This window comes from Anaerococcus senegalensis JC48 (assembly GCF_000321005.1).
In the GTDB taxonomy this organism is placed as follows: Bacteria; Bacillota; Clostridia; order Tissierellales; family Peptoniphilaceae; genus Anaerococcus; species Anaerococcus senegalensis.
Map to the genome: position 1 here is coordinate 870,389 of NZ_HE578907.1, position 42,268 is coordinate 912,656.

41 protein-coding genes, 4 tRNA genes and 1 pseudogene are annotated in these 42,268 nt (G+C 26.8%); 7 read left to right on the plus strand and 39 right to left on the minus strand.

Annotated features, from left to right (window positions below; translation table 11 throughout):
• Positions 1-46: 46 nt before the first annotated feature.
• The 3 genes from ASHG_RS09210 to nadE all read right to left on the minus strand — a co-directional run bounded on the left by ASHG_RS09210 (position 47) and on the right by nadE (position 2,706).
• A tRNA-Arg gene (locus ASHG_RS09210) sits at positions 47-120 on the minus strand.
• Entirely contained in the window at positions 111-902 is a 792-nt protein-coding gene (locus tag ASHG_RS08745) for a metallophosphoesterase (RefSeq protein WP_051145897.1), read from the minus strand. The genes ASHG_RS09210 and ASHG_RS08745 overlap by 10 nt, the downstream gene beginning before the upstream one ends.
• A complete protein-coding gene (gene nadE, locus ASHG_RS04410; protein WP_040397783.1) occupies positions 895-2,706 on the minus strand; it encodes an NAD(+) synthase in 1,812 nt (603 codons plus the stop codon). The genes ASHG_RS08745 and nadE overlap by 8 nt, the downstream gene beginning before the upstream one ends.
• A gap of 257 nt (positions 2,707-2,963) precedes the next feature.
• Between nadE and ASHG_RS04415 the strand changes: the two genes are divergently transcribed.
• Complete coding sequence (locus ASHG_RS04415; RefSeq protein WP_040397785.1) at positions 2,964-3,671, plus strand: hypothetical protein; 708 nt, start codon at positions 2,964-2,966, stop codon at positions 3,669-3,671.
• A gap of 92 nt (positions 3,672-3,763) precedes the next feature.
• On the opposite strand, the gene ASHG_RS04420 is transcribed toward ASHG_RS04415, so the two are convergent.
• Positions 3,764-5,002 (minus strand): FprA family A-type flavoprotein, encoded by a 1,239-nt coding sequence (locus ASHG_RS04420; RefSeq protein ID WP_040397786.1) that lies wholly within the window; start codon positions 5,000-5,002, stop codon positions 3,764-3,766.
• Between the two features lie 12 nt (positions 5,003-5,014).
• Entirely contained in the window at positions 5,015-6,946 is a 1,932-nt protein-coding gene (locus ASHG_RS08880; protein ID WP_084689279.1) for an acyl-CoA dehydrogenase family protein, read from the minus strand.
• 365 nt (positions 6,947-7,311) lie between these two features.
• Here ASHG_RS08880 and ASHG_RS04430 point away from each other — a divergent pair.
• Positions 7,312-8,527, plus strand: a pseudogene (locus ASHG_RS04430) (FprA family A-type flavoprotein).
• Between the two features lie 75 nt (positions 8,528-8,602).
• On the opposite strand, the gene ASHG_RS04435 reads toward ASHG_RS04430, so the two are convergent.
• The 10 genes from ASHG_RS04435 to ASHG_RS04480 form a co-directional block, all read right to left on the minus strand.
• On the minus strand, positions 8,603-10,111 hold the full coding sequence (locus tag ASHG_RS04435; protein WP_040397787.1) for a 4Fe-4S dicluster domain-containing protein: 1,509 nt from the start codon (positions 10,109-10,111) through the stop codon (positions 8,603-8,605).
• Between the two features lie 22 nt (positions 10,112-10,133).
• Positions 10,134-10,424: an NAD(P)H-dependent oxidoreductase subunit E gene (locus ASHG_RS04440; RefSeq protein ID WP_040397788.1), complete on the minus strand. Its 291-nt coding sequence runs from the start codon at positions 10,422-10,424 to the stop codon at positions 10,134-10,136.
• Positions 10,425-10,490: 66 nt separating this feature from the next.
• Entirely contained in the window at positions 10,491-12,110 is a 1,620-nt protein-coding gene (locus ASHG_RS04445; RefSeq protein WP_040397789.1) for a sensor histidine kinase, read from the minus strand.
• Positions 12,107-12,766, minus strand: coding sequence for a response regulator transcription factor (locus ASHG_RS04450; RefSeq protein WP_040397790.1), 660 nt, complete (start codon positions 12,764-12,766; stop codon positions 12,107-12,109). The genes ASHG_RS04445 and ASHG_RS04450 overlap by 4 nt, the downstream gene beginning before the upstream one ends.
• Complete coding sequence (locus ASHG_RS04455; RefSeq protein ID WP_040397791.1) at positions 12,763-13,380, minus strand: phosphate signaling complex PhoU family protein; 618 nt, start codon at positions 13,378-13,380, stop codon at positions 12,763-12,765. Before ASHG_RS04455 ends, ASHG_RS04450 begins: the two co-directional genes overlap by 4 nt.
• 1 nt (position 13,381) lies before the next feature.
• Positions 13,382-14,233 carry a phosphate ABC transporter ATP-binding protein PstB gene (gene pstB, locus ASHG_RS04460; RefSeq protein WP_040397792.1) on the minus strand — a complete coding sequence of 284 codons (852 nt, stop codon included), beginning with the start codon at positions 14,231-14,233 and terminating at the stop codon, positions 13,382-13,384.
• Positions 14,234-14,243: 10 nt separating this feature from the next.
• Positions 14,244-15,044 carry a phosphate ABC transporter permease PstA gene (gene pstA / locus ASHG_RS09000; protein ID WP_040397793.1) on the minus strand — a complete coding sequence of 267 codons (801 nt, stop codon included), beginning with the start codon at positions 15,042-15,044 and terminating at the stop codon, positions 14,244-14,246.
• 9 nt (positions 15,045-15,053) lie between these two features.
• Entirely contained in the window at positions 15,054-15,914 is an 861-nt protein-coding gene (gene pstC, locus ASHG_RS09005) for a phosphate ABC transporter permease subunit PstC (RefSeq protein ID WP_040397795.1), read from the minus strand.
• Entirely contained in the window at positions 15,915-16,778 is an 864-nt protein-coding gene (locus ASHG_RS04475; RefSeq protein ID WP_040397796.1) for a substrate-binding domain-containing protein, read from the minus strand. It lies immediately after the preceding gene.
• A 141-nt stretch (positions 16,779-16,919) separates the two neighbouring features.
• On the minus strand, positions 16,920-17,876 hold the full coding sequence (locus ASHG_RS04480) for a substrate-binding domain-containing protein (protein ID WP_040397799.1): 957 nt from the start codon (positions 17,874-17,876) through the stop codon (positions 16,920-16,922).
• 165 nt (positions 17,877-18,041) lie between these two features.
• Between ASHG_RS04480 and asnA the strand changes: the two genes are divergently transcribed.
• The gene (gene asnA / locus ASHG_RS04485) at positions 18,042-19,055 is read left to right on the plus strand and encodes an aspartate--ammonia ligase (protein ID WP_040397801.1); all 1,014 of its coding nucleotides are present in this window, start codon (positions 18,042-18,044) and stop codon (positions 19,053-19,055) included.
• Positions 19,056-19,093: 38 nt separating this feature from the next.
• Here asnA and recQ read toward each other — a convergent pair whose 3' ends face one another.
• The 8 genes from recQ to ASHG_RS04525 all read right to left on the minus strand — a co-directional run bounded on the left by recQ (position 19,094) and on the right by ASHG_RS04525 (position 27,845).
• Positions 19,094-20,881, minus strand: coding sequence for a DNA helicase RecQ (gene recQ / locus ASHG_RS04490; RefSeq protein ID WP_040397803.1), 1,788 nt, complete (start codon positions 20,879-20,881; stop codon positions 19,094-19,096).
• Positions 20,882-20,924: 43 nt separating this feature from the next.
• Positions 20,925-21,932 carry a DUF4097 family beta strand repeat-containing protein gene (locus ASHG_RS04495; protein WP_040397804.1) on the minus strand — a complete coding sequence of 336 codons (1,008 nt, stop codon included), beginning with the start codon at positions 21,930-21,932 and terminating at the stop codon, positions 20,925-20,927.
• Positions 21,933-21,950: 18 nt separating this feature from the next.
• The gene (truA, locus tag ASHG_RS04500) at positions 21,951-22,709 is read right to left on the minus strand and encodes a tRNA pseudouridine(38-40) synthase TruA (RefSeq protein WP_040397805.1); all 759 of its coding nucleotides are present in this window, start codon (positions 22,707-22,709) and stop codon (positions 21,951-21,953) included.
• Complete coding sequence (locus tag ASHG_RS04505) at positions 22,706-23,500, minus strand: energy-coupling factor transporter transmembrane component T family protein (protein WP_040397806.1); 795 nt, start codon at positions 23,498-23,500, stop codon at positions 22,706-22,708. The genes truA and ASHG_RS04505 overlap by 4 nt, the downstream gene beginning before the upstream one ends.
• Positions 23,493-24,350 (minus strand): energy-coupling factor transporter ATPase, encoded by an 858-nt coding sequence (locus tag ASHG_RS04510; protein ID WP_040397807.1) that lies wholly within the window; start codon positions 24,348-24,350, stop codon positions 23,493-23,495. The genes ASHG_RS04505 and ASHG_RS04510 overlap by 8 nt, the downstream gene beginning before the upstream one ends.
• A complete protein-coding gene (locus ASHG_RS04515) occupies positions 24,347-25,180 on the minus strand; it encodes an energy-coupling factor transporter ATPase (RefSeq protein WP_040397809.1) in 834 nt (277 codons plus the stop codon). The genes ASHG_RS04510 and ASHG_RS04515 overlap by 4 nt, the downstream gene beginning before the upstream one ends.
• Positions 25,181-25,250: 70 nt before the next feature.
• Positions 25,251-26,597 (minus strand): L,D-transpeptidase family protein, encoded by a 1,347-nt coding sequence (locus ASHG_RS04520; protein WP_392389267.1) that lies wholly within the window; start codon positions 26,595-26,597, stop codon positions 25,251-25,253.
• An 81-nt stretch (positions 26,598-26,678) separates the two neighbouring features.
• Complete coding sequence (locus tag ASHG_RS04525; protein WP_051145883.1) at positions 26,679-27,845, minus strand: THUMP domain-containing class I SAM-dependent RNA methyltransferase; 1,167 nt, start codon at positions 27,843-27,845, stop codon at positions 26,679-26,681.
• Positions 27,846-27,956: 111 nt separating this feature from the next.
• Between ASHG_RS04525 and ASHG_RS04530 the strand changes: the two genes are divergently transcribed.
• Complete coding sequence (locus ASHG_RS04530; RefSeq protein ID WP_040397813.1) at positions 27,957-28,316, plus strand: desulfoferrodoxin family protein; 360 nt, start codon at positions 27,957-27,959, stop codon at positions 28,314-28,316.
• Between the two features lie 47 nt (positions 28,317-28,363).
• On the opposite strand, the gene ASHG_RS04535 is transcribed toward ASHG_RS04530, so the two are convergent.
• Entirely contained in the window at positions 28,364-29,218 is an 855-nt protein-coding gene (locus ASHG_RS04535; RefSeq protein WP_040397815.1) for a DegV family protein, read from the minus strand.
• Positions 29,219-29,223: 5 nt separating this feature from the next.
• Positions 29,224-29,997, minus strand: a complete 774-nt coding sequence (locus tag ASHG_RS04540) for an MBL fold metallo-hydrolase (RefSeq protein ID WP_040397816.1) — start codon at positions 29,995-29,997, stop codon at positions 29,224-29,226.
• 102 nt (positions 29,998-30,099) lie between these two features.
• Here ASHG_RS04540 and ASHG_RS04545 point away from each other — a divergent pair, with 102 nt between their 5' ends.
• Both ASHG_RS04545 and ASHG_RS04550 read left to right on the plus strand, forming a co-directional pair.
• On the plus strand, positions 30,100-30,576 hold the full coding sequence (locus tag ASHG_RS04545) for a YbaK/EbsC family protein (protein WP_040397818.1): 477 nt from the start codon (positions 30,100-30,102) through the stop codon (positions 30,574-30,576).
• The gene (locus tag ASHG_RS04550; RefSeq protein ID WP_040397820.1) at positions 30,573-31,277 is read left to right on the plus strand and encodes a hypothetical protein; all 705 of its coding nucleotides are present in this window, start codon (positions 30,573-30,575) and stop codon (positions 31,275-31,277) included. The genes ASHG_RS04545 and ASHG_RS04550 overlap by 4 nt, the downstream gene beginning before the upstream one ends.
• A 115-nt stretch (positions 31,278-31,392) precedes the next feature.
• On the opposite strand, the gene ASHG_RS04555 is transcribed toward ASHG_RS04550, so the two are convergent.
• The 14 genes from ASHG_RS04555 to ASHG_RS04620 form a co-directional block, all read right to left on the minus strand.
• On the minus strand, positions 31,393-32,229 hold the full coding sequence (locus tag ASHG_RS04555) for a class II fructose-bisphosphate aldolase (RefSeq protein ID WP_040397821.1): 837 nt from the start codon (positions 32,227-32,229) through the stop codon (positions 31,393-31,395).
• Positions 32,229-32,519: a hypothetical protein gene (locus ASHG_RS04560; RefSeq protein WP_051145884.1), complete on the minus strand. Its 291-nt coding sequence runs from the start codon at positions 32,517-32,519 to the stop codon at positions 32,229-32,231. Before ASHG_RS04560 ends, ASHG_RS04555 begins: the two co-directional genes overlap by 1 nt.
• A 1-nt stretch (position 32,520) precedes the next feature.
• Complete coding sequence (locus ASHG_RS04565; protein ID WP_040397822.1) at positions 32,521-33,807, minus strand: PTS sugar transporter subunit IIC; 1,287 nt, start codon at positions 33,805-33,807, stop codon at positions 32,521-32,523.
• 9 nt (positions 33,808-33,816) lie between these two features.
• Positions 33,817-34,104, minus strand: a complete 288-nt coding sequence (locus tag ASHG_RS04570; protein ID WP_040397823.1) for a PTS sugar transporter subunit IIB — start codon at positions 34,102-34,104, stop codon at positions 33,817-33,819.
• The gene (locus tag ASHG_RS04575) at positions 34,104-34,556 is read right to left on the minus strand and encodes a PTS sugar transporter subunit IIA (RefSeq protein WP_040397824.1); all 453 of its coding nucleotides are present in this window, start codon (positions 34,554-34,556) and stop codon (positions 34,104-34,106) included. Before ASHG_RS04575 ends, ASHG_RS04570 begins: the two co-directional genes overlap by 1 nt.
• A gap of 4 nt (positions 34,557-34,560) precedes the next feature.
• Entirely contained in the window at positions 34,561-36,453 is a 1,893-nt protein-coding gene (locus ASHG_RS04580) for a BglG family transcription antiterminator (RefSeq protein WP_040397826.1), read from the minus strand.
• On the minus strand, positions 36,454-37,056 hold the full coding sequence (locus tag ASHG_RS04585; protein WP_040397827.1) for a hypothetical protein: 603 nt from the start codon (positions 37,054-37,056) through the stop codon (positions 36,454-36,456). It abuts the gene before it with no gap.
• Between the two features lie 286 nt (positions 37,057-37,342).
• Positions 37,343-38,242, minus strand: a complete 900-nt coding sequence (locus tag ASHG_RS04590) for a DMT family transporter (protein WP_040397829.1) — start codon at positions 38,240-38,242, stop codon at positions 37,343-37,345.
• 7 nt (positions 38,243-38,249) lie between these two features.
• The gene (locus ASHG_RS04595) at positions 38,250-39,116 is read right to left on the minus strand and encodes a DegV family protein (RefSeq protein WP_040397830.1); all 867 of its coding nucleotides are present in this window, start codon (positions 39,114-39,116) and stop codon (positions 38,250-38,252) included.
• Positions 39,117-39,124: 8 nt separating this feature from the next.
• The gene (gene hisS / locus ASHG_RS04600; protein WP_040397831.1) at positions 39,125-40,423 is read right to left on the minus strand and encodes a histidine--tRNA ligase; all 1,299 of its coding nucleotides are present in this window, start codon (positions 40,421-40,423) and stop codon (positions 39,125-39,127) included.
• 13 nt (positions 40,424-40,436) lie between these two features.
• Positions 40,437-41,114 carry a DUF6873 family GME fold protein gene (locus ASHG_RS04605; protein ID WP_040397833.1) on the minus strand — a complete coding sequence of 226 codons (678 nt, stop codon included), beginning with the start codon at positions 41,112-41,114 and terminating at the stop codon, positions 40,437-40,439.
• Positions 41,115-41,163: 49 nt separating this feature from the next.
• Positions 41,164-41,237, minus strand: a tRNA-Cys gene (locus ASHG_RS04610).
• A 4-nt stretch (positions 41,238-41,241) separates the two neighbouring features.
• Positions 41,242-41,316, minus strand: a tRNA-Gly gene (locus ASHG_RS04615).
• Positions 41,317-41,324: 8 nt separating this feature from the next.
• Positions 41,325-41,400, minus strand: a tRNA-Phe gene (locus ASHG_RS04620).
• Between the two features lie 321 nt (positions 41,401-41,721).
• Here ASHG_RS04620 and ASHG_RS04625 point away from each other — a divergent pair.
• Positions 41,722-42,102 (plus strand): VOC family protein, encoded by a 381-nt coding sequence (locus ASHG_RS04625; protein ID WP_040397834.1) that lies wholly within the window; start codon positions 41,722-41,724, stop codon positions 42,100-42,102.
• The last annotated feature ends 166 nt before the right edge of the window (positions 42,103-42,268 follow it).

The window sequence follows — 42,268 nt, forward strand, 5'->3', positions numbered from 1 at the left end:
AAAAAGACAGCCTACAACACTTGTATATAAGCTATCTTATAAAACTTGGCACGCCAAAGAGGAATTGAACCCCTATCTTAAGCTTCGGACACTTTTGTTTTACCATTAAACTATTGGCGCTTGATGGTTATATTGGAAAATTGTATCCTATTTAAAAATCTTAAATCCATAAGGGTATTTCCAAGTCCCGAATCTATATATATTTGTGAATTTTCATATTTAAATAATCCCTTATCATATTTTGGAAAATATCCTTCTCCAGGTGCTAGTAAGGCTCCTATTATTGGAAATCTAACTTGTCCTCCATGAGTATGACCTGAAAAAATTATATCCATATTATCACAAAGATTTTCTCTAGCATTTTTAGAAAAATGACTTAAAATAATATTTAAATTTTTATCATTAGTATTGTAGTTTTCAAATGAATAATTATAATAAGAAAGTCCATAAATATAAATTTTTTCTTTTCTTATTTCTAAATATTGCCCATCATTTTTCAAATATTTTATACCCAATTTCTCAATTTCTTTTATAAATTCATCAAGCATTGGACCTGCTTCTTCATGATTTCCTGTAATATAATAAGTTTTTATCCCTAATTTGGAAAGCTCAGCTAAAAAGTTTATTGCCTTATTAAATTTTTTAACAACTCCATAGTCATTTATATCCCCAGTTAATATAATAAAATCAGGGTTAAATTCTAAAATTTTTTTCTTGAAATATCCCATGTTTCTTAAAATATTTGAATGAAAATCACTTATTTGGGTAATTTTAATATTTTCTTTTAATTTATCGTTCATAATATTAACCCTTACTTCTTTTGCCCACTTGCATTGGTAAAAAATATAAGATAAAAGAAGTAAGATTGTTATAAATATTATTAATATTATTGTCTTAATCATCTAATTTTTCTATTCTTTCCATAAAAATTTCTGAGGACATATCTGATGGTAATAAATATCCTCTTCTCGGAGAAAATGACTTTTCGCTCATAGCTGGACCATCAACTGATACTGATCTTTTAAACTGACTTGATGTAAGTCTTTTATAAAATGATTTTAGCCATTTTTTTATTGTTTTACTATCATATTCATCTCTAAAGGCTGATTTTGCTTTTTGATAAGTTTCTTCTATTGAACAATTTTCTAAAAATTCATATGTGAAAAAGTCAATTAGTTCGTAAGGCCCTATTATATCTTCTGTTTTTTGGCTAATTTTATCTTCACTTTCATTTTTAAGTTCTGGTGAAATTGGAGTTTTTAAAATATCATCTAAAACTTCTCTTAATTTTTCATTTTCAGTTTTTTCAACTAAATATCCTACGATATATCTCAATTCGGTTTTTGTTAAAGACGCATTTATAGCATAAGATGACATGTGATCTCCGTTATATGTTGCAAAACCTTGAGAAATTTCTGACTTATCTCCGGTACCAATAACTATTGCATTTTCCATATTTCCCTTGTCAAATAAAATTTGTGTTCTTTCTCTTGCTTGGGCATTTTCATAGGCTATATCTTGAATTTTTCCATCATGACCTATATCTTCCAAGTGGATATTTACAGCATCTTTTATTACAATTTCATTTAATTTTATTCCAAAGGCTTCTGCTAGTTTATAAGCATTTGTTTTTGTTCTTTTGCTAGTTCCAAAAGCTGGCATAGTATATAGTAAAATATTTTCTTTTGGAAGATTCATTTTTTCAAAGGCTTTTACAATAAATAAAAGAGCCATAGTTGAATCAAGCCCTCCACTTAGGCCTAAAATAACTTTTTTACATGAGATAGACTCCATTCTTTGAATCAAAGCATTTGATGCGATTTCAAAAGCATCATTTACATATTTTTCTTTGTCTGTTTTAATATATGGATATTTATTAATTTCACCAACATCTGATGAATCATTAAAATGAAAGCCTTCAGAAAATAAATCTGCATCTACATCAAAATATTTACTAAAGTCGGCTAGTTCTTCCCTATTACTTTTTATTATTTGCCCATCTTTTCCAACAATATTTAAACCCTCATATACAAAATCAGTTGAGCTTTCTCCAGGTCCTGTACTTGAAAATAAGTATGTTGTATTTTGTGATAAAAACTTAATTTTTTCCTCAATTTTTTCCCTAGAACCAATAAATCTTGTTTTTGCACTTGGATTTAAAATAATATCTATGTCGTTATTAGATTTTGCAATTAAAGAATCAGGGATAATTTTATCCTCATTTTCTCCAACACTTAAGCTTATTTTTATCCCATCTATTTCAAGAAAAGATTTATTATAGATATTAATATACTCACCTTTTACTACAATAAAATCATCTTTTAGCAAATCAAAAATATATTTTTCATGGTCTTTAAAATTATCCTTAAAAAATCCACCAAGAATTTCCCCTTCTTTTAATAAAAAGACCATATCAATTATTTTATTTCCTAACTTAATTGGAAGACCAAGAGAAAATAAAGTATCAATATCTTCAGAGAATTTTTTCAAATCGAATAAACTATCAAGACAAGAATTTAAAATATCTTCATTTTTGAAACCATCATACAAACTTGCACCAGTAAGACATAATTCAGGTAAAAGTAAAATATTTACAAGATCATTATTAGCTTTTTTTACTACTTCTTTTATTTTTTTTGTATTATAAGATACATTTCCTACTTTAATTTTAAAATTATCAGCTCTTAATTTTAAATTTTTTTTCATAATATCCCTCTAATTTCTTAACTTATAAATAAAATTATAAAATTAAATTTACTTATTACATTATACCATAATTGACTTTTACACGCATTATTGATTAATTACTAAATTTTTTTAAAGAATAATAATATATTTAATTTGATAAAATTTATAAGGATTTGATATAATTATTTTAGGAAAACGTTAAATAATTTACAATTTTGTCAAATCTTTATTTAATAATTTAATTAATTAAATATTATATTTAGAAAGGAAAAATAATGAATAAAAAAGCAATTATATTAGCACTATCAATTATTATGCTAACAGGATGTGGGAAAAAGAAAGAATATACAAATTCAACAAAAAGTAATAAGACTTCTATTGAAAGTAGCGAAAAAGCAAAAGATGATAATAAGTCTAATATAAATAAAGAAAAAGAAAATAAAGATGCTGAAAAAATTGATGATGATAGCTTTGTAAATCCAAAAAATATAGGAAAAACTATAGGTAATGATCAGCTTGACTATAAAATTAAAAAAGCTGGAGTAAAAGAGAACGAATATACAACTGGGCCATTTAAAGTTAAAATTACTGGTGTATCTGCAGGAATTATGACACCAAAATCAGAAGAAATGAAGTCTTTTTTGCAAGATAAGGAAAATACCCAAGTAATAATTTTATTTGCCAATGTTGAGAATACAGAAGACAAGAAGGCTAATCTATACTTAAATCAATCACTAATAACAACAGATACACAAGAACAACTAGAACCAGATTTATTACTATCTGAGGGAAGTGGAGAATTTTTGTCTGCTGTTAAACAAGATATGACTATGGTATATTATCCTCAAACTGATGTAGAAAAAACCAAAGAAATTGTTCTTCATGTTGAAGCTCCAAGCGATGAAAATTTTGAAACTATAGGAGATGAACTTAAAATTACAATAACATTTAATGATAAAGGTGAATTTGAATCTATTAAATAAATATTAAATCAATTATATTTATTCTTAATTAATAAAAAATTTTATACATCAAAAAACTGCCATAAAATGTGGCAGTTTTATAATTTTTAAGATTATTTTTGATCTTTTGCTTTTTGAACTTCTTCTCTTCTTTTTTTCATTGATTCGAAGATTCCTTCTACTAAAGCATCCATATCTGGTTCTTTTGCAGATTTTAGTGATGAAACTATATTTACTTGTTCTGGAAGAACATCTATCAATTTCATTTCTTCGTCCAAGAATTTTTCCATTTTTTCTCCAGCTGTAGGAGCCCAAGATCCATTATCCATTATAGAAATTGCTCTATTTTGTACGTTAAGAGCTGCCATATCATGGATAAAGTCTTTCATTTTTGGATAAATTCCAAGGTTGTATGTTACTGATGCAAGAACTATATTTGAATATTTAAATGCATCTGAAATCAAATATGAAACGTCTGTGCTTGATACATCTCTTAAAGAAATATTTGTCATTCCTTTTTCAGCAAGTTTTGATGCTAGAGCTTGAGCAGCATATTCTGTATTTCCATACATTGATGCATAAGCAATTAATACACCTTCTTCTTCTGGTTGGTAGCTTGACCATTTGTTGTATTTATCTAAGATATAACCGAAGTCTTTTCTCCAAACAAGTCCGTGAAGTGGGCAGATATATTTGATATCAAGTCCACTAGCTTTTTTAAGAACTGATTGAACAAATGTACCATATTTACCTACGATATTTGTGTAGTATCTTCTTCCTTCATCTAACCAATCTCTATCCCAGTCTACTTCATCAGCAAAAAGTCTTCCGTCATTAGATTTAAATGAACCAAATGCATCTGCTGAGAATAAAACTTTGTCAGTTAAGTCATAAGTCATTAAAACTTCTGGCCAGTGAACCATTGGTGCTTCCACGAATGTATATTCGTGTTTACCAAATGAGATTGAATCTCCTTCTTTTACTTCTATATATCTATCATCTACATGATATCCAAATTGTCTCATAAATAAGATAGCTTTTTCACTAGCAATTATTTTTACATTTGGATAATAATGTAGCATTAATTCAATTGCTGAACAGTGATCTGGTTCCATGTGTTGAATAATCATATAATCAAGATCACGATCACCAAGTACTCTAGATACATTTAATATATATTCTCTTGTAATAGACCAATCAACTGAATCTATTAATACTGTTTTTTCATCCATTAAAAGGTATGAGTTGTATGAAACACCGTCTATAGGAAAAATATTTTCAAATAGAGCAAGTCTTCTATCATCTCCACCTACATAATATAAGTCGTCTGTAACTTTTCTAACTGTATACATATATTCCTCCTACTACTTTCTATCTTCTGGTACATCCATTTTAATGAATTGATCTTTACCTTCTCCTGAAACTGGTGAAACCCAAGAATCTGGTAATTTATCGAATGGTGTTCCTGGTTCAATTCCATTTTCTGGATCTCCTTCTTCTGGATTATATTCATATCCTGAACCTAAATCTACATAGATTGGATTTGTAGGAGCCATTTTTCTTGGTTTTGATCTTTTGATTTTTTTCATAGGTGGTGCTGGTTTCTTTTCTTCACCATTATCTAATTCTTTGATTAGAAGTGGAAGAATTTCCATAGCATCTCCAACTATACCATAATCACAGTTATTGAAAATTGGTGCATTTTTAGAATTATTAATTGCAACAATTGTTGAAGCATTTTTAATTCCTTTTAAGTGTTGACCTGCTCCAGATACACCTACACCAATGTATAAGTTTCCTTTAAATGTTTGTCCACTCATACCAACGTATCTATTAATATCAACATATTTTAATGTTTCTGCTACTGGTCTTGATGATGAAATAGCTGCACCTGCTTGATAAGCTAAATCTTCTATCAATTTCATATTTTCTTTATCACCTATACCACGACCTGCTACTACTATTCTTTCAGCATCTGGTATTGGTGTGTAAGGATCAATTCCTACAGTAAAGTCATATCCGTCCTTTTGAAGTGCTGCGACAAGCTTTTTAACTGCTTCCTTAGGATCTCCCTCATAGATTTCTCCTTTTCTGACTCCGGCAATGGGTCCAGATTTTTTGTTAGATCCAACAGTTTTAACTTTTGGTGCTCTACCAACAGTATGAGCTCCAACAACTACTCTCATTATTTCATTTGTACCTTCGTAGATTTGTGTAATCTTAGAATCTCTGTAGAATCTTTCAACATCGATACCTTTGATAAATCCAGATCCACCGTACATTTGTAATGCTTCATTTGTAATTTTTGATGCAAGATCAGATGCAAATTGTTTAGCCATAGCTGCGTCTGCAGAATATCTTTCGTGATTTTCTTTCATTTCAGCAGCAGAATAAATCATAAGTCTTGCAGCTTTTAAATATGTTGCCATATCAGCAAGTTTAAATGTATTTGCTTGAAGGTGAGCTATTGGCATACCAAATTGTTCTCTTTCTTTAGCATATGATAGAGCTGATTCATAAGCACCTTGAGCAATTCCTAGAGCTTGTGAAGCTATACCAATTCTACCACCATCAAGAGTTGCCATAGCAATTTTAAATCCTTGACCTTCTTTTCCAAGTAGATTTTCTTTAGGAACTTTTACATTATCGAAATGTAATTCGGCTGTACATGAAGATCTAATACCTAATTTATCGTAGTGATCAGAACATGTAAATCCTTCCATGCCTTTTTCAACAATAAATGCTGAAATACCATGAGTTCCAATTCCTGGAGTTGTTACTGCAAATACTACATATGTATCTGCTTTTGGAGCGTTAGTAATAAATATTTTTTTACCATTTAATATATATCTTTCGCCATCCAAATCTAGTTCAGCTGTTGTTTCAGTTCCACCTGCATCAGATCCAGCATTTTCTTCTGTAAGACCAAATGCACCGATTTTTTCACCTTTTGCTAAAGGAGTTAAATATTTTTTCTTTTGTTCTTCAGTACCAAAAGCAAAAATTGGCCAAGAACCTAAAGATGTATGTGCAGAACAAATTACTCCAACACCACCATCTACTCTTGATAATTCTTCAACTGTGATCGCATAGCTCATTACGTCTAAACCTTGACCACCGTATTTCTTAGGATAAGGAATTCCTAAAAATCCTAATTCTCCCATTTCCTTTACTATTTCGTCAGGAAATTCATTATTTTGATCAAGTTCAAAAGCTATTGGTTTAACTTTTTCTTCAGCAAATTCTCTGACTTTTTTACGTAAAGCTTCATGCTCATCTGTTGTTTTAAAAAGCATATATTCCTCCTAAAAAAATATAATATCCATTTTTGTTTTACAATATAATTTTATACTGAAAATGTTTTTTTGTCAACACAATTTATTTTTATAATGTTAAATAATATAAATAAAAAAACACTGAATAAATAATTTTTGTAAAACTCGTTATAGTAAATATATATCCTAAATCTCTATATTTAATCAATCTTTTTGATTTTTTTGAGATTTTTTATTTTATATAAAAAATTATTTAGTATAAAATTTGAGAAAAAGTTTTCTAAGGAGATTATTTAAATTCAAATGTTCAAATGCTTTATTTTTTATTTAATTTTGTTTTTAATAAGGTATAATAATTCTAAGAAAAATATAATTTTGGAGGTTATATGCAATTTATAAAAAAAGTTTATGACAATATTTATTGGGTTGGCGCCAATGATAGGGCATTAAAAAGATTTGAAAATATGTTTACCCTACCTAATGGTGTTTCTTACAATTCATATATTATAAAAGATGATAAAAACGTATTGATGGATGGTTCTGATTCTTCTGTAATTAGAACTTATCTTGATAATGTTGAATCTGCTCTTGATGGGGAAGATTTAGACTATATTGTAGTTCAACACATGGAACCTGATCATTGTGGATCTATTGATTTTATCCTAGATAAATATCCTAATTGTAAATTTGTAGGAAATCAAAAAACTATTAAATTTTTCCACCAATTTTATCCAAATGATAAATTTGATGAAGATAGATTTGTTGAAATTAAAGATGGGGATGAATTAAACATTGGTAAAAGAAATTCAAAAGTTTGTTTTTGCTCCAATGGTACACTGGCCAGTAGTATTTACGACATATGAAACAACTGAAGGTTTATTCTTCTCAGCAGATGCTTTCGGTTCTTTTGATGTTCTCGAAGGACATATTTCTGCTAAACACTACATCAAAAAACAATCATGGCTTGATGAAAATAGAAGATATTATATAAATATAGTTGGAAAACAAGGTAGAATGGTAACAAATCTTCTCAAAAAAGTTTCTGATTTTGAAATTAATGCAATCTTCCCTCTTCATGGACCAGTTTATGATGATAAAGAATCTATTGAATTTATTCTTGATAAATACGATAAATGGGCAAATTTCAAGCCTGAAAGTAAGGGTGTAGAAATTGTATTTTCTTCAATGTATGGAAATACAGAGCTTGCTGCTGATGTTTTAGCTTCAAAACTTGATGAACTTGGAGTTGAAGAAATCAAATTATATGATGTTTCAGATACTGATTATTCATATATTATTGCTGATAGCCATAAATATTCTAACCAAGTATTTGTTGCAATGAACTATAATGCAGGTCTTTATCACAAAATGGATGCTCTTTTAAGAGAATTAGTAGGAACTGGATATCAAAACAGACACATCTCATTCATCCATAACTTCTCATGGGGTGGAAAATCTCTAGAACAAGCAAAAGAAATTCTTGAAAGTGGAAAACATGAATATATTGGAGAAGATTTCATTATAAATTCTTCTATGAAAGATGATCAAGAAAAAACTCTTGAAGATTTAGCTAAGGCTATTAAAGAAGATTTAGATAAGTAAAGATATTAAAAGGATGCGAAATTTCGCATCTTTTTTTTTACAAAAAAAGAGCATATTTCTATGCTCTTAATTATTTCAGTCTTTTGGTTTGTCTTCATCTGGGATGTTTTTGTTATCATATGGAGATTTATAAATTGATTCTTTAGCAAATTGTTTTACTGCTTTTCCTGTTTTAAGTTCTGAAATTAAGGTTCCAGGTCCTCCAACGCATCCTCCAACACATGCCATTCCTTCTAATAAAAGTCCATCTTTTCTTCCAAGTTTTGCCATTTGTGCTAGTTTTACACAATCAGCAAGTCCTTCTGCTTTTTCAACTTTTACATCTAAGTCTGGATTTATTTCTACAATTCTTCTTTTTACAGCTTCAGCTACTCCTCCGCTTACTGCATAATTTCTTCCAGTTTCTGATGCATCTTGCCATTCTTCATCTACTTTTATTTCTGCAGGATCAATGTCTTTTGATAAGAACATTCCCATCAATTCTTCATAAGTTATTACATAATCAATTGTTTCTGCAACTTCTGGTCTTCTTGCTTCAAGTTTTTTAGATATACATGGACCTATAAAAGCTACTTCTGCTTGATCATCCATTTTTTTGATGTGTTTTCCTGAATAAATCATAGGTGTTGATGATTCAGAAATTTTATCGTTTATTTCTGGGAATTTTTTCTTTACCATTAATTTCCATGAATAGCAACATGATGTACCCATAAATGGAATTTTTTCTGGAACACTTTCTACATATTCATGTGCTTCATTTAGAGTAGTTAAATCTGCTCCCAGTCCGACTTCTATTACATCTTTAAAACCTAATTGTTTTATTGCTTCTTTTATTTGAACAGGGGATGCCATTTGTCCAAATTGTCTTACAAATGATGGAGCAACTATAGCATATACATGTTGATGTGTATTTAGTGCTTTTGCTAATTGATAAATTTCTGTTTTATCAGATATCGCTCCAAATGGACAAGCTGTTATACATCTTCCGCAAGCTACACATTTATCATCATCTATTTCTGCTCTACCTAATTGATCGCTTTTTATTGCTTTTACACCACAAGCTTCTGCACATGGTCTTTTTGTATGAGCAATTGCATTGTATGGACAAGCTTGAACGCATTTTCCACATTTAATACATTTTTCTTGGTCAATTATTGATCCATCTGATGTATAAGTTATTGCATTTTTTGGGCATACATTTACACATGGGTGAGCAATACACGCTCTACAAGTATTAGTTACTTCAACTCTATTTTCAGGACATGCTTCACAAGCAATTTTTATAACTGAAACGAGTGGTGGCTCATATTTTTTTATATCAAAATCTTCATCATCAAGTCCATCTGTTATAGCTCCAGTATTATCTGCAGTTCTTGCATGAAGACCTACTCCCATTCTAAGTCTTTCGCCCATTACAGCTCTTTCTCTAAAAATATTTTCTCTGTAAGATGCTTCTTCTCCTGGAAGTATGTCAAAAACTTCTGTTGCTATATCATATATTGGCCTATTTTCAAAAGCAATTTTTGCTATATGTTCGAAGGCCATTCTTCTAATATTTAATATGTTTATGTATGTTTCTTTCATTATTTATTCTTTCCTTTAAATATTATTTAAAATTATTTTCAAATGCCTTATCTAATATGTACTCCATGATAACTTGTGTTTTAGCATTTGTAAATACTTTTCCATCAACAATTACAACTGGTGCATTTTTTTTATTTTTTTTACACTTGTCGTTACAAGTTACCATTTCTATTTCTAATTCTGTTTCTTGTATTTCTAAATCTTCTTTGTATAATCTATCATTAAATTCTTCTACAAAGTCAGATAATCTGTTATAGATTATATCAGATCCTAGCATAGTACATCTTGCTCCTGCACAAACTTCTATCTTCATATTTACTCCTTAAATTTTTTTATAATTACTCATTATAATTATATCAAATAAATATAAATTTTAAAATCATTTATAAGGAATTGATATTATAAATCTAGTTCCATAACCATATTTACTTTCTACTTTTATATCGTAGTTTAAATAATCGCATATATGTTTTACAATTGATAAACCTAGTCCTGTCGATTTTAATGTTCTTGTTCTTTGTTTATCTGCAACATAAAATCTTTCAAAAATTCTTGGTAGATCCTCTTTTTTAATTCCTATGCCTTTATCTTCTATAATTAATTTAATAAATCTTTTACCTTTAATGTATTTTATAGCTATTTGACCATTTACCTTATTATATTTTATTGCATTTTCATAAATATTTGTTATTAGATCTGTAAAAAGAGATTCATGAGTTCTAATATATATATCATCAATTTCATTTAATATCTTTATATTTTTTTTGTCTGTTAGTCTATTAAATCTTTGGATGCAGGATTCTACTACATTTTTAATATTTATTTCATTTCTACCTTCTTCAAGATTTTCTTCATCTAGTTTTGATAATTTTAATATGTCATCAATTATATTTAAAAGTCTGTTTCCTTCTTCATTTATTATTTGTCCAAATTTCTTTATATCGTTATTTTTTACAAGACCTGTAGCAATTAGTTCAGCATATCCATTTATACTTGTAAGTGGAGATTTTAATTCATGAGTTACATTTGCAGTAAATTCTCTTCTCATTATCTCAGCTTTTTTATTTTTAGAATCATCTATTACTATGATAATATAAGAAACAATTTCTTTATCGATTATAGGATCAATAAAGAGTTTTACACTTATTTCATCAATATCTATGCTTATATTTTTTCCTCGTTTTAAAAGTCTTGTTTGTCTAAGAGCTAACTTATAGTCATCATTATCAACTAAATTATCTAATTTTTGATCTCTTTTTATTCCTAATAAATTTTTAGCAGCTTCATTTAAAACTTGAATATTGCCATTTTTATCAAAATAAATAAAGCCTTCTTCCATATTAGAAGTAATCTTTTCTATATTTAAAATTCTTGATTTTAGTTTCAAATTTTCTTCTATTAGTAAATTCTTTTGATTATTAAAATTTTCTATATAAAATTTGGGATCATTTTTAAAGTTATTAAATTCTTTTTTATCATTAATTCTATCTTTAAAAGGATTTAACAGTTTTTCATGTAATGAATTAGTAATATAGATATTTATTAAAAGTGCTAATAAAATACCTATTATTAATAAATATGATTTTTTAAAAATATAAATAACGAGACTATCATTATAATATTTGATAGCTAAAATTCTTCCCTTATATTTTTTTGCAAAATTATTTTCTTCTTTTCTTATAAAATTTTTCTTAAATTTTTTTACTATATCAGTATTATCAAATTCATAATTTTTTATTATATTTATGTCAATTCCAGAATTATACAAAACTTTCCCATCACTATCTTTCAATAGAATATCAAGATTGTAAGAATTCTTAAAATCATCTAAATTATCTTTATCAATATCCCTATAAGTAAGAAAGCTCAAGGAATTTTCTACAAATTCATCTTGAGCTTTTTTTTCTTTATTATATGAAAATAAACAAGATACTATAAAAATAATAAAAATAAGCGAACTTGTGATAATATTAATATTTCTATTAATTATTTTTTTCATATCTCTCCAAGTTTATATCCTAAATTTCTTACAGTTTTTATGTGTATTCCTGCTGATTTTAATTTGTTTCTAAGACTTGCTATGTGGACATCAACCGTTCTGGTTTCTCCCTCATAATCATAGCCCCAAATTTTTAATAGAAAATCTTCTCTCGTAATTACATTACCAATGTTTGCCATAAATAACAAGAGCATTTCAAATTCTTTATAAGTTAAATCAATTTTTTTGCCATCAATTTTTACAGTTCTTTTTTTGATATTTACTTCAATATTTGCATAAGTTAAATGCTCTCTATCCTTTTTCTCGCTTCGTCTTAATACAGCTTTTACCCTAGATATTAATTCTAAAATTGAAAAAGGTTTAGTAATATAATCATCTGCACCACTTTCAAGTCCTAAAACTTTATCATATTCACCGTCTCTTGCAGTAAGCATTATTATTGGCACAGTTGAAAACTCTCTAATTTCTTTTAATATTTCCAAGCCATCTTTTTCAGGTAACATTACATCAAGAATTAATAAATCCACGCTTTCTTTTCTTACCAAATCTACAATATCCAGACCATCTTCAAACCCTTTAACTTGATAATCTTTTTCTGATAAGGCATATAATACTAAATTTCTAATTGCCTTGTCATCTTCTACAACGTATATCATAATCTTGTTGAATAATCAGCTATTTTTGCTAGCCTATCTCCAAGCCTTTCAAAATATTTATAAAAAAGTACTTTTTCTGATAATTCCATAGGTGTAATTAGGTCTGATTTAGTTAGTTTTACAAGATAATGGATACAATCTTCAAATAATTTATTATTGATTTCATCATCTTCTATAGTTTTTAAGGCAAGTTCATTATTATTATCTTCAAAACTTTGAATTCCATTTAAATTCATATTCTTTTGATTTTTTATAAAAGTTTTTACAAAATCCTTCTCTTCAGCTCTTAAAGGAAATTCTAAAATAATTGCAGCAGCTTGAGCTATGTGATTAGATACTCTTTTATAAGTTGATGCTAATTTTATTGACATTTGTAAAAATCTTAAATCTTTAGCTACAGGTTGTTGAAGAGCTAACAAATCATAGCAAAATCTTTCAATATCTGCTGCATATTTTCTAATATCATGATCAAGATCAATTATTTCTTCTAGGTTAATTTTTTGGTCATTTTCAAGATAAAGTTTAAACCTATCATAAGATAATTGAATTAAATCTGATATGTTTTTTTCCATTTGTCTAATATTTTCTAAATCTTCTATATATCTTGTTCTCATATCAGCCAAACCTTCCTGTTATATAATCTTCTGTTCTTTTATCTTTAGGATCATTAAATATTTTTTTTGTCTCATCCATTTCAAGAACTTCTCCAGTCAAGAAAAATGCTGTTTTATCTGAAATTCTTGCTGCTTGTTGCATATTGTGAGTAACTATTACTATAGTATATTTACCCCTTAAATCTTCTAATAATTCTTCAATTGATGCTGTTGAAATTGGATCTAGGGCACTTGTAGGTTCATCCATCAAAATAATTTCTGGATTTACAGAAAGAGCTCTTGCTATACAAATTCTTTGTTGTTGTCCACCAGAAAATGATAGGGCATTTCTGTCTAGTTTATCCTTAACTTCATCCCATACACTTGCTGATTTTAAAGATTTTTCTACTATTGCATCAAGTTCATCTTTATCTTTGATTCCATCAATTTTTGGACCATAAGTAATATTATCATAAACAGATTTAGAAAAAGGATTTGGAGTTTGGAATACCATTCCTACATTTCTTCTTAGACTAACTACATCAATGTCTTTTTTATTTATATCTTTTCCATCAATTTCTATAAGACCTTTTATATGACAATCAGCAACTAAATCATTCATCCTATTAAAACATTTTAAAGTTGTAGATTTACCACAGCCACTTGGTCCTATAAATGCAGTAATTTCATTTTCTTTAATTTCCATATTTATTTTTTTTAAAGCTTGAAAATCTCCATAGAATAAATCTAAATCTTTTACATTTATTATAGTTTTTCTATCTTTATTTAAATTCGATTCATTATTTCCAAAAAAAGTTTTTATCCTTGTTTCATTATTTGTTAAATTACTATTTATATCTTTTGTTTTTTCCATTATTATCTCCTTATTCTATTATTGCTTTTGATATTTTTGCTGATACAAAGTTTAAAACTATTACAAAAATAAGTAATAGTACTGCAGTTGCATAAGCCTCATTCACATGAAATCCTTCAGTTGATAATACATACATATGAACTGCCATTGTTCTTGCAGAATCAAATAAGGATGAAGGTGTTTTCGCAACTGTTCCCATAGTATAAATTAATGCAGCTGATTCTCCAACTATTCTACCAGTTGACAAAAATATTCCTCCCAAAATTCCATTTATAGCTTCTGGAATTACTATTTTAAAAATTGTTTGAATTTTTGTTGCTCCAAGAGCCAAAGATGCATGAGCTTGAAGAGGATTTACATTCAAAATCGCCTCTTCTGTAGTTCTAATTATTGTGGGTAGAATCATTATAGCCACTGTCAAACATCCTGCTATTAATGAGTATCCTAAATGTAGGGCATCTACAAAAAATAAATATCCAAACAAACCATACACAATCGATGGAATTGATGAAAGAATCTCTGTTGCAAATCTTACAGATTTTATCAAAAGTTTATTTTTTGCATATTGAGATAAATAAATCGCCGTAAATATACCAATCGGGATGGTTATAATTAGAGTAATTATTATTGACAAAAATGTCGTAACCAAAGCTGGTATAATTGAAACATTTTGTGATGTATATTTTAATTCAAAAAGTGATGGAGAAATATTTGGTATACCATTAAATAAAATATAAGCGATTATTATTCCTCCCACAGCAAATCCTAAAAGTGATAGGATATAAATTAATATTTTAAAAGAATTTTTCATCTTTCACCTCTACATTCTTGATTGATCTTTATCTCTGATAAAGTTAAATATTATATTTATCAAAAGAATAAATACAAATAATACCATACCTGTTGCTATAAGTGATTCTCTGTGAAGACCTGATGCATAGCCCATCTCTAAAACAATATTAGTTGTAAGAGTTCTTACTCCATCAAGTAAAGATCCTGGCATTCTTGGTTGATTTCCAATAACCAAATACACAGCCATTGTCTCACCAATTGACCTACCAATTGCAAGAATTATTGATGAATAAATACCGCTTTTTGCATAAGGAACCATAACTTTTCTAATAGTTTCTTCTTTTGTTGCACCCAGTGCAAGGGAACCTGTATAAAAAACTGAAGGTACTTGCTCTAATGAATTTTTTGAAATATTTACCATAGTTGGAAGAATCATTATTGCTAATAAAATTGATGCAGTTAACATATTCATTCCTCCAGTTTTAAATGTTTTTGAAATAAATGGAACCAAAACCATCATTGCAAAAAATCCATAAATTATTGAAGGAATTGCTGCCATCAAATTTATAAGGCCATTCAAAAAATTATATGATTTTTTAGAATAATAAGCCAAATATATTGAAACAGCAAGACCAAAAGGAACTGCAATTAGGGCAGAAACTAAAGTTACTAAAATTGAACCTAGAATCATTGGTCCAATTCCAAAAAATGCTGGTTTTGCAGTAGGTGCCCATTTTGTTCCAGTAATAAATTTTAAAAGTCCATATTGATTAACAAAATTAATTCCTGATTTAAAAATAAAAAATGTAATTAAAATTATTAAAATAATAGACATTATGGCAGAAATCAAAAATACAATTTCACCAAATTTTTCTTTTATTGATTTCATTTATCTTAACTCTCCTGTATTTGTAATCTCTCCTTTATAAATATCTCTAAGTTGTTTTAAACTTAAGTTATTTATCTCTTTATTATCCTTATTTACAATAATTGCAATTCCATCAATTGCAAAAACTTCAGATGATAGATTTTTATCTTCTAATTTATTTGAAATCATAGCTATATCAACCACTCCATCTTTTACATTTTTAAGCCCTGTAAGAGATTCATTCGATAAAACTTCCACTTCAACATCTTTATTTAATTTTTCATAATTTTCTGCAAGTTTTTCAACAACTGAACTAAGTGAAGATGATCCAGTTATAGTTAATTTTCCTTTTAGATCTTTTGATTTATATTCTTTCTCATTGGTAATAGCAAGAAGTCCATCTTCTTCAATTAGTTTTTTTGCACTTTTACTTTTTACATAAGTCAAAAAATCTTTTGACAAATCTGTCAATGAATCTTTTTTGTAAGCAAGTCCAAAAGGTCTTTGCAATTTATAATCTCCACTTTCAATACTATCTTTATTTGGACTAATTCCATCAATCTTTACAGCTTTTACACTATCATCCAAAGCTGTAAGAGATACATAAGCAATTGCAGTCTTATCTACTCCAACTGCTTTCAAAACTCCATTTGTAGAATTAATTACCATAGAATTATCTGTAGTCATATCTTCGTGATTTCCTTTTTCATCTTCTTTTATCAATCCAACTTGTTCAATAAAACTTTTTTTAGTTCCTGAACCATCTTCCCTACTTGTAACTGTAAGGTCAAAATTTTTACCATCTATAACATTATTTTGATTTTTACCTGAACATGAGCTTAGTAAAATTAATGTCGATAGAAATAATAATAATTTTTTTACCATAAAAACTCCTTTATTTCTTTCTCTACATAATAATATTAAATACATATATCAAATAAATAAATCTTATGTAAAATATATGTAAAGTTTGTAAATAATAAAAATAAGCTCAAAGGAAGTTTTCCTCTAAGCTTATTTTAATAATTATTTGCTTAATTCAGATGTGTTTTTAACTTTTCCTGAGAATATTTCTTTTAATTGATCTTTGGTAAGATCATTTATTTTTGTATCATCTTTATTAACTACAACTGCTATTCCGTCTTTTGCTAAAACTTCAACTTGTAATTTATCTTTTTCTTCATCTTTTAATTCTCTTGATGCCATAGCAATTTGACTTACATCCGAAATTGTAGATTCAATTCCTGCAGATGATCCTGTTGATTGAATTTCTATATTTGCATCTGGATTTACATCTTTATATTTTTCTACAAGTTTTTCCATAAGTGGAGTAACTGATGTAGAACCTGCAATTGTTAAGTTACCCTTGATTTTTTTTGCTTCATAATCTTTAGCTTCAACTTTAATATATCCTTCTTTTCCTACAATTTCTTGAGCATCTTTACTAAGTACAAATGCTAAAAAATCTTTTGCTAAATCATCAAGCTTTTCTTCTTTAAATGCAAGATTAAATGGTCTTTGAAGAGTATAATCACCAGCTTCAATATTTTCTTCAGTAGCTTCTGCACCATCAACTTTTACTTTTTGTACACTATCATTTACGCTTCCTAATGAAACATAACCAATTGCTGATGGGTCTTGAGATACAGTTTGCATTACACCATTTGTAGAATTTTGTACAACAGCTTCATCAGTTGTTAAATCTTTCTTTTCGCCATCTTTTTCTTCTTCAAGACCAACAAGTTCAATAAAAGCTCCTCTTGTTCCAGAACCATCTTCTCTTGATACTACAGTTATATCAAAATCTTCTTGATTAGATTTAGCTGTATCTCCATCTTTTTTTTCATTAGCAGTGCTTGCACTTTCAGTTTGACTGGATCCATTTGATCCATCATTTGCCTTATTATCCTTATTTCCACAAGCTGACAAAATCATTGATAATGAAAGTGCAGCAACAATTATTTTTGAATTTTTAATTTTCATCATTTACTCCTTTAATATTTGTAACTTCATTATGAATAATAAAGCTTATTTATTTTAAAATGATTATCTAATTGTAAAATTTATGTTAATTTATTTAATATCTTGTAATTTAAAACAAAACACATATAATTTAATAGTAAAAAAAAATTAGTAATAGGAGAGAATATGTACGATATAAAAATACCAGAAAATTATCAAAGTGATAAAAATTTATATAAGACACAATTGTTAATAAAGGAAATAAAGGATTTTTTCCAAATAAATTTATCTAATAATTTAAATTTAAAAAGAGTAACAGCACCTTTATTTGTAGAAAATTCTACTGGTCTTAATGATAACCTATCTGGTGTTGAAGAGCCTGTTAAATTTACACTTCCAGAAGCAAACAACGCCAATATGGAAATTGTCCATTCTCTTGCAAAATGGAAAAGATATGCCTTAAAAGAATATAATTTTGCAATGTATGAAGGATTATATACTGACATGAATGCAATTAGAAGATGTGAAGAGCCTGACAATACTCATTCTTTCTACGTTGACCAATGGGATTGGGAAAAAATAATTAAAGATACCGATAGAAATGTTGATTATCTAAAATCAACAGTTCTTACAATTTTTAATACTTTAAGAGCCTTGGATGAATATCTTTGTAAATTAATTCCAAAAAGAGTTAAACTCTTACCAAATGATATTAAATTTTTAACTAGTCAAGAATTAATTGATGAATTTCCAGAATGTAAAGACAGTAAGGAAAGAGAAAAAGCTGCATGTAAAAAATATAAGGCTGTATTTTTAATGCAAATTGGAAAAGTTTTATCAAATGGAAAAGTTCATGATATGAGATCTCCAGATTATGATGATTGGAACTTAAATGGTGATATTTTAGTTTACAATCCAGTTCTAGATGACCAATTAGAATTATCATCAATGGGAATAAGAGTTGATTCTAAAACTTTAAAAGAACAATTAAAAATTGCTGATTGTGAAGATAGATTAAAATTCAAATATCATAATTTGCTTATAAACAATAAACTTCCACAAACAATAGGTGGAGGAATCGGACAATCTAGGTTATGTATGTTCTTTTTACAAAAAGCTCATATAGGAGAAGTTCAAGTTTCATATTGGCCAGATGAATTAAGAGAAGAATTGAAGAAAAAATCAGTAAATTTATTATAATTTTGTATAAAAAAAAAGGACTTATTAGAGTCCTTTTTTTATTGGTCAAATTCTTTAATTTTTTCTATAAAAATTTTTCCGTATTGTTTTAATTTTTTATCTCCAACTCCCTTAATTTTTAAAAAATCTTTTTCATTTTTAGGTTTTAATTTTGCCATTTCTGACAAAGATGCATCAGAGAATACTATAAAAGGTGGGATATTTCTTTTTCTTGAAATTTCTAATCTTAATTTTTTTAAATTATTAAATAAATCACTATTATAGGAAATATTTTCACTAAATTTATCAATTTTTTCTTTTTTATTTTCTTCTTTTAAATCTCTAATATAAATTTTCTTTTTAGAAAATAAAACTTGTTTAGATTTTTCATTTAATTTTAAAATGGGATATTTTAGTCCAGAAACCTTTATATAACCATCAGCAACCAATACTCCTATCAAATCTTTAATATATTTAGAAGATTTATCTTTCATTATTCCAAATGTAGAAAAATTTTTTAAATTTTTTTCTTTAGAATTTTTATTATTTGATCCTTTCAAACAATCCACAATAGTAGAAATTCCATATCTTTGATCAAGCCTATAAATACAAGATAAAACTTTTTGACTATCAATACTAGCATCAATTTTTTCATAATCATCTAAACAATTAGAGCAATTATCACAGTTTTCTTCTGAATCTTGACCAAAATATTCTAGGATAAATGATCTTAGACACTTACTTGTATTTACATAGTTTATTATCGTTTGAAGTTTTTCAAGTTTTATCAGTTGATATTGTCTATTATTAGTTTGAGAAATCAAATATTTATTTACAACAATATCTTGGCCAGAATAAAGTAGGATAGCATCTGATTTTTCTCCATCTCTTCCTGCCCTACCTGCTTCTTGATAATATGATTCCATATCTTTAGGCATATTCATATGAATTACATATCTTACATCAGACTTATCAATTCCCATCCCAAAGGCATTTGTTGCTATAATTATATTTTTCCTATCATAAATAAAATCTTCTTGATTTTTCTTTTTTTCTTTATCGGATAAACCAGCGTGATAATAAGTTACATCATAAGATAACTTTTTTAAATATTTATAGCAAGTTTCAACTCTTTTTCTTGTAGATGCATAAATTATTCCAGACAAGTCTTTTTTATCTTTTAAATAATCCCTTATATAAGAAAGTTTATCCTTTGGCTTTCTAACTTCAAACAATAGATTTTCCCTATCAAAACCTGTTACTTTTACAAAAGGATTATTCAAGCCAAGGTTTTTTATAATGTCTTCTCTTACAGATGATGTAGCAGTAGCAGTAAAGGCTGCTATTTGAATTTTTTTATCAAATAAATCATAAATTTGAGGAATTATTTTATATGATGGTCTAAAATCATGTCCCCACTGAGAAATACAATGAGCCTCATCTACTGCTATAAATGAAATATTTAGATTTTTTATAAAGTTAATGAAAAATTCATTTTCTAATCTTTCGGGAGAAATATATAAAATTTTAATTTTATTATTTTTTATTTTTCTTAAAGTATTTGTATAAGCTTCTATATCCTGGCTAGAATTTATAAAGGCTGCATCAATACCATTTTCGATTAATGAATCAACTTGGTCTTTCATAAGTGAAATTAAAGGAGAAATAACTAAACAAATTCCATCAATCATTAAAGCTGGTAATTGATAACAAATCGACTTTCCTCCACCAGTTGGAAGAACGCCTAATACATCTTTACCTTCTAAAATATTTTTAATTAATTCCTCTTGTCCTTTTCTAAAAGAATCATATCCAAAATATTTTTTCAAATTATCTAAAATATCCATATATCACCTATTTTTTTCTAAAAAAAATAATTAAGCATAAAACTTAATTATTTCCTTCTATATTATCATTGTCTTGGTTTATATTAAGATCAGGCTCATCTAAAGGTATAGATGAATCATCACTAATTTCATTTGGAGAAGTTATAAACTCTTCATCTTTCATAACTTTTCCTTCATCTTTGTTTATTAAAATATCACCAATTTTGGTTTTCAAATTAAGAGTCTTCTTTTTATTATTTCCTGTAGAATATCCATCCAAAATATTTCTATAAGAAACATTACCCAACACAAAATTACCAACATTTAACTTAGCATTTATATTAAAAGCCTTGATTGAATCCTTTGTAGAAATTTCTATATCCCCATTTTCATTTTCCAAATTTTGATCTGCCTTTAATTTGCTATTTTTTAAAATAATATTTCCAACCCTAGTTTTAAAATTTGTATCCTTAACTTCAGAATTTTTAACTAAAATCGATCCAACATCATTAGTAACAGTGCCTGTAATTTTTGACTTATTAAAGCTGATATTTCCACTTTCTAAATTAAGATCCATATCCTTACTATTTAAATCGGAAATTTTTATATCTCCAGCTCCAACTCTACCTTTAATACTTTCAATAGATTTATTCTTTGGTAAAAAAATTCTTACAATTTGAATTTTATTCTTCATATAAAGTTCTTTGCCCTTAATATCAGATGATAACTTTAAATTCCCATCTTTAAATTTTGTTTTAACTTCATATGAATTATCATCCTTATATAAATTTGTATATTCTACGTAAGGATTAGTTGAAGATTTTTCAATTCTAACATCACAAGTATTCAAATCAAAATCTATTGATTTTAAATCATCTAAATCAACTCTCATAATCTTTGACGAATTGTAAGAATTTTCATTTATTTCCTGGAAAGATTTTCCATTCTTATTTTTAAAATTAATATTCCTAGATAATAAAAAAATCAAGACTAAAATAATTAGGGCACAACCCCCTATAATCAATTGCTTCTTATCAAGTTTAAAGCTATTATTTTTTTTATCTTTACTCATTTAACTCTCCCATAATAACTAGCTTTCTAAATTTCTATAATCTATGCTATCAAGATAAAGCCCACCTGCTTTTAAAGTTGGATTCGCTCTTTTTTTATTATTTTTATCGAAATAATATTTAAAATCATCAAGGCTGATTTTTCCGCGACTAAGCTCAATCAAAGATCCAGCCATAATCCTAACCTGATTATGAAGAAAACTTTCAGCCTTAAAATATAAAAATAGCCTATTTTCATTTAAAATAAAATAGCAATCATCAATTTTTCTTACTGTATTTATTATATCATTTTTATCACTTAGCATAAAGGCTCTAAAATCATGCTCTCCCTTTAAAATTTCCATTCCTTTTTGAAGCTTATCAAAATCCAATTTATATGTTATATTTTCCATATAATTTCTATAAATTGGATGAAGAATTTTATCAAGAGATATAATATATTTGTAAGTTTTAGTTTTTACAGAAAATCTCGCATGAAAATTTTTTTCAACTTTTTTGGATGAAAGTGCCAAGATATCTTCTGGTAGATATTTTTTTAAATGAAAATGAAATTTATCAGATCTAATTTCTTTAGCTGTCAAAAAATTTACATACATTTCATTAGCGTGGACTCCACTGTCTGTTCTTCCACTTGCGATAATCCTATTTTTTTCGCCAGTAACTTTTCTTATCGCTTCTTCCAAATCTTTTTGAACAGTTCTTTTATCTTTTTGAATTTGAAATCCTTCAAATAAAGATCCATCATATTGAATCTTTAATAAAATATTTTGAATACTCATATGAAAAATTTAACAATAACTACAAGACAAAACAAAGTGAATAAGATTAAAACAAGATAATCTATTTTGGTCATTTTTATTTCATTAAGTCTAGTTCTTTCTCTACCAATTCTATAAAGTCTAGCTTCCATAGCTGTTGCAAGATCATCACTTCTTTTAAAAGAATTTATAAAAAGCGGAACCAAAAGAGGAATCATATTTTTTGCCCTATTAATAATATTTCCAGATTCAAAATCTGCACCTCTTGCCATTTGTGCCATTTTTATTCTTTGAGCTTCTTCAAATAAAGTTGGAATAAATCTTAGAGAAATGGAAACCATCATAGCAAGCTCTCCTGCCGGAAATCCAAATCTTTTTAAAGGAGAAAATAATTTTTCTAATCCATCAGTAAGCTCCATTGGAGAAGTTGTAAAAGTCAAAACTGAAGTAGCAACGACAATCATAATAATTCTTACAAACATAAAAATAGTTTTATAAAGACCCTCATAAGTTGCAGTTAAAGAAAATATTGTAAAAAGTGTCTTACCACTTGTTGTAAATAAATTTATAAGTCCTGTAATTAGTAAAATCCAAATCAAGGGCTTAATACTTTTTATTAGTGATTTTACAGGTATTTTTCCTATATAAATCATAATAATTAATAAAACTACAAAAGGAATATATCCTATAAAAGTTTGGACAAAAAATATAGTTATTATAAAAAGTAAGGATGCTATTAATTTAACTCTTGGATCTAAGCTATGAATAAATGTATCATATGGTAAATATTGACCTATTGCTATATTACTCATTTTTAGCCTCCAAATATTTTTTTAATTCTAAAACAGCATCTTCAACTGTATAAATGTCATCTCTTACAATTTCATCTTTTTCTTTTAAAGCCTTCATAAATTTTGTAACTTGTGGAATATCAAGGCCTATTGATAAAAGATCAGTTTTTGTAAAGGTATCATAGGTTGACTTATCAGAAAAAATTTCTCCTTTATTCATTACAATTACTCTATCTACATATTTTGCAACATCTTCCATAGAATGGGAGACTAAAACTATAGTTAATTCTGGATCTTCATCATATAATTTTAAAATTTCTCCAAAAATCTTATCTCTACCTTTTGGATCAAGACCTGCAGTTAATTCATCCAAAACCAAAACTTTTGGATTCATAGAAATAATTCCACAAACTGCAACTCTTCTTTGTTGACCCCCAGATAATTCAAAAGGAGATTTTTCAGAAATTGTTTCATAATCTAGTCCAACTGCAGCCATAGATTCTTTCACTCTTTTTTCAATTTCTTTTTCATCAAGTCCCATATTTTTAGGACCAAAGGCAATATCTTTTGCAACTGTCTCTTCAAATAATTGATTTTCAGGATATTGAAAAACTAGTCCAACCTTAAATCTAATATCTCTTCTTGTACTCTTTTGTTTTGTATTAACTCCATCAACAAAAACATCTCCATTTGTTGGAATCAAAAGCCCATTTAAAAGTTGAACAAGGGTTGATTTTCCTGATCCAGTTTGTCCAATTAGCCCAATTATTTCATGTTTATTTATTTCTAGATTTACATTTTTTAGAGCATAATTTTTCTCTTCATTTTCTTCATTATAAATATAATCGACATTTTTTAATTCTATTTTCATATTAGCTCCAAAAATTCTTCTATATTTAATGGTAATTTTTCAAAATTATATCCATCTTTTTCAAGTTCATAGGCAATTTCTGTAACTTGAGGAACTGTAAGCCCTAACTCTTTCATCTCTTTTACTTTTGAAAAAACCTCTCTAGCACTTCCCTCAAGAGCTTTTTTTCCCTTATTTAAAACAATTATCCTATCTGCAAGTGCTGCCTCTTCCATATAATGAGTTATATGAACTACAGTTTTTTTATATTTTTTATTTAAAGTTTGTATTATATCCATTACATCACTTCTACCTTGAGGGTCAAGCATTGCTGTTGGTTCATCAAAAATAATACAATCAGATAACATAGCTATAACTCCTGCTATAGAAACTCTTTGCTTTTGTCCACCAGAAAGTTCAGAAGGAGATCTTTTCACATAATTTTCCATGCCAACAAGTTTTATTGCTTCGTCAACTCTTTGTCTTAGTTCAGGATTTTTTACTTGCAAATTTTCAGGACCAAAAGCAACTTCATCTTCTACTGTTGTTGCAACAATTTGATTATCTGGATTTTGAAATACCATAGAACATTTTTCTCTAATATCCCAAATTTTATCTTGATCTTTAGTATTCATTCCAGAAATCCAAATGTCTCCATTTGTTGGAAATATTTGACCATTTAAAAGTTTTGCAAGTGTAGATTTTCCAGAACCGTTATGACCTAATATTGCTACAAATTCACCCTTATTAATTGATAATGACAAATTATTTAAGGCATTTGTATATTCTATATTTTCATTTTCATCCGAATCATTTTTATAAGAAAAATTTAAATTTTCTATTTTAATCAATTTTTCTTCCTTTCAATTTTTTTATACATAAAAAGTGACTATCTAAAAAATAGATAGCACTTTTTAAAAATTAATATAACATATTTGGTGAATTATTTGTTGAAGATTCATAAACCACAACTGGAGTATTTATCTCTGCAATTTCATATAATTTTTGAGCTTGTGCTGGTGGTATGTTTATGCAACCATTTGAACCTGAAAATGTATAGTAATTTGATCCAAATGTTGATCTCCATCCAGCATCATGTAATCCTTCACCATCCCAACCTATTGGCATCCAATATTTTACAGGCGTAACATAATTACTTCCATCAAAATTAATACCTCTTAAGTCTTTATTCATTTCCTTTGACATAATAGAACCTACACCCTTGTTTGTTAAGGCATCATGTGCTTTATCACCTGTTACAACTGGAGTAGAAATTACAAGTTCTCCATTTTTGTAATACCATAAATGTTGTCTAGAAAGATCAACTTCGACATAAGTATCTTTTAAATCAGATCCATTTTCATATCTTTCGAATCCTTCTCTATCATATACAGGATCAATTTGAGCAGATTTTTTTTCATCAAATTTTTCAAATAAAGCATTTATTGTTTCATCTTGATTCATTACAAAACCATACACTCCAGGATTTACTGTTATTTCTCCAATATCAGTTGCTTTAAATTTCCTATTATTTCCATAAGTATCGGTTTCTTCAGCCATTTTTGCTACATAAGCACTAACTTTATCATAATTTAATGACAATTTATTGTTTTCAAAATCAATCATATCAGCTAGTTTTTCGCCTTCTAATTTGTAATCAAATCCTTTTATATTAAATTTAAAATTTAATTTTAGATACTCATTAGATTCTTGTAATGCTTTTTGTATATTTTCATCTTTTGCATAAATTTTTGGACGCTCATAAAAAGATTCATCCAACTCTATGTTATTACTCCTAGTTTTTACAGAATTTATAACTTCATTTTTCAACTTATTATAATTAACTTTATTACCTTCAACTTCTTCTTTGATTTTAAATTCTTTACCATCAAATGCTAAACTAGCATCTTTTGGTTCAACTACCTTATTCATAAACTGAGAATTTTTTAAAATTTCATCTAATTTATTTTCATCATAATTTACATTATAATCAAATTCAAAATCTTCTTTAGTTAAAAAGCTAATTGGCCATTTTAATGGATTTTGATCAAGACTTGCTCCTTTTGGGATATTTGCCTTATAGTCTATATCTTTTGAATTAAATGTTAATTCTTTTTCATCTAATCCTTTAATTTTTATATCAAAGTCCCCTACACTATCGCCAATAATTGACTCTTTTGGTGAAAACGAAACATTTTTTCCATTTACATGAGTATTTGGTAATGCAATAAATGTAAATAAAACTGTGCCGATTATATATATTCCCAAAACAATACCTGCTACTGTTAATATCTTCTTATTAGTATTGTTGTTTGTTTCATTATTATTATTATTAATAATACGCACCTCCTAATTGATGTAATTATAGTACCACTTAATAGCAATTTTATCTATCTTTTTTCGGTTTTTTCCAAAATATTGATATAAATCTACCTTTTCTCCTCCATTATATAATTTTCTTTTTTTCGAAATTTTTCTTTTAATATTTCTGTCAATTTTTTCATCAGATGAAATTATAAACATTGACCAAGTATTTAGATTTTTAAATTTATTATCAATCATTTTTGATATTTTTTCCTTATCAAATTTTGACAATCTTTCACCGTATGGTGGATTTGATATAAATACTCCAAAATTATCTTTTAGATTTATTTCCCTAAAATCTTTGTTTAAAAAAGTAATATCTTCATAAACACCAGCATTTAATGCATTATTTTTTGCAAGATTAATTGCATTTTTTGATATATCCGATCCTAAAATATTTATTTTTTTATCATAATCTATTTTTTGATAAGATTCTTTTTTTATTTTTTCAAATCTTTTTTTATCAAAAAACTTAAAAGATATAAAATCAAACTCCCTATCAAGACCTGGTGCTATATTTCTTTCTTTTCTTGCTGCCTCTATCAATATAGTCCCAGATCCACAAAATCCATCAAATAAAAACCTATCGTCTTTATAAAATGATAAATCAATCAAGGCTGCTGCCAAATTTTCTCTTATTGGAGCTTTTACACTACCTTCTCTATATCCTCTTTTATGAAGACCATCTCCAGATGTATCAAGACAAAGTGATACAATATTTTTTTCAATCATCACTTCAATTTTTACTCTAGTTCCAGTTTTTTTAAATGTGGAGATTTTATATTTTCTTTTTAAAGAATTGATAATTGCTTTTTCACTTATCGATTGGATTGAAGGTATAGAAAATAGTTTGGATTTGTAAGTTCTTGCATTTACAATAAAGTTATCATCAATATTCAAATAGTCAAACCAGTCTATTTTATTTATATTTTCAAATAATTGCTCAAATGATTTTGCTTCAAATGAGGAAATTTCCAAAAACACCCTATCAGCTTCTCTTAAATTTAAATTTAAGTATCCTATATCATCTAGATTTCCATTTAAAATTATTTTTCCATTTAAGACTTTAAAATCTTTATATCCTTCTTCTAATAATTGTCTTTTTATTAAGCTTTCTAGACCAAAGCTTGTGGTAATAATTATTTTCTCCATAACAGTTATATTATATCAAATTAAGTACTTTTAAAAAACTTAAATTTATTTTGTTATTTTTAATCTACTATGGGTATCATTTTAGTGTAGATAAAAATTTAGGAGGATTTTATGTTATTAACACAAACAGTTCAATCAGGCGATTGGAAAAATGAAAAACACGTACCAGAATTAGAATATAAAGAACTTGGCGAAGGAAAATATGAAGTTTCTGCTTTTGTAGGAAAAGAAATCGCTCATCCAAATACATTAGAACATCATATTTCTTGGATTAAAGTTTTCTTTATTCCAGAAGGTGAAAAATTACCAGTTGAAATAGCAAATTATAATTTCTCAGCTCATGGTGAAAGTGAACTTTATACAACTCCAAAAGCTGTTGGTGAATTTAAATCAGATAAAAAAGGTACATTATTTGCACTAAGCTATTGCAATATTCATGGACTTTGGGAAAATTCTTTAGAAATTAAATAATTTTTCAAATAAAAAATGCGAGGATTTTATTTCCTCGCATTTTTGTTTTAATCAATTGGCAAAAATCCAAATCCAAATAATCCTGGTCCTGTATTTGCTCCGAGGCTTGGAGCGATTTGTGATGCTAAAAATAGGCTAGATTTTTCTTTAAAATCTTTTAATTTTTCTTCTAAAATTTCAGATCCTTTTTTGTAGCCACCGTTTGAAATTACCATGTAATATTTATCTATTTTTCCCAAGTACTCACTTGCAAGTTTTTCCATTTCTTTTATAACTTTTTTCTCTCCCCTACAAGTTTTTACTATATGATATTTTCCATCAAGAGGATCACATACAACAATTGGTTTTATATTTAAAAGTTCTCCAACTTTTCCAAAAGCTTTTGGAACTCTACCTCCAGCTATTATATATTTAAAAGTATCTAGGGTAAAAAATATTTTAGATTCTTTTTTCTTATCTTCTACCATTTCAACAATTTCTTTAAATTCGTATCCTTTTTTTATTAAGTCTTTAGCATAAATTGCAAGAAGTCCAGTAGTTAAAGCTACAGATTGAGAATCAATAACTTCAATTTCTAAATCATTATATTCAATTTGAGAGCATAAATTATAAAAACCAGTGAAATTTTTTGAAATAGTAATTATTAATAATTTTTCAAATCCATCATTTTTAATTTGATCAAATTTTTCTTTTAATTCTCCAGGTGATGGTATTGATGTTTTTGGTAATTTTTCGTTCTTTTTTATCCAATTATAAAATTTATCAGGCTTTAATTCTACCTGTTCTTTGTAAAATTCTCCATCTAAATTCACATAAAATGGCATTAAATATATGCCAAACTCTTTTGATTTTTCTAGATCTATATCCGATCCAGAATCTACTAATACAGCTATTTTTTCCATCTTATTTAATCCTTTATATCTACAATAATTTTTTGACCTGAATCTATTATCGGTCTAAATACAGTATCTTTTAATTCAACTTCTCTTTTAAATTTTTGGCTAATTTTTTCATGATCTCCACTGTGAATTGGAAACATTAATTGAGGCTTTACAGTATCTGCAAAAATTTTTGGTCCCTTATAATAATTATTTTCCAACCTATAATCAACAGGGAAAAATGCAATATCTATATTATTATTTTTAATTTTTTTTATTTGGTCGATAAATGCATAATACTCTTTTTTTAGGTTTTTGTCATCATAATCTGGCCAAGCCCAATAATTTAAATCTCCAGCATGAAAAATATTTATTCCAGAAATATTTAAAAGAATTGATATACCTTCGTCAGTAGAACCAAAAGTTTTTATTTTTATATTTTCATTTTTTATTCTTATTTCAAAAAATTGATCTGGATCTACCAAATATACATTTTTAGCATTATATAGATATTTCAATTGGTCTATGCCAAGTTTATTATCTTTTATATAAATAATATTATCATCATTTTCTAAATGAGCAATATCACTTGACAATATATATGTGTAATTTTTCATGTTAGGAATTTTTAAAATTTCCGAAGTGTAATGATCTGAATGGCCATGACTTGCCACAAATATCACTTTTTTATCTTCAGGAATATTTAAAACTCCCTTATAATAATCAAATATAATAAAATAATCCCCTATTTCAACACTATAGCAGGAATGATAAATATAAGTTATTATAATTTTTTCAATCATCTATTTACTCCTATTTTCTTATAAATTAAGTATACCCAAAATAAGTCATTTTTAATGAATTTTTAAATTTTTCTGGTAATATAAAAAAAGAAGGGAGCAGACATGGGAAAAATAAAAACTAATGCAATGAGAATTTTGGAAAATAATAATATAGATTATGACGAGATTGAATATGATTTAGGTGGAGAATTTAAATCAGCAGTTGATGCTGGAAAAAAATCTCACGTAAATTTAGATATAATGTATAAAACTATTGCAACTATTTCAAAAGATAATGATATTATAATTTATTTACTAAGAAGTTACGATACTATTGATATGAAAAAGGCTGCAAAAGTTGCAAAAGTTAAAAGTATTTCTATTCTTCCAACAAAAAATTTAAAATCAAAAGTAGGATACCAAAGAGGTGAAACAACTCCTCTTGCAATGAAAAAAGATTATCCAGTTTTTATTGATGACAGTGCAAAAGAATTGGAAAAGATGATTGTATCTGGTGGAAAATGTGGAGTAAGTTTAAAGTTAAATCCAAAGGACTTAGCCAAAGTAGTAAATGCTAAATTTGAAAATATAAGACAATGATTTTAAAAATTATTAAAAACAAAAAAATTTATTCTTACCAATATAAGGATGTATTTGACCTAGATTTTAAATTAAAAAACAGAGATTTTTATAAATTAGAAAATACAAATGATGTAGATAAAGTTATTATTAGTATAAATAATGATAAAAATTTTGAAAGTCTTAGACTTTTAGTGATTTTATCACCTATTTTTATTACAATCTTCGACAATTCTACTTCTCTTGAATTTTTTAAAAAAAATTTAGAGGAATCTAATTTTGAATATGGACTTTATTCTAATTTTTTTGAAGATTTTTCAAAAGATGCTTATTTCGAATTTTATAGAAAAAATGAAAAAAAAGAAGATATAATTTTAAATGAAAATAATGAGATTAATTTCACTATAAATCTTGTTGAAGATAAGTACATTTTATCTTTAGTTTCACTTATTGAAGTTATTTTTTCAAAATATAATAGGAAAAATTTAATAGAATACTTTGAAGAAATTAGAAATAATATTGTAATAAACGGAAGAAGATCTATCATAGCTAATGATATTTACGCTTTTTATTTATCAAAATATTTAGTAAATTGGGCATTAGATCTTATGAAAATTGCAAAATACAAGGATAAGGATAGGTTTATATATATAAAAGAAATTTACAAATTAACAAACAATTTAAAAAGACCAATTAAAAAAAGTGGTGTTTCAGAAAATTAAATTTTTCTCTAGCACCACTTTTTAATCTTTAAGAGGGTAATAATTTTTTATCAAGCCATATTATAACTAAAGATAAGCTTATACATTTTTAAATTTTTAGAAATTTAGTAGAATATTAAGATAATTTTATTACATTTGACCTATGCTCAACTATATTAACTATTGATTCATTTGCATTCTTTAATAAATTTCTTAAAGATGTTGTTGGTTTAGCTGATGGAAAGTCGTTAACTATATTTTCAATATAGTTTTTATTTAGTTCAGTTCCAACATTGAATTTCATCATTCCTTTTTCAGCGCACTTATGAAAATCTTCATCTGATACTCCTGTACCTCCATGTAATACCATTCCCACATCTGACAATTCATTTGTAAGTGTATCAAGTAATTCGAAGTTTATTTTAGCTTTTCCATTATATAAACCATGAACAGTACCTATTGCTACTGCTAATGCATCTATTCCTGTTTCTTTTACAAATCTTACAGCATCTTCAGCTTTAGTATAAATAATTGAATTTACTTTTTCTTCAATTCCATCTTCTGAACCACCTATGCTACCGATTTCACCTTCTACACTAACACCTCTAGCGTGTGCATATTCAACTACTTCTTTAGTATTTTTTATGTTTTCTTCAAAAGGCAATGAAGATCCATCATACATAACGCTGTTATAACCAGCATCTATTGCTTCTTTAATAAAATCAATATCTTTACAATGATCTAAATGAACACATAAATCTATATCTTTAGCAAATAAATTTGCTGTTGCTACTATCCAATCAAGTCCTATATATTCAGCAGATCCTTTGGATGTTTGAATTATCACTGGACTATTAGTTTTTTTAGCTCCTTCTACAATGTATGGAAACATCTCCATACAATGTAGGTTGAAAGCTCCTATTCCTCTTTTTCCTCTATATTTTTTGAATAATTCACTTAAATTTAAATACATTATCTTCCCCTTACTATATCTTTAGATTTTTTCATTAATGCATCTATTCTGTCTAAATTGAATTTTATCTTGTCATCTTCTCCATTAGATCTCGCTTCGCTTAATTCCTTGTTATACAATTCCATTAAATAAGTATAAACTCTACCTAATTTTTTATGTTCTTCTATATAATTTTCTAGTTTGCTAATTGCTGTTTTTATTTCACCTTTTTCAACTAAAGCTTTGCAATCATCTAATAAAGTCTTTTCAAAACTAGTTTTATTCTCTTTTCTCTTTTTATTAAAAAACATATTAAACACCTAACAATCCTACAATTGGTTTAATTATCCAAGCATATAATAATGCTGCTGCAACTGTATCCACATCTGTAGCTGTTGCATTTATGAATCCCATTGAATTAAAAATCATAACTAATAATGCTGGTAAAAATGTGATGAATAAACCATGTGCTATACCACCAATAATTGTTCCTCTTACACCACCTGTTTCGTTACAGAAGATTCCAGCTGTACCACCAGCAAAGAAGTTTGAAAGCATTCCTGGTAAAAGCATTGCTAATCCTATTTTTGGGAAGAATAACATACCAATAACTGTACCTATTGTTGTTGAAACAAATCCTAATGTTACTGCGTTTGGTGCATAAGGAAATAATACTGGACAATCCAAAGCTGGTTTAGCATCTGGAACTATTTTAAGAGCAATTCCTCTAAATGCTGGTACTATTTCACCTAATAATAATCTAACACCTGCTAGTAATACGTATACACCTACTACAAATTGCATACCTTGTGTAAATGCATAAACTATATAATTTAAGTTACCTGTTCTTTCTGCTACCACCTCTGGGCCTGCAAATATTGCTGTTATAATAAATAGTATTATCATAACAAAGCCTACAGATAAGTAAGTATCATTTAAGAAAGATAATGATGATGGTAAATCTATATCTTCAGTTGAATTTTCTTTATTACCTGTTATTTTTGAAATTAGTGCTGCAAATAAATATCCAATTGTACAGAAATGTCCTAATGCTATGTCATCACTACCAGTTATTCTTCTTACAATTGGTTGTGCAACTGCTGGCATTGCTACTGCAAAAATACCACCGATTACAGATCCAATAATAATATTAGGAACTAAACCTAAACCAGCATCTGCCCCAAATACAATTACCATTGTAGCCATCCAAAGAATAGCTTGTCCTGTTAAAAATATATATTTCCATTTAGTAAGTCTAGCTATTATTATATTTACTAAGAATATTCCTAAAAATGCGAAAGCAATTTGGTTACCGAGTCCAAGTTCATTCATAGCTTGACCATTTACTGCTTCAATTGATGGAACAATTCCTTGCATTCCAAATCCAGCTGTAAAAATTTCACCAAAGTATACTAACACATTTACTATAATTGATGAACCTGCTGATAAAACTAAGTATCCTAACATGGTTTTAAAAGTACCAGATACTATGTCACCAAAATTTTTCTTCTGTGCCAATAATCCTATAAAAGCTATTAAACCTATAGTTATAAAAGCTTGTGTTAAAATATTATTAATAATAAAATTTAATACTGCCATAAATTCCTCCTATAAAACCCCCATCTCATCTAGAACAGGTTCTAATTTTTCTCTAATTTCTTTTTTATCAATCAACTTATTAAGATAAATAACTCTTGTATCTAGATTGTATTTATCCATTTGGTTTTTAAAATTAGAAGCAAGCATTAGTATATCTGCTCTTGTTCCTGCTGCTGAAGAAATATCGCTATGGTCAACTTTTGCATCAACTCCTAAATCCTTCAACACGCTCTCTACTGACATTTGGCAAGCAAAGCTACTGCCTAGACCTGCACCACATACAACTAAAATATTCATTACTCATCCTCCCTTATTAATGAATTTAAATATGTAAGCTTATCTTTTTTTGATAAGTTTAAGAAATAATTTAATTTATCAACTAACCCTTTTTCAATAATGTTTATAATCTTTTTCAACATATCTAAATGGTTCTTATTATCTATTGCTGTAAATCCAATTAATACTTTAATCGAATCCTGTTTATTATCGTCAAAATATATATCATTTTTTATAGTTATAATAGAACATCCTATCTTTAAAGCCCCATTTTCTGGTCTTGTATGAGGTATTACTACATTTGGACTAATCATGATATACGATCCATAATTTTTCACATCTTTTATAATGTTATATTTATAATCTTCATTTGCATAACCTGATATTTCTAGTAAACGACCAGTTTCAAGGATTGCCTCTTTCCAGTCTTTAACTTCAATATCAAATTTTGTATTCTTATCTGTAATTTCCAAATAATCACTCCATTTCTAAAGTTAATATTTCTTTAAATTCTCTTATATCTTCACTATTTATTAATTTATCTACATTCTTTCTAGAACTAAAAACTTTGAATAATTTCTTAAATAAAAAATCCCATTCTTTTATTTTATCTTTTGGGATTAATAAAAGCATAATTAAGTAGACTTCCTCATCATCCCAATCTATTGCTTCATCACTTATCAATATTGCTATTTTCATTTCTTTAGCTGTATATGATAGAGGATGAGGAATTGCAATTCTATTACCTAAGCTTGTATTTCCCATTTTTTCTCTATCATAAATAGATTGAATTTGTTCATCATTGAGTATATTTTTATTTTTTAAATCTTTAGTTAAGTAATTTAAAACGTTTATTTTATTATTAAATGATTTTTTATAAAATAAATTTTTATCAAATACTTTAAGATATTCTAAATTATTTACATATCTTAACTTGTTTTTTACAATATTTACTTCTACGTTATTTAGGATATAATTAACTCTTATTGATCCTTCTATTTCAATCGTATTGTTTAAGCTACTTAAAACTAGATCATAGTCTTTAAACATTTCATCTTTATATTTAGTAGAAGAAACTATATCAATATTTTTGATTTCCTTTTCAAATTTTTCTAATAAAGAATATTTCAAAAATCTAGCTGTTGATAATCCTGCTCCACAAACTATTAGAATATTGCTTCTTGATTCCTTTCCATTACTATTAGCTCTATTAAAAGCTGTTCCTAAATGTAATGACAAGAATAGTATTTCAGTATCATCAATTTCTTTTTTAATAACATTATTTATTTCTTCTGCTGCTACTATTCCCATATCATATGCTATTGGATATTGACTCTTTATATCAGATAAATCAATATGATTAATAGAACTATTTAACATGTACCTATTAATAGAAGTAGTAAGATGCATCTTCAAACTTTCTGTAAATATATCATCATTAGAGAAATCCATTGAAAAATCTCTTTTTATTCTGTCTATTATTCTGTTATAGATTGTATTTACAAGATTATTAGCTTCGATTTCATCATATTCTGTTGAAAATTTTTGACTAGTTATCAAATGTTTTGTTAAATAATAGCAATCATTATTTAAGTCATAATTTAATTTTTCTTTTATTATTTCTACTAAGTCTTTTACAATATCTTTTTCAATTGAACTGTTCATAGTATGTAGCAAGTTTTCATCATAATCAATCTTATTTTTGTTTCTAAGAATAGAAATCAAAATATGAATTATAAAGCTATTGAACGCAATACTAGTTAATGATACATCGTATTTATTTAATATGTTAATGGTTATCCTTCTTATCTCTTCTATTTCCTTTATATCAAATAGATTAAGTGAATCTAAAAAAAATTCATAATCACTAGATGAAGAAAATAGCAAATTAGACATACATAACCTAATATTATTTTCATTTCCCTTAATGTATATTCCTTCTTTATTACTTACTACTAATTCAATTTCGTAGTTTTTTAAAGCTTCTCTAGTATTTTTTATCAATTTTTTTAATGTATTTTGAGAGACATATAGTTCTTCTGCAAAGTCTATACTGTATTTCTTTTGATTGAAATAATTGTTAATTAAGAGAGTGTTAATAAACCTATTTATTAATATTTCATTCTCATCTTCTGAATTATACAAGTTATGTAATTCATAAATAGTTGAGTTATTATCAAATTTTATTCCTTTTCCTTTTGCTACTATTAATTTATTTTCATAGCTAAGTCTTTTATTTATGCTATTAATTTCATTTAAAACCGTTCTGTCAGAAACATTTATAATTTCCGAAATTTCTTGACAAGTAATTGTATCTTTAGACTCTAATAAAATTCCTATAATTTTCTTTTGCCTATTAGTAATTTGCATTTAAGTTCTCATTTCTATATTCAGAAATCTATTTATAGCATCTACATCTGCATATTTTTTTGTAACATCTATTTCCAGAAGCTTGCCTAATTTAAATTTATCGTATTCTCTTAATTTGCAATGTTTTATAAATTCTTCAAGGCTTATTAGATTGTCTTTTCTTTCTTCTAAACTCACTTTTCTATTTTTGTCATAACTATTTAATAAGTGTGCTGGATTTCTACTTTCATCTAAGTCTCTTTTAACTCTTCTTTTATAGATTTCTTTTATATCTCCATTTAATCTAATCGTAATTGACTTATAATCATATTTAAAAGACAATTCTTTCAAAGTTGGATATTGCAAATAACTAAATGGATAGTCTATTACAATATCCTTATTTTCACTCATCATAGAGTTTAGTTTCATATAAAAAAACTCAAAACTCAAATTATATATTTTCTTTTTTTCTTCTTTATTCTTAAAACCTAAGTTATCATATATAAACTCTTCAATCTCATCTATTGAAATATATTCTAAATTCTTATTATGTTCTATCAAGCTATTTATGATACACGTTTTCCCTGTGGCTGGATATCCCGCTAAAATTATTAAATTTTTCATAAGTCCTCCATCACATTATTTTACTTTTTTCTAAAAAATAGATTTTATTACTTTAATTGATTTAATTATAAGTGATTCTTAAAATTTCATTAAGTGACTTTTTTTCGTTACAACGAAATCATAAAATTAATATTAAAATTTGAAATAAAAATTTAAAAAACAGAATATAAACTCTTAAAAGAAAAGTCAAAAAAAGATGTGAAAATTTCACATCTTTTTTCAAAAATATTATTTAATAAAAAAATGATGCTACAAAATAAATTTAATTATTCTATAGCACCGCTTGTTATTTTTTCCCCTTCATTAAAACCAATGAGCCTGTCAGAACTAAAATTAATCCTAAAAATAGTCTTATTGTGAAAATTTCTCCTAAAATTATAACTGATAAAAGTGAACCAAAAATCGGAATAAATAATTTAAATACTCCAAATTGATTTGCACTGTGATTTTGTAAAACTATGGTCCAAATTGTAAAGGAAGTTGCTGTAATAAAAGCTCCATAAAATAACATAAAAAAAGCTTTTAAGCTTAAAATTACAGGATTTACCCATAAAATTCTACCAAAAATAATAAGTGGCAAAGAACCTAGTAAAAGTGCCATTCCATTTAATAAGTAGGGATCAGATTCTTTTGAATATTTTCTTAATAAAACTGAAGATAAAGCATTTATAAAAGTTGAAGCAAATATAAATCCTTCACCTGTTAATTTAAAACCATGTCCTAATTTTTGATTTGAATTTACCAAAATAATTCCTGCTGTTCCAATAATTAAAGCAATAATTGTATTTGAAGAAATTTTATCTTCTGGAACTAAAAAAAGAGAAATTATTACAATCATAAAAGAATTTGACGCTTGAATTATAGAAGATTTTACTCCACTAGTATTTGATAAACCTATATAATAGAAAAAATATTGTAGACAAGTTTGTAAAATTGCTAAAGTTATTACCAACTTTATATTTACATTTTTTATAGAAATTTTATTTTTCCCAAAAATTTTAGCATAAATAAAGGCCAAAATACCAGCCATAAAAAATCTAATTCCTGCCACATAAACTTTAGAAAAAGTATCGTAAGATTTAATATCTAAAACTAGATAAGTAGATTTAATAAGGGGGATTGCGCTCCCCCATAAAAACATTGCTATTAAAGAAAAAATAACGGCATTTTTTTTATTTTTAAGCATATTTCTCCTATCTCTTTTTCCCAAAATATGACAGAGAATACATACCAGGTCCAACGTGAGAACCTATTAATGATCCAATTGGAGCAAGGCTTACTTTTGCATTTGGAAATTTCTCCTCAACTAATTCTTTTAATTTTTTTGCATTCTCATCATAATATGCATAACCTATAAGAACTTCATTTGAAATTTCTGGTAGCCAATTTTTTTGGAAATTTTTTAACAAAACTTTTATAGCTCTCTTTGTTCCTCTTTCAAGTTTTAAAACTTCAAGAGAACCATCATCAGTTATGTGAATAACTGGTTTTACCTTTAAAAAATTTCCTATATCAGCACTAGTTTTGGAAATTCTTCCACCCTTGTATAAATATTTAAGGCTTTCAACCCCAAATTGAGAAACCATATATTTGGAATTTTCCTTAATAAAAGAATCTATTTGGTCTATATCCTTCCCTTCTTCTTGCATTTTTACAATAATTTGGCACAAAAGTCCTGCACCAGTTGACGCTTGCTTTGGATCATAAATATAAATTTTTCTATCTGAATATTTTTTAATTAAAATATCTTTTGCTTTTTGAGCATTTTCAAAAGTTCCAGATAAAGAATCACTTAAACCTATATAAAAAATATCTTGGCCATTTTTTAAAACTTCCTCAAAATATTTTTCAAATGAAGCTAAATTTACTTGACTAGTTGACACATTTTTATCTTCTAACATATATTGATAATATTTATTAAGATTTTCTAAATCTGTTCCAATAATTTCATAAACTTCATCTTCCATATTTGACTGCATGGGAACTATTGTAATATTTGATGACTTAATAAAATCAACATTCATGTCGCTTGAGCCATCTGTAATTATTTTAAATGTCATAATTCTCCTTAAAGGTAATCACTAATATTTTCAATTTTTACACTTATTTGATTACCATCTTCCATATTTTTTAAAGAAACCATTTTATTATCATATTCTTCTTGCCCAATAATTATAACTTTTTTAACACCAATTTTATCAGCATAATTAATTTTTTTCTTAAACTTTCCATCTTCAAGATATATATCAACTTTATACCCTTTATCTTTCAAATTATTTCCTATATCAATAGCATAAAAATTTAACTTTTCATCCATAGGAATAATTAAGCAATCTGTAAAATCTTTTTTGTAATTTTCCAATAGTCCAAGTTCTTGTAATTGAAAAAATAATCTAGTAAGACCAATTGAAAGGCCCACTCCTGGTAAGTTTTGTTTTGAGAAATTTCCAGCTAAATTTTCATACCTTCCACCAGAACAAACACTTCCAATAGATTCGTAACCTTCTAAAAATGTTTCATAAACTGTAGAAGTATAATAATCAAGCCCACGAGTAATTGATAAATCAATCATGATAGATTTATCATCTATTCCAAATTTAATCATATAATCATAAACTTCTTTTAATTCTTTTAGACCCAATTTGTAATTATCATTCAAATTTAAGTCTTCCAAATATTCCAAAAGTTCTTTATTATCTCTTTTATTATTAATTAATTCCATTAATTTTATAGATTTTTCTTCACCACAAAGATCCTTTAAAAGTTCTTTTGTTTTTTCATCGCCTATTTTTGCTTTTTTATCAATAGTTCTTAAAACTTCTTCCTTATTAGAAATTTCAATTGACTCAAAAAATCCATTTAATAATTTTCTATTATTAATATGAAATTTTATTCCATTAAAATTAAGTTTTTTAAATATATCATAAATCACCTTTGGTAAAAGTGCATCATTATGAATTGACAAAGAATTATTTCCAATAATATCAATATCACATTGATAAAATTCCTTATATCTTCCTTTTTGATTTCTTTCTCCCCTATATACTTTTGCTATTTGATATCTTTTGAAAGGGAAATTTAGATTAGAAAAATGTTCAGAAACATATCTTGCAAGAGGAACAGTCAAATCAAATCTTAATGACATATCTTTTTTTGATGAATCAATTCCAAAGATTTGTTTTTCAGTTTCTCCGCCACCCTTAGCTAACAAAATATCATTTTTTTCAATAGCTGGTGTATCTATTGGTAAAAACTGATAAGATAAGAATGTTTCTTCAATTATATTTTTTATGTGATCAAAAACTAATTGCTCTTGAGGTAAAAGTTCCATCACACCGGCAATAGTTTGTGGTTTTACTATATTCATTATAAACTCCTAATCATATCCATATTAAAGATCCAGTATCTATTAGATTAGTATCTGGATATATTAAATTTAATTTTTCTTTAATTACTATATTTTTAATTATATCATATGAATTTAATCTTTCTATATTCCCATTGAATAATATAGTATTTTCATCAATTTTTCCAAAACATCCTCCTAAAAATCCTTTATCAAAACCATCAAGAGGAATTTTTTCCTCATTTAATAAAATAATTGGAAGATTATTTTTTAATTTTTTAAAAATCCCCATATCACTTGTTAAAATATATTCATTAAAAACAAGCATAGAACATCTACTATAACCTTGCTTAATAAATAAATGCTTAATATTTTTTTTATTAAAATATAATTTAATATTTTTTTCCGTAAAATCATTGTGAATATAATAGTTTTTGAATTTTACTACATTATAAAGAGCATCAAAAGGATATTTTTCTCCTACCTTTTCGCCTTTTATTATATTTATATTTTTTAGATTTTTTTTGTAGTAATCATAGACGTTCTCATCAACGATAATATTTTTTTCATCTAATTTAAATAAAGAAAGATCTGGATGATCTGAAATTCTTTTGTCTATATTTGGATTATCAATTGTTTTTAAATACTTTATATTCTTTGAATCCAAAAAATCTATAAATTCTTTTTTTGATTTGTGACTAATAATTAGCATATTTCTCCTTAATTTTAGGTACAAAAAAAGTCCTCAATGAGGACATATTTGGAGGCGCCACCCAGATTTGAACTGGGGATAAAGGTGTTGCAGACCTCTGCCTTACCACTTGGCTATGGCGCCATATTGGAGCGGAAGACGGGATTCGAACCCGCGACCCTCGCCTTGGCAAGGCGATACTCTACCACTGAGCCACTTCCGCATTTTTTCTGGTGCCCAGAGGCGGAATCGAACCACCGACACGGGGATTTTCAGTCCCCTGCTCTACCGACTGAGCTATCTGGGCAAACATTACTTTTATAGTATAGGATAAATCTTATAACTTGTCAAATTTATTTTAGATTTTTTAAGAATTTTTTATATAACCTTTCTAAGTTACTGCAAAATTTATTATACTAGTTAATTTAATTTTCGCAAATCAAATTTTTCATATAAAAAGCTTTATAAAATTATTAAGATTAATTTTATAAAGCTTAGGTCATAAGATTGCGAAATTTCTTATCTATTATTTATATACCCTGACTAAAATTTATCCTGTAAAAAATTAGTAAAATTTATTTTAAATTTTTTGGGTATTAATATTAATACAGAGAATTTAGGAGGTATTATGAATTTTAAATCTATTCATACATGTATTTATACAGACAATGATAAAGAAAGTATAAAATTTTATGAAGATGCATTAAATATGCATATAACTCGAAGAAAAGATTATGATGAAGATGAATTTTCACTTATTTATATGGCTACTGAAGATGGGGCTTATGAATTAGAATTAACTTTCAACCATGATGGTAGAAAATATGAACACGGATCTTATTATGGACATATGGCCTTCAAAACAAAAGAATTTGAAAAAGCTTATGAATTTCACAAAAAAATGGGAGTCGTAAGTCAAGAAATTGGTGGACTTTCTGATGGTTCTGATAAATTTTATTTCATAAAAGATCCACAAGGATTTTCTATTGAAATAATTGAAGAAAAATAATAATCGTTTGATAATTTATACTTTTAATCAAAACTACCAGCTTAGCTGGTAGTTTGCACAGCGCCTATAAGGCGCAAATACCGGCACGCCCCTATTGGGGCTGTCGAGTATTCTGTCACATGCACCAATTTCCCAACTACTGCTTAAGCAGTTTTTTTATTTGTTT

Coding starts and splice junctions, on each gene's coding strand:
- ASHG_RS04595 (WP_040397830.1), bottom strand. CDS start 39,116: ATGACATTTAAAATAATTACAGATGGCTCAAGCGACATGAATGTTGAT.
- ASHG_RS04505 (WP_040397806.1), bottom strand. CDS start 23,500: ATGAGTAATATAGCAATAGGTCAATATTTACCATATGATACATTTATT.
- pstA (WP_040397793.1), bottom strand. CDS start 15,044: ATGAAAAATTCTTTTAAAATATTAATTTATATCCTATCACTTTTAGGA.
- ASHG_RS04420 (WP_040397786.1), bottom strand. CDS start 5,002: ATGTATACAGTTAGAAAAGTTACAGACGACTTATATTATGTAGGTGGA.
- ASHG_RS04580 (WP_040397826.1), bottom strand. CDS start 36,453: ATGCAAATTACTAATAGGCAAAAGAAAATTATAGGAATTTTATTAGAG.
- ASHG_RS04455 (WP_040397791.1), bottom strand. CDS start 13,380: ATGAGAACAAGATATATAGAAGATTTAGAAAATATTAGACAAATGGAA.
- ASHG_RS04605 (WP_040397833.1), bottom strand. CDS start 41,114: ATGCTAATTATTAGTCACAAATCAAAAAAAGAATTTATAGATTTTTTG.
- ASHG_RS04535 (WP_040397815.1), bottom strand. CDS start 29,218: ATGGAAAAAATAGCTGTATTAGTAGATTCTGGATCGGATATAGATCTA.
- ASHG_RS04545 (WP_040397818.1), top strand. CDS start 30,100: ATGGGAAAAATAAAAACTAATGCAATGAGAATTTTGGAAAATAATAAT.
- ASHG_RS04570 (WP_040397823.1), bottom strand. CDS start 34,104: ATGAATATTTTAGTTGTATGTGGTGCAGGTCTAGGCAGTAGCTTTGCT.
- pstB (WP_040397792.1), bottom strand. CDS start 14,233: ATGGAAAAAACAAAAGATATAAATAGTAATTTAACAAATAATGAAACA.
- pstC (WP_040397795.1), bottom strand. CDS start 15,914: ATGAAATCAATAAAAGAAAAATTTGGTGAAATTGTATTTTTGATTTCT.
- ASHG_RS04555 (WP_040397821.1), bottom strand. CDS start 32,229: ATGTATTTAAATTTAAGTGAATTATTCAAAAAATATAGAGGAAAAAGA.
- ASHG_RS04445 (WP_040397789.1), bottom strand. CDS start 12,110: ATGAAAAAAATAATTAATAGAAATATTAATATTATCACAAGTTCGCTT.
- ASHG_RS04415 (WP_040397785.1), top strand. CDS start 2,964: ATGAATAAAAAAGCAATTATATTAGCACTATCAATTATTATGCTAACA.
- ASHG_RS04565 (WP_040397822.1), bottom strand. CDS start 33,807: ATGGCAGTATTAAATTTTATTATTAATAATATTTTAACACAAGCTTTT.
- hisS (WP_040397831.1), bottom strand. CDS start 40,423: ATGAATATAGTAAAACCACAAACTATTGCCGGTGTGATGGAACTTTTA.
- ASHG_RS04475 (WP_040397796.1), bottom strand. CDS start 16,778: ATGGTAAAAAAATTATTATTATTTCTATCGACATTAATTTTACTAAGC.
- truA (WP_040397805.1), bottom strand. CDS start 22,709: ATGAGTATTCAAAATATTTTATTAAAGATTCAATATGATGGATCTTTA.
- ASHG_RS04450 (WP_040397790.1), bottom strand. CDS start 12,766: ATGATATACGTTGTAGAAGATGACAAGGCAATTAGAAATTTAGTATTA.
- ASHG_RS04625 (WP_040397834.1), top strand. CDS start 41,722: ATGAATTTTAAATCTATTCATACATGTATTTATACAGACAATGATAAA.
- ASHG_RS04495 (WP_040397804.1), bottom strand. CDS start 21,932: ATGAGTAAAGATAAAAAAAATAATAGCTTTAAACTTGATAAGAAGCAA.
- ASHG_RS04550 (WP_040397820.1), top strand. CDS start 30,573: ATGATTTTAAAAATTATTAAAAACAAAAAAATTTATTCTTACCAATAT.
- ASHG_RS04590 (WP_040397829.1), bottom strand. CDS start 38,242: ATGCTTAAAAATAAAAAAAATGCCGTTATTTTTTCTTTAATAGCAATG.
- ASHG_RS04440 (WP_040397788.1), bottom strand. CDS start 10,424: ATGAAGATAGAAGTTTGTGCAGGAGCAAGATGTACTATGCTAGGATCT.
- ASHG_RS08880 (WP_084689279.1), bottom strand. CDS start 6,946: ATGCTTTTTAAAACAACAGATGAGCATGAAGCTTTACGTAAAAAAGTC.
- asnA (WP_040397801.1), top strand. CDS start 18,042: ATGTACGATATAAAAATACCAGAAAATTATCAAAGTGATAAAAATTTA.
- ASHG_RS04540 (WP_040397816.1), bottom strand. CDS start 29,997: ATGATTGAAAAAATTATAATAACTTATATTTATCATTCCTGCTATAGT.
- ASHG_RS04525 (WP_051145883.1), bottom strand. CDS start 27,845: ATGGAGAAAATAATTATTACCACAAGCTTTGGTCTAGAAAGCTTAATA.
- nadE (WP_040397783.1), bottom strand. CDS start 2,706: ATGAAAAAAAATTTAAAATTAAGAGCTGATAATTTTAAAATTAAAGTA.
- ASHG_RS04530 (WP_040397813.1), top strand. CDS start 27,957: ATGTTATTAACACAAACAGTTCAATCAGGCGATTGGAAAAATGAAAAA.
- recQ (WP_040397803.1), bottom strand. CDS start 20,881: ATGGATATTTTAGATAATTTGAAAAAATATTTTGGATATGATTCTTTT.
- ASHG_RS04560 (WP_051145884.1), bottom strand. CDS start 32,519: ATGTTTTTTAATAAAAAGAGAAAAGAGAATAAAACTAGTTTTGAAAAG.
- ASHG_RS04510 (WP_040397807.1), bottom strand. CDS start 24,350: ATGAAAATAGAATTAAAAAATGTCGATTATATTTATAATGAAGAAAAT.
- ASHG_RS08745 (WP_051145897.1), bottom strand. CDS start 902: ATGATTAAGACAATAATATTAATAATATTTATAACAATCTTACTTCTT.
- ASHG_RS04585 (WP_040397827.1), bottom strand. CDS start 37,056: ATGAAAAATTTAATAATTTTAGCGGGATATCCAGCCACAGGGAAAACG.
- ASHG_RS04435 (WP_040397787.1), bottom strand. CDS start 10,111: ATGAAAGAAACATACATAAACATATTAAATATTAGAAGAATGGCCTTC.
- ASHG_RS04480 (WP_040397799.1), bottom strand. CDS start 17,876: ATGAAAATTAAAAATTCAAAAATAATTGTTGCTGCACTTTCATTATCA.